Consider the following 57,671-nt stretch of genomic DNA (forward strand, 5'->3'; position numbering starts at 1 on the left):
TTTTCGAGTAGCTCAGCAATGGCGGGTGAATCTAAATTACCCGGTTCGCCAATCACTAAGCTGTTACTGTGACCATCAGCACCATAATTAACTTCCTGAATGTTCTGCAAATTAGTGCCTTCGAATAAGGCCAATGAAATCATGTTACCAGTAGATACGATTTCGTACTTGGTGTACAAAGCATCGAAATTAATGTCCAAGTCGGAGGTTGGCCGCCACTGCAATGCCATGGTGGCACCTGTTCGTTCACGCTTATCTGTACTTACCATAATATTGGGCCAGCTAGGAAAACGACCCGTATTGTTAGGATCGCCACCTTCAATCAACTCGCCTTCATGCCATTCATGCCAACCCCATTGTGCTGAGTGGCTGTCAAAGCGCGTAAACGACGACGTATGATTGGCTGAAAATAGTATGCCGAGTTCGTCATCGTGAAAGGTTTCGCTAACCAAAAATGACGCCTGAGGATCGGTTTCACCAGCGCGCTCGTTATAGTATCCCTCAATAGAGCCCGCAACACGGCTGCCAACATCAAGTGGCTTTAACGTATCAATGTTAATCACCGCGCCAATTCCGCCTTCTGGCAAGCTGGCACGTTGTGTTTTATTCACTTGAATTCCACCGATAAGTTCTGCGGCGATTAGGTCATAGTTAAAGTCACGGCCAACCGTTTCAGATGCCATTTTACGACCATTAAGCGTGGTAACATTGTAGTCACCGGTTAGGCCACGGACGGTAACGGTTTGTCCTTCACCATTGTTGCGGTTAACACTGATACCCGGAATACGTTGTAGTGCTTCTGCAACGTTAGAATCGGGGAACTTACCTATGTCTTCGGCGACGATTGCATCGACAATATTGTCGGCAAGTTTCTTAATTTCTTGTGCTTCCTTGAGTGAACTCAAAACTCCTGTAACTTCAATGACCTCAACTTTTTCTTTGTCTGTTTGTGTTGGCTCGCTTGCCTCTTGTGCCGAGGCTGTGGTCGCAAAAGCCGCGCTAATTGCGTATGCTAAGTATGACTTCTTCATGACTAACCCTTTGTTTTATATTTATTTAGTTATTGTTTTGATTGCTTCGAATATCGTTGAACAGGTGAACAGCGATGACTTCATAAACGCCGCTAGAATTTGCATTTATGCGCTATTTATATCGCTATAGTTAAAGGGTTAGCCTCTCGTAAACTCCGGTATTGTTCCTGATAAATAACTCGTTTAACGAGATCTGATGCGAATTAGTTCTGTGTCTATTGAAATCGTGTGACTTCCCAAAAATGCTTTTTTTATTCCCAAAAAGTAACCTCTTGTTGAATTGGTAATGAAATGTAGTACTGTGTGAGAAAATGTCACAAGTTTGTACGCTTGGGGGAACAGATGTTGGACTGGGTCGGCAAAATTGCCTTTAGTGATAATAGCAGCCCGTTAGAAGCTCAAGGTCAGGAAAATCAGTTTGGTTTTAGACGCTTAGCGCCTAAAGTGATGCCAAAAAGTCACTGGCATGGTCACATTGAAATAAACTATTTATTTAATTGTTCAGCTGACTATTTGATAAACGGTAAAAAGATCAGCGTACCTGAAGGTCGAATGTTACTGTTTTGGGCGTCGTTTCCCCATCAAATGATCGCGACAGAAGGTGATGGTGAATTGGTCAACGTGTACGTACCGTTGCAATCATTTCTAACATGGAAATTACCCGACGAGTTTGTCAGCCAGCTGCTATATGGCGAAGTGATCGTTTCTAACAGCCTGTACCACTGCGATGAAGAAATCACCCGAATTTGGGAGCAGGATATCGCTCGTAATGACTACACGCGCACGGCAATGGTGATAAATGAGATTCGTGGCCGTATCAGGCGAATGGCAATTGAAGATTACAGCACCTTTGATTTGGCCAACCGTTCAATAAAAGAAGGCAGTAAACCGATTGTGAGTGGTTTATCGCATATTCAAACGATGTTGCGCTATATCGCAGATCACTATGACCAAAAGATTACGATTGAAAATGTCGCTAACTCCACGGGCTTACATAAGAACTACGCAATGAAGTTATTTAACCGTGTCATGCGGGTGTCTATTAAGCAATATATCAATCAATTGAGATTACAACATGCGCAATCGATGTTAGTTGATACTGACAACCCCGTACTGGATATCGCGCTTGCTGCGGGCTTTGGTTCGGTGAGCCGATTTTATGATATTTTTCAGCGAGAATTTAATATGTCGCCATTAGAATTTCGTCGTAGTGTGCTCTAGCTCGTGGATGTATAAACTGTATTTTTGTCAAATGGCCTAACCCCTTTATATCAATATAGTGATATTTGCATAATTGATTTATCAAAGACCGCTAACCCCCTTGGAGTTGATGAGATTAACTAGTAAAGTAATAAGCGTAACTGTTTGAATTTATGACAATCAGAATGTAAGTACTAAAAATTAAGGATAATAAATGAAAAACACACTGTTGCTCCTTCCATTACTATTTTCTTCTTTTGTTTCAGCAAATAACTTCGAAACGCAAAAAGCACAATGTATTGATGCAGCGAATATTGTAAAAAATCAAGATTATGAAGCGTTTAAGCAAATTGCACCTTTAAAAGTTCGTGCAGAAGAGCAAGCCATAAAACGACTCGTTGACAAGCAAAATGACAAATATACAAAGTCGCGATATGCGGGCATCAAAAACTTTTTAATTAAGGATTTTGAGTTGGTGGAAGAGCCACAAAGCCATCGCGTATCGGTTGTTAGAAGAAGCGTTGAAAAATGGCAAGCAAGCCAAGTGTTAAAAGTGAACTACGCATTTGATACGACAGTGGTTAGAACCAACAAAGAGCAATCTGTAGGTGGCTTTTGCCTTTTTGCGTTGATAGATGATGCTTGGTACATGACCAACTTGCTAAAATAACCTCATCGGTGTGTTTTTCAACGATTAAGTTCAAAAAAAGTGGGGCCCAATGAAACCTTTTGGTGTTTATTGAATATGGAAGTAATCGAGCGTGTAGAAATACTTGAAAACGGTCAGTTGATATTAGTATTAGCTAGCGGTGGAAGTTCTAGTTATCAATATATCTATCGCGAAGCCGCAGAAGTAAAGTGGGATAACAACCTAAAAGCATTTACTTCTCCGCCACCGCGAGAGTGGAGTCATTCTGATTGGTTTCATCACATATTCAAAGTATGCAAAAACTGTAATATTAATCTTGCTATAAATAATCAAACAACCTGGGCTAATATTTCAAGTAGTGTCAAAGATGAAATGCTTGCGAGTGTAAACACCTAATAAAAGACTATAACGGTGAAAGTCCGCTTCCAATACAAAAACGCCACTCGCTAAACCCTTGTAATCAGCAAATCTAATAGCGGTGAGGGCAACGCTATGCTTCAATACGAATTAATAGCATTCGTTAAAAATCGATCGCATAGGTCAGTAGGTTATTTATTGGGAATACTTGTTCTCTTTTTCGTAAGTTTATCGTTACCTATTCATGCTTCAATGAGGGTAAATTAGCTAACTAAGAAGTTAGCCGTACTATGAGAAATAAGAAGAGAAACGTTATGCGCTTGAAATATTTAGCTTCATTAATTCTATTAGCTCCTTTAGCTGCCTGTAATCATAGCAATGTGGCTGAAACATCTTCTGCCCCAAAACCTGAAATTGCACCTGCAACGTCACCTGCATCGGCTACTGTATTAGATAGCTTAGCCAATACATTACAAGATCGCTGGCAACTCACTGATGCTGGTTTAATTTGGCTAGTGAACGATAGTCACGAAGATCATATTGAATTTAGTGGCGAGCAAGTCTCAGCGATTATTTATTATGGTAGCGATGCTAATGGTCAGTTAACGTTGAAACGCAAGTTGGTATGGCCAATGTTAAGAACGATCCCAAATGACACCCATGCCAGCCTTATCCATGATTTTCCAAAAGCGATTTCTCCACAAATTGCGATTAATGGCGTTGCTATTGCAAATGAACAATTAACTCAGGTCCGTATCGATGGCACGCTGACGCTTAAGAGTCAGCTAAGTGAGCAAGTATCACTCAGTCGTACCTTAGCACCCAGTACGACCGAGGCAATGATGGTTGAACGCCTCACATTTACCAATACTGGCAGTCATCCGGTTAAATTGTCGTTAGATGCGCTCAACTACTCGCACAAAACAAAAGAAGAGTTAGGGGGTTATGGGATTTACCACATTCAAGCTACGTCCAATGCAGTTGACGAATTAGTGTTGGCCGCGGGCGACAGTACATCGATTTATGTTGATTATAAAGCGACGAAAGCAGGTCAAAATAACCAGTTTGATGGAGAGATAGAGCTTGCAAAACGCATCGCTTATGTGGATTCATTAAAGCAAGATCTGCAACTTGAAACGCCAGACCCAATCATTAACAAGATGTTTGAGTTTGCCAAGCTTCGTGGTGCAGAGTCGATCTTTCGTACTAAAGGTGGCTTAATGCATGGCCCAGGTGGTGGTCGTTATTATGCCGCTATTTGGGCGAATGATCAGGCTGAATATATCAACCCATTCTTTCCATTCTTAGGTAACGAAAACGGCAATGAATCAGCGATTAATAGCTTTCGACATTTCGCACGTTTTATGAATGACGAAGGACGCTATATCCCTTCTTCTATTATTGCGGAAGGCGATGACTTTTGGGATGGGGCTGGCGATCGCGGTGATTGTGCGATGATAGCGTACGGTGCAAGTCGATTTGCCTTAGCGTATGCCAATCCTGAGCAAGCTAAAAAATTACTACCGCTGATTGATTGGTGTATTGATTATAGCTATAACAAGCTGACCGCAGACGGTGTAATTGCTTCAGACAGCGACGAGTTGGAGGGGCGCTTTCCGGCAGGCGACGTTAACTTAAGTACCAATATGCTGACCTACGGTGGTTTGCTCTCTGCGAGTTATTTAAATAGCGAACTTGGCCGAAATAACATTGCAAAAGACTATCAGCAACGCGCAGAAACACTGGTCAAACACATTGAAAAGTATTTTGGTGCCAATGTTCAAGGCTTTGATACGTATCAGTACTATCAGGGTAATGACAAGCTAAGAGCCTGGATTGCGTTGCCGTTTACGTTTGGTGTTTTTGATCGAAAAGAAGATACGCTGGCTGCATTGTTATCTGAGCACCTTTGGAGTCCTGATGGCATTTACTCAGAGGCAGGAAACAAAACCTTCTGGGATCGCGCTACACTTTACGCGTTTAGAGGTATTTTTAATGCGCAAGAAACGGACACCGCCATGCGCTATTTCAAATATTACTCGCGTAAACGGTTGCTTGGTGAACACGTGCCGTATGCGGTAGAAGCTTGGCCAGAAGGGAACCAACGTCATCTATCGGCAGAAAGTGCTTTGTATGCGCGTGCTATCACCGAAGGCTTGTTTGGTATCGAGCCAACTGGGTTCAACCGCTTCGATGTTGCACCGTACCTACCGACAGGGTGGAACAATATGTGTTTGAATAATGTTCGCGCCTTCAAGAGCAATTTCAATATTTGTGTTAACAACAAGACGGCCAATAGCGCGGGCAAAGCTGGCAATAGTGATGCTGAGCAATTTGAAATTACCATTCGCCCACATCAAGGGAAAGTACAGACTATCGAGTGGGATGGAAAATCCCCAGTTAGTGTAAACCTATAGCGTTAATTTGACCCAAAACAATGCCAATTAATGCGGTGTAATGCCGCATTAGTTGGCAGCTTCCACAAGAGATAATTGTCATGTTTTCATTGCTACGAATTGCCTTAGTCGTCGTACTATCGCTCTCTTTTTCCTGCTCGCTGTTAGCAGCTCAATATAAAATTGCTTCACCAAATGGTCGGTTGGTTGTCACTGTTACTTTAGACGAAGGTATCAACTATTCAGCCAAGCTTGGTGACAACGCTTTACTCAACGATGCCTATGCCGATATGTCGATTCAGGGGCTGAGCTCGTTGGCTCAGGCGAATGTCATAGATGAAAACAGACAACGAGTTAATCGACGAATTACTCCACCAATTAAGCAAAAATCGGCGGAAATCGTCGAGCAATATCATGAACTGACGCTGGCCTTCGATAATGAGCAAAGTATTAGTTTCAGAGTGTTCGACGAGGGATTTGCATACAGATTCGCAACCACGGCTACGGGCGAAATTGTTGTGACAGATGAACAAGCGACGATGCGCTTTGATGATGATCATCAGGTATTGTTTCCGCAGGAAAGCAGCTTTATTTCGCATAATGAACGATTGTACTTACCGAAAAAACTGTCACAAATCGAATCTGCGCAATTTGCTAGCTTGCCATTGTTGGTTGATGCTGGTCACAGCAAATTAGTGATTACCGAAACTGGGCTTCGCGCTTATCCGGGCATGTGGTTAGCTGGCGGTGACAACAGCAACGAAAATCCATCAGCGAGCTTGAGCTTAAATGCTATTTTTCCTCAACACGTACTGGCAGCTGAATCAAAAAATGGCTCTGATCGAAATGAGAACATCTTAAAACGCGCCAGCTACCTTGCTAAAAATCAACTGAGTGAAAACAGCAATGGGCGTGCGTTTCCATGGCGGGTATTTGCGGTAAGCGAACAGGACGCGCAACTACTCACTAATCAATTAACTTATTTGCTGGCAGATGAAACTGCAATTGATGCTAGTTGGGTCAAACCGGGTAAAGTCGCTTGGGATTGGTGGAACGCTAATAATCTTTATGGTGTTGATTTTAAAGCGGGCATTAATACTCAAACCTACAAACATTACATAGATTTTGCCGCCGAATTTGGACTGGAATACATTATTCTTGATGAGGGCTGGCACCACCTAGACAACGTATTGTCGGTGGTTGATGAGATTAACGTGCAAGAGATCATCGACTATGGCAAACAAAAAAACGTTGGGGTGATTTTGTGGGTAATATGGAGAACATTAGATCAACAGCTCGCACCTGCGTTAGACACCTTCGCCAAGTGGGGAGCTGCTGGCATTAAAGTCGATTTCATGCAGCGCGATGACCAAGCCATGGTTGACTATTACTGGAAAGTGGCGGAAGAAGCGGCAAAACGACAACTGCTGGTTAACTTTCATGGTTCGTATAAACCCGCGGGGCTTCGCAGAACTTATCCTAATGTGATCACCCGTGAGGGCGTGCGAGGGCTGGAGCACAATAAATGGGCGGATTACATTACCTCTAAGCATAACCTAACATTACCTTTTATCCGACAGCTTGCTGGTCCAATGGACTATACACCGGGCGCTATGGTGAACAGCCAACCGGAAAACTTTCAGGTTAATTTTAATCGCCCAATGAGTAAAACAACGCGCGCCCACCAAGTAGCGCTCTATGTGGTATTTGAGAGTCCGTTACAAATGCTGGCTGACAGTCCATCAAACTATCTCAAAGAGCGTGAAACAACAGAGTTTATTAGCCAAATCCCCACAGTATGGGATGAAACTGCTGTGCAATCAGCCAAACTCGGTGATCACATCATTATCGCGAGACGAAGCGGTGACGATTGGTTTATTGGCGTGATGGGAAATGCGAAAGTGCGAGAGTTCACGATTGATTTATCTTTCTTGGGTCGTGGAGATTATCACATGGTGAGTTTTAACGATGGCATCAATGCCGCGCGCTATGCGAGTGACTATCGAATTAATGTAGAACAGGTTTCGCGTAAAGATCGCCCTAGTATAGTGTTGGCTCCCAACGGTGGCTGGGCCGCTAGGCTCACAAGAGTTAAATAGGCCAGCGCGTGTCAGCACAGGAGTTGCTCATGAACAAACAAGGTGAAAACGCTAAGCAGCCTTCATTGGCGATAGCCTTGTTTGCGGTTGCGACGTTATTGGTCGTCGTGATGTATGGCCTAATATATCGGCCTCACTTTACTGAGCATGCAGCGTTTCCGTTGGAAATCGTATTCTTATCTGCAGCCGTGATGCTCATCGCAGGGCTGTTGGTGATGGGCTACGATTGGCAAGATATCTTGCAGGCGATTACGCATAAACTGGCGCGGGCAATTCCGACGTTATTGCTACTGTTTGCCATTGGTCTGCTCATCAGTAGTTGGATGATGTCGGGCACTATTCCGATGCTGGTTTATTTAGGTCTAAGTTGGATAAATATTGATTATTTATATGTTGTAGCCTTTGTTCTGCCGATTATATTTTCGTTGTGCACAGGCACGTCTTGGGGGGCAATTGCCACTATTGGTCTTGTTGTTATGGCGGTGGCGACGGTGGTAAATGCGCATTTAGCAATTACCGCAGGGGCGATAGTGGGAGGCGCGTACTTTGGCGATAAACTCTCGCCATTGTCCGATACCACGAACATTGCTGCGATGGCGGTCGGTGTTGACCTTTATCAGCATATTGGTGCGATGTTATACACGACATTGCCTTCTGCACTATTGTCGCTTGCTATTTTTTATTGGCTAGGCGGTGTTTATCCCGCAGACATAGCATACTCGGGCAATGGTGTGCATGCATCTTTGTCTACGAATAGTGAAGCGCTGAATGTGGATATCTTGCAATATACATTGGATGCGATTTCACAACTCTTTATTTTGCATTAGTTGCTCTTGGCGCCACCTGCAATTATCTTGCTTGGCGCATTTTTCAAGAAGCCACCATTGCCAACGTTAATTGTATCTACCGCCGTTGCGTGTTGTCTGGCACTCGGTATACAGTCGCTTGCGCTCGATGATGTTGTTCAGTCTTTATATCAAGGATTTAATGTGACCATGGCACGTCACGTTGATGTGACGGTTGATGAACATGTTACGGTACTGTTTAATCGTGGCGGTTTGTATGCTTTGCATCAGCCTGTGGTGATCACTATGTTAGTGTTTATTTATGTTGGCGCATTAGATTGTATTAACGCAATCCCAACAATCATCAATCGGTTATTAGATAAAGTGCAGCGTCCAGCAACATTAGTGTCATCCTCGTTAATCGCATCTGCCGCAACGAACGCCATGACATCAAGTCAGTATGCGAACAGTTTTATTGTTGGAGAGACATTTGCCAAGAAATACGACCAACTGGGTGTGCCTCGAAAAGTACTATCACGGTCACTGGAAGATACTGGCACTATGATTGAAAGCCTTGTGCCGTGGAGTACAACTGCCGTATTTGTTTATGCCACCTTGGGCATTTCAGTGGTGGATTACTGGCAGTGGCAATGGCTGTCGTTAATCAACATTATGCTGGCCTTTTCGTTCGCTTGGTTGGGCATTGGTCAGTTTCGTAATTCTCACTCCGGTAAAGAACCGTCAAGTGTTATCTCAGCAGGAAAACCAACATGACAAAGCCATTTAATGATCAAGCGGGCTATACCAGTCAAACGCAACTCGTGCACGACGAACTTGATACCAAAGATCCTTACGGTGCCGTTGTGCCGCCTATTTATCAAAATTCGCTGTTTACTTTTGATAGTTGGCAAGCGTTGTCACAGGCGTTTGATGACAAGATCAACAATCCAATTTATACCCGAGGCTGTAACCCCACGGTAGTTTTGGCTGAGAAGAAAATTGCCGCACTGGCCAATGGAGAAAAAGCGAAGTTATTCGCTTCAGGCATGGCGGCCGTATCAGCGAGCATGCTGCATTTTTTAAGTGCGGGCGATCATATGATTACCTTGAATAATATTTACGGCCCTGCAATCAACCTTATTAATGACTTTTTGATGCCTAAAATGGGCGTGGAAGCGAGCTTTATTTCAGGCACCAACATAGATGAATTCGTTGCCCATATCCGCCCGAATACACGACTCATTTATCTTGAAAGTCCAACTTCCGCAGTATTTTCACTACAAGATATTGGCAAGATTGCTGAACTTGCTAAACAACACAATATCTTCACCATAATTGACAATACTTGGGCTACACCTTTGTTTCAAAAGCCACTTTCACTGGGGATCGATTTAGAATTACATTCCTGCTCAAAATACTTGGGCGGACATAGTGATATAGTGGCAGGCGTGTTAATTGGTAATGCCAAGCTGATAGACGCTATACATGTGCGCGAATACGAATTGCTTGGCGCAATTATGACGCCAATTGAAGCGAATATGCTGCTACGCAGTTTACGAACACTGTCGCTGAGAATGGAGCGTCATAGCGCGAATGCGCAACGTATTGCAGCATTTTTAGAAGCGCACCCAAAAATCGCCAAGATAAATTACCCCGGACTTATTAGTTTTAGCCAACGCGAATTGGCGAACCGGCAAATGACAGGTTTTAGTGGTCTGTTAAGCTTTCGCTTAGCCACTGAAGATCTCAGCCAAATTCAACAGTTCTTCAACCACTTAAAACTCTTTCAAAAAGGCGTCAGTTGGGGCGGTCATGAAAGCCTTATTTATGCTCCTGCCATTGGTTATCTGAAAGAGCAACCACCAGAGCAGTTTGCCAAAATGGGATTGTCATTAGCGGATATGCGAATTTCAGTGGGGTTAGAGTCTGTTGAAGATTTGATAAACGATTTATCTATGGCACTTGAAACGATCAACTGCTAGGTACCAGCAGGAATTGGGGGCGTATGGCGATAAATAACATCTGTATTATTGGTGGTGGCACAGCAGGGTGGTTAGCCGCCAATCATTTGGGCAGCTCATTAGCCAAAACTACGAGTGAGAATGGACAAAGCCCGCAGGTTCAAATTACTCTAATTGAATCGCCCGATATTCCCACAATTGGTGTTGGTGAAGGTACGGTGCCTACCATTCGCGAGTCGCTAGCGCGCTTTGGCATCAAAGAGAGTGAGTTTATTCGGCGATGTGATGCCACATTCAAGCAGTCGATTAAGTTTATCAACTGGATGGACAATGGCGCACAAGGAGTCGTTCACTCGTTTCATCATTTGTTTGATGCGCCGAGTCCTTTTGGTCATGTTCTCTCCAATTATTGGTTGCAAAATCAAACGAATGCTGGCGTTTCAATTAGCAAAAAATATGCAAAATTAGTGGTGCCGCAGTGGTACAGTTGTGAACGTAATCTTGCGCCGAAAACTGCTGACATGCCTGACTACAAAGGGGCGCATGCCTTCTCACAGACAAGCGCTAGAGGATGTAGCTCTTAGAACTAACATTGAATAATAATGATCTTTCTTAATATATTGAACTACACTTGTTTGTTCAGTATTTAATCGAAAGGAATCGATATGCCACGAAAGCCAAGGATATTTATGGCGGATTTTTCTCGTCATGCAATTCAGCTCCGAAATTGTTATTCAGTTAGTTTTATTGAACATGAAATCTCTGATGGTCATTTTTATTCACGCTATTTATTGGTCGTAATACATTATTCACTCAAATTGATTTTTGTATCCCTTGGGATACAATTGAGTTAGGAGTGGTATGAAAAACACTGTTTTTGAGTACGTCGATGACTCAGGGAAAAGTCTTTATGCTGATTGGTTGAAGAACTTACGGGATAAAAAGGCTAAAGCAAAAATTATAATTCAAGTTGATAAAATGGAACTTGGACTATTTGGCGATGTTGAGCCGATAGGCGATGGATTAAGTGAATTAAGGTTGCATTATGGGCCAGGTTATAGAGTGTATTTCGGTAAAGAGGGTCATCGAATATATTTGCTTTTGTGTGGTGGAGACAAATCTACCCAGTCGAGAGACATTAAGAAAGCAAAAGAATGTTGGAAAAACCACAAGCGGAGAAAGAAAAATGATACGTAATGTAAGACAAACTCATAATGAGTTGTTGCGTGATCCAGAAGTGGCGGCTGAATACTTGAATGAAGCATTTGAAGACGGTGAGCCCTCTGTAATATTGATGGTACTTAGAAATATTGCAGAAGCGCAAGTAGACGGTATTAGCGGTTTGGCTGCGCGATCTCAGTTAGGCCGTGAGAGTATGTATAAGATGCTTTCATCTTCAGGTAACCCCAAATTATCAAGTTTTACTCAAGTAATTCATGGTTTAGGGTTAAAGCTAAAAGTAGAGCCAGATACGGAACACTCTAAGGAATAGCATTTTTAAGAAGTATTATTGTCAGGGATGCTTTTAACCTATGAGGCACCCATAAATATTTACTGTATTTATGAGAAAACACAAAATGGAGATTGATCTTTTTTATAATCCTTTAGATTATCTTTTGTTAGATGATAAGCAGTGTTTGTCATAGTAAAGAAATGTTGGAACTTAACTGACTAGGCATCTAAAAAGTTGACGATGCTGATAGGTGGAAGTCGACCTTGAATCGATTTTCGTTCGAATTCGAAGGCCGACTAAACGATATTATTTTACTGTGCATCTTTACCACTGGCGGTTAGAAAAATGTATTACAGGACCTAATAGTCGATTAATGCTTGCGTCTGCGACATAGCAATCCCAGCAGGGCGATACCTAGAATGCTCATTGTGCTTGGCGCAGAAACGGCGGTTACAGGTTCTTGTTGTGATATTTGTTCGATAGTTAAACCTGAAATGTGATAATTGGAATCCCCACCAGGTACCTGCATTCGCTGGAAATCAAGATTCAATCCAGCATCCGTCGCCACAAAGTCCCATGTACTCAAATACCCTTGAGTTGTACTACTCTTCCAATTGTCTCCTTGATACTCTTCATAAAATTGACCGTCTGAAGATGTAATCGAAAAATTGCGATTATTACAACATTCTGAAAAAAGTAATTGGACCTTATAACTATGGCCACTTAGTAAGTCAAAACTCATAGCTCCCTTATTTACTTCACCAGACCAGATTATTGTACTTAGGATAGACTCTAGCGCGTCGTTATTAGCGCCGGTTCCAATATCGCTTCCAGCACTCCAAGATGCATTCCTATTGAATCCCGCCATTGAAAAGCCATTTGGATTGCTGCCTATCCGTCCGGCTACATTGTCAAAATTTGCGTCGCCAATCGAAACATCACTCGAACCGAAAAAATTCAACGCATAAACAAAGTCACCTTCGAAATCTAGCTGACTACTATCTGTTATCACTATTGGTGTGGCGAAAAGATTTGCAGAACTAAGCAACAATAATGTGCCAGTAATTAATTTATTTATTTTATTTAATCTATTTAGTTTCATGAAACTACCTATGGTTAACTCAAGTCCAATGTATGTAAATTGGACTCAATTTATGCTCTCTACCTCATAGACGAAAAAACTTAGGCTCACCCGCCAAATTAAATAATATTTATGTAAGAAGTGTTAAAAAATGACGGTAGTGTGTGGTGGATTTTATAAATGAAAGGAACCGTTTAATTATCTTTTCGTAATATTTTTCATAGGTCTGTAGTTTTTACTTTTTATAGAAACCACCCTCTATAAATTTCTTACAATATCAATTTTCAAAGGTAACAGGGAATGTATCAATGAGACTTCCATTTAAAATACAGAACCAGTGAGGGACATATAAACCTCCGAAAGACAGATTTCTTGTTTCGATATGAAGGAAGTCTGCATCATAGGATTAGATTCGAATGTCGACCAAGCAATATGACTTTGCCTTGCCTATTTAGCAAACAAACCCCATAAAGAGAGCCACTGATTTTATCCTCTATCAGAGGATAAAATCAGCGAAGTATTTGTTTAGAAAATTGGGTGAAGATTACAGGTCAATGTCGATGCTGTAGGAAACGTATACTTTCATATCGTCATTGTCTAAGTCAGTATTTGATAGTCCAAACGTAAAGCCACTTTTAGACAAGCTAATACCGTAATCGGTAAATGATTCGCCTGCATAGAAGTCATCGGTGCCATGGCCTACGTGCAGGGTGACCTCAATTTCTGAGTGTATTGGTAGGGCGACATCAATCGCTACGTACGAATCGTCTCCGAAATCCACGCCTTCAGCATCGGCTAAGACTGAATAACTAAGGCTGAACATTCCCATTGAAATGCTGGCATAAAGCTCACTGAAATCGACGTCATCTTTACTGTCTGGGTATGCGTAGTATATGAACCCAACATCATAACTAAAGTTCTTGGTTTCACCGGCAAAACCCGCATAGAAGTCGAGCTCGTAGGTCATTTCATCAGCCCAGTCAGCGTTTGACGCCCACGTGCCTGCATAAAATCCTGAATTTGAAGCGTAATCAATACCACCTGAAATTGCCGCGCTGCCGTTGGTTTGTTCTAACCCGCGCCATAAATAATTACTTGTGGCTGCAACGTTTGCACTCCAGCCATTGTCATCTGCAAGACATTGAGACGACATGCCATAGCTTAACGCACCTATGGTTGATAGTGCGAGTAAGAGCTTCTTATTTCCCATATTTATTTCCTTAGTTACTTAGTATGAAAATGAGAGGTTTCTTTTTCAAGTTGAGTTGAAAGCTCAGCTAACTCAGTACTTGATTTTGCAATGCTTTCTGCGGCATCGCTGGTTTCCATGATTCCTTGGTTGAGAGATTCTACGTTTTCTAAAATCTGCTCAACGACGATTGATTGTTCTTCAGCAGCTGTGGCAATCTGTGTACTTAAATCGTTGATGTGTTGCATTTCATCGGTAATGACTTGATTCAAATCGGTCACTTCTTTTGCTTGTGCTTGTACTAGGTTGGCTTGTTCTACACTCTTCGCCATTACTGCAACAGATGCGTCTGCGCCTGACATGATGGTGTTAATCATGTCGTCAATTTCTTGCGTAGAATTTTGCGTGCGTTGGGCAAGTTCTCGCACTTCGTCAGCAACTACAGCAAAGCCTCTACCCATCTCACCTGCGCGGGCAGCCTCAATTGCGGCGTTTAGTGCAAGCAAGTTGGTTTGCTCGGCAATACTTTTTATAACATCTAAGATGCTGATAACTTGATTAAAGTCATTCCGCAGCTGCAAGATATTGGTTTCAGAATCTTGAATTTGTTCTGTCATGGTCAGGATTGAATTATAGGTATCATTAAGTTTACGCGTACCTTCTTGCAGTCTTTGCTGGATATCTTCAATGGCTGCCGCTGTACCTGTGGTATTTGAAGCAACTTCTCTAACGGTTGTCCCCATTTCTTGCATTGCTGTAGCTAATTGTTCTGAAACGAGGTGCTGTTCCGCCATGGTTGAACTGGTTTGCGTGGTTACTGCGGCAAGTTGTTCTGAAGTAGATGCTTGTTTTAGCGCCACGTTGGAAATACTCTCAACCATGCGGGCAAGGTTGCGAATCATTTTTTGAATAGCACGTTGTAATAAACCAACTTCGTCTTGTGAAGACTGCTTAACGTCCATAGTAAGTTCGCCATCTGCGACATGTTGTGCGATATCAGCTATTTCCGAAATCGGTTGAGCAATTCGCTTAGCGATATAAAAGCCAAACATCGCTATTACAATTGTCACAGCTAACATTAGTCCAGACATGAACAATGTATTTTGACGGATGGAGGCAAATGCTTCTACTTCGTCTATTTCGGATAAAATTGCCCAGTTAAAGTTGTCAAATTCTATGAGGTCAAAGGAAGACAATACAGGGTTGTTGTTGTAGTCAATGATGATATCGGTATTTCGTTCTCCTGAAAGTGCGCGACGTACAGCACTGGTGTCGACACCATTTTTTTCAACTGTACCGGCAAAGCTTGCACTTACAGAGTGACCTTCGGGATCGAGATAAGAGTTACTGCGCATTTTGAGGTCTTCACCGACTAAGTAGCTTTCACCTGTTTCGCCCATACCGTCACGAACGCCCATAATTGCTTGAATTCCTTCTAAAGGAAGCTGTAGAGCAACATAGAGGGAAATACTACCATTACTATCGAGCAACGGCTGAGCAACAAACGCAGCAGGGTCAAAATTGCTAGGCTCATAAGGCGCAAAGTCAGCAAAACCAAAGCGTTTTTGTTCCTTAACTTGTTTGATTAAATCACCCAAATTGGACGACGAAAATTTACCCGTTAGAATATTTGTTTGGTAATCAGATTCACGTGCGACCGTATAAAAAATGCTACCAGTAGGCGTGATAAGAAACAGATCATAGTAGCCATACTTTTCAATGTAGCTTTTGTAAAACTCTTCATTTCTGGTCGACTTAGGATTGAATGCTTCTGCAACGTCGATTTCAGATATTATTGCCCAGCGAATATTAGAACCCACTTCAAAATAGTCCCAACTGCTCACTACAGGGTTGTTATTGTAATCAAGGATTACTGCCGTACCGGTTTTTCCTTTTAGGGCGTTTTTAGTCGCAGTTGTTTTAACCTTATTGTTGCCAGCGAAAGATGCTTCAACAGAAAAATCAGTAGGGTTTAAATAAGAGTTCGAACGCATTAAGTTGTCTTGACCAACCAAATAGGACTCGCCCGTTTCGCCCATGCCAACCCGTTGTCCGAGAATTTCGTTCATCTTTTCAATGGGTTGCTGGTAGGCTATATAGCCTTGATGTTTGCCATTGTAGCTTACCGCTCGAACGGCAAACGCCGCAGGATCGTTATTACTTGGTGCATAAGGTTTGAAATCTGCGAAATGAATAGCGTCTTTGTCACCGTCTTTGGCTAACAAGAATGCCTGATAAAATGAGCTGTCAGAAAGTGATTCTGCGAGGTTTTGGCCTAAGTCGCTTTCGCGCGTAACTGAGTAGACGATGTCGCCATTGAGGTTAATCAAGAAAAAGTCATACCAACCAAAAAAATCCAGCATGACTTTAAAAGACTTATCGTGCTTGTCGAGTAGTGATTGCCACTGACGCTTGTTAGTAAAATGGCGATTAAATTCGCTCAGGGCATTATGAACGTCAGAACTGTTGGCAAGTAAGTCGAGCTGAGACTTATTCATATGAAAGTAGTCTTTCAATTGTGACTTTTTGATGGAATTGATTGCAGACAATTTCATAAATGCTTGCTGTTGCATGGTGTCGGCAATGTCAATGAGCACACCAAGATCACCTTCTCGTTCCTCAAAATATTTGACGATGGCTTGTTTCTTTATTTGGTTGATTGCCGTTAGCTGATTATAAACTTTGGTTGTCACGTCATTGGAACTACTGGTAGTAGATACAATACTGACGATGACAGCGGGGATTAATCCAATGATTATGAACAGTAGTGTGAACTTAACTTTTAAATTCAGATCATCAATGTATTTCACGAAAAGACCTACCTTAATACGCTCCATGTACATTGTCAGTTAACGACACAATGACGCGAAATTAGCTATCTTTTTGCCGAGTTATTAGGCTAAATATAGTTGGCTTCTTATAGAAAGCAAATTCCTATAAACGTAATTTTGCTGTAAGGTTTTGCTTTAACGGGAAAAGTTAAAACGCTATTATTTGTAACGAGTTTTGGTTTTTTCTCACCGAAAAATTAGTATGCTTGCGTTTAGCCGCTATATGATTGCATTAGGCTGACGCTCATGAACCAAATTGATGCCCAACAAAGTGTTAGGTAGTGATATGAATAGGGCAAATGTCGTCAGTTATTTTACGATTGGCATAAGTTTGTCGAGCGTCGAATTTTGAATAGCACTACCTTTGAGCGAGTGCCAACTTATCGACAACAACTAGATAAAAACACATAGATACGCTAATTAGCATGACTGAATCCGAACTAAAAATTGAGAACAAAAATCAGGTAGTAAATCGTTATAACACTTCTGTTGTACTTATATTTATTACAATTGTTTTCACCGCTATTGTAATTGCTGTTTATCGCTATCAGGTAGAATTATCCACTTACCAGCAACGACAATTTCAAGAATTAAAAGAAGAAGCTGGCGTATTAAACGCCCAAATGCAACAAGCGGTAACTATGGTTGAAGGGCTCACCGACTTTGCTGAGTATTATATAAAGCACCCCAAAGAGCTTTCTGCGAGCATTCCCTCCCTAAAACAAGATGGACAGCTATTTTTCTTAGAAAAAGAGCAGCGTGATTTCATTGAGCATCGTCAAATATTGAGCGTAAACATTACTGGCATTGGTGACATCAGCCAATTTTCTCAAGAAATGAATGACGAGCTCGCCATGGCTAAAGCATTAACACCTGCCTTTGTCGCTGCTCAGAAAACGATAAAAGAAGCCAATTGGTTTTATTACCTTTCATATAATCGCTTTATCAGTTTATATCCATGGATTGGCCGAAAAGGTTGGTATTATGGTGATCGCATGTTAAGCAATACACACATGCAGTCTATTACTGAAGCCGCGAAGAAATATCACAATGTGCATTGGTCTCAGCCATATAAAGACACCGCAGGTAAAGGGATGAATGTTGCGCTAGGTAAAGGCGTAAAACGAAACGATGATGTTGCTGGTGCGGTGATTATCGATATTAGTTTGGCAAAATTACATGATAGTTTACGCACTATCGACAATGATAATACAGGTGTATTTATCATTGACGATCGTGGTTATGCATTAGTCCATAAAACCAATCAGGAACGAAAAATTCAATCGAGCGTTTCGTGGCAGGACGTTGCCCCTGAAGGGTTAAAACATCTCACATTTGAACAACTCAAAAAGTCGCCCGATATCCGATTAGTAGGTAACTGGCTAGTATTGAGTTACCAGCTCCCTGTAAACAATTGGATGGTGGTCAAATATTTTTCATTTCAAGATTTTACGCGTCCGATATTTACACGTTTCATGAGCATCTTTGCCACGGTATTTATTGGCTTGTTGACCTTGTTAACCGTTGTCTACTTTATGACAAGGCGAACGTTTATTACACCGACTCAGGAATTTATCAGCCATATTGCCTATAGTGCACAAGGTGACCACGGTAAAGTTAAGCCGCCAAGTGGCTGGGAACATTGGTTTTATATTGTTGAAGATATCTTCAGCCAGAACAGAAGCTTAATGCAACAGCTAAAAGATCAAAACGAAGCGCTTGATATTCGTGTGAATGAAAAAACACAGGCACTAAGAGAAAAAAGTGAACAACATCATAGAGATTATGCATTATTACGCTCGGTAATGGACGCTATTCCCGATTACATCATCTTTAACGATGGTGATGGTCGGTTGATTGGTTGCAACTTAGCATTTGAGCGCTTTACTAAGCAATCAGAGCACAAAATGTTGGGTTCAGTGGTTGGCAATATGCTCAATAACGAACTTGGCCAGGCCCTAGTGACCAAAAATAGCACGCCCACGTCAACAAAATCGCAGTATGGCGTATTTGATATTGTAGAAACAGGGCAAAGCACATATGAACTGTTTACTACCGAGTTTTACAGTAGTGACGGAGTGTCACTAGGCACAATTAATATTATCCGTGATGTGACTACACAATATGCAGTGAATGTTGCATTGGAAAAAGCAAAAGTACAGGCGGAGCTAGCGAACAAAGCCAAAAGTCAGTTCTTGGCTAATATGAGTCACGAAATTCGTACGCCTATCAATGCCATTCAAGGCATGCACTATTTAATTGAGCAAACACCACTTAATAACTTACAAAAACAACATTTGAGTTATGCGCAAACTGCATCAGTTGCACTCTTACATTTGGTAGATGAATTACTTGATTTGGCCAAAATAGAATCGGGTAACATGTCAATTGTAACGCAGCCAGTGAGTTTGGATAAAATCATTGAACAAGCGGTCAAACTCAACGCAATACAAGCACAGAAAAAGTCGCTCAATATTGCGGTTGATATCGATCAGGATGTCCCGTTAGTGGTTAACACTGATGAAATGCGCTTGGTGCAAGTGTTTACTAACCTGTTGAATAATGCAGTTAAATTTACCCATCAGGGGAGTATTCAAGTTACGGTTACATACCGTCAGATATCAGATAATGAACAGGAAATTATTTGTAAAGTGACAGACACTGGCATAGGCATCGCCGAAGAAAAACAAGCGCATTTATTCGAAGCTTTTCGCCAGGCAGACGAATCAATGACGCGCCAATATGGTGGTTCAGGTTTAGGTTTATCAATTTGTAAACAAATCATCAATTTACTTGATGGCGATATTAGTCTGTCGAGTAGTTTAGGCAAAGGAACCGAATTTACCTTTAATCTGCCAATTGAAGAATATGTTCGTCCTGAAATTAAACTGCCGGTACCTGTTGCGGTTATGTCCTATCACTGTGCGGTGCCAAATAGTGTTATCCAACTAGTTAAAAGGCATTGGGATACCTATCAAGAGATTGAGTCGCTTTCGGTGACAGTGCTGCAGCAAGGCTGTGAAAATATTGTCTTGTTTGTTGATGTCACTGAAGTGACCACCAAGTTATGTGATGAAGTTAAAGAGTCGTTGATGATTGGTGCAAATAAGCAGGTATTGCTTGCTGTTTGTCAGTCAAAGTATAGCGAGCAAAATGACAATTCATTCAATGTGCTGGAACAGGCAAATATTCCTTATCTGGTATGTGATTTGCCATTGTTTAGATACACATTACTTTTGATTCAAGAAAAGGCTGTTGAGGTATTTACGGCGGCAGCGCAAGCCAACTTATCGTCGGCGATTGGCTCTTTTGAAAAAGAACCACCAGCTAACAAAACATTAAAAGGTGTGCATGTGTTGCTGGTTGAAGACAATCTTGTGAACCAGATGGTGGCCAGTGAATTACTCATGTCAATGGATGCCAAGGTAGTCGTTGCTGAAAATGGACAGCAAGCAATCGAAAAATTAGCCGATGCTGCGTTTGATGTCGTACTAATGGATATTCAGATGCCGGTAATGGATGGGCTTACAGCAGCGAGAAAAATTCGCGAAAATAAGCAGTGGGATATCATACCTATTGTTGCAATGACGGCACATGCGAGAGAGGAAGATCGAGCAGAAAGTATTGCCGCGGGGATGGATCTTCACATCGCGAAACCTGTAAAGGCTGACGTCTTATTTGATACAGTGTTGTCGATAACTCAGAGTAAAAAAAATGTATAGCAAGCTTTAGCTGTACACATTATTAATTGTTTTGTTAAGGCCGTTTCTTACTCAATATGTGTTGCAAAATACAAGTTAACACATCAATTTGGAGCTAATTTAATAGCTCTTCCACAACATAGTAGCCGCTGAGTATGGCTTGTTCTGAATCACCTGCAATTTCTCCTAAAGGTAGTAACGAAGGGCCCGTTGGTTCTGCGAGCACGAACGAATGATTGTCGTGACTGATCGAAAACTCATCGCCAACAGCAGGTACACCTAAACCAATTAAAGCGTGTCCTTCAATAAATATAAGTGCAATTCTAATTCGCGGCATTAGCATACGTAGTAATGCTGCGGTTAATGTAACTTTGCTGTCGCAATCTCCTTTGTTTTCCCAAAGTAACTTTAGTGGGGGATTAAAGCCTGCTCCTGAAGAAGTGACTCTGTTTTCTAAGGTTGCATAGGGAATACTTTGAACAAACCCCAATACATAGTTAGTTACTTTACGAATATTCTTTATGGTAACGCTTTCAAGTACCAATGATTTGAGAGGTTTTAAGTCTTCAGACGAATCAAGTGCAATACGCACGTGGTCAGGTTTAATCGCAACTTCACCGGCAGGCGTATTGAAAAAGTGGTAGTAATGTTGTTGCAAATATTTCTTTGTAAAGCGTTGCTCTAATTGTCTTATTTTCTCTTCGGCTTCAGACAATGCTGTTCTGTCATTGCTTCTCAATTGCAGTTGATTTTGTTTGGCTTGTGACTTTACGCTAAGTTGTACCTTGGGAATAGGGTGCTTTCGTATATGCTTAACGATCGCTCTATTAACATATTGTTGTGCCAAATTAGGTTTGTATTCTTTAAATTGGCGATACTTATCGAAGATCAGCGCTTTATCCAGCGTGAAACTAAATGTTCGGCTTTCCTGTTGAATATCTTGCCATTGATAAAAAAATGTTACCTGTTCGCTTGTCTCTTTCTTCAAGAAGCTCAATTGTTGTGCATTGGCAGTACCAATCACAATTATTGTGAGTAACACCAAACCTTTTAGCATTGAAGCTTTGGTGAATAACTTGTCATTTCGCAAGTCGATTACATACTTAGTCATATAGGCAATTTCTGGTGAATAAATAGAGTCGTGTAATTACACATTAAAAGCTTCACGTATCCTCGTTACCCTATAACAACCATAGCATGTTGAACAAGGATTTTAGTGATTACCGCTTTACTTTTTGAGCAACTGGTATATATTCAAACGATTGTTTGAATCGTATGTTTTAATTTGGAGGCCGATGTGGCTGATTATCAAGCACCTTTAAAAGACATGAATTTTGTATTGTATGACGTCTTTAAGAACGATGAATTGTGGACAACCTTGCCACATCTAGCTGAGCATGTAGACCGAGATACTTCTGAAGCTATCTTGCAAGAGTGTGCGAAAATTGTTGAGCATGTCATCGCGCCTTTATCTAGACAAGGAGATGAAGAGGGTGTTTCTTTTTACAATGGAAAAGTGACAACCGCGCCCGGATACAAAGCAGCATTTAATACTTACGTTGAAGGTGGTTGGACAGCACTTGGTGGTGATCCTGCTTATGGTGGCATGGGCATGCCAAAGGTAATTACTGCTTTACATGAAGAAATGCTTTGTTCTGGAGATATTTCTTTCTCATTATATCCAGGCTTGTCGGCTGGCGCTGGATTATCGCTGGCTAAGCACGCTAGTGAAGACCTCAAAGAATTATACTTAACCCGCATGTATGCCGGTGAGTGGACCGCAACCATGTGTTTAACGGAAGCACATGCGGGTACAGACTTAGGCATGATTAGAACTAAAGCAGTGCCACAAGAAGACGGTTCTTATTCAATCACAGGTAATAAGATTTTTATCACGGCTGGTGAGCACGATTTAGCAGAAAACATTATCCATCTTGTATTAGCGAAATTACCGGATGCACCAGCAGGCCCCAGAGGTATTTCATTATTTCTTGTACCCAAATATCAGGTAGATGAACAAGGTAATCTCGGGGAGTTTAATAATGTGAGCTGTGGTTCGATAGAGCACAAAATGGGGATTCATGCATCAGCAACTTGTGTGATGAATTTTGACAATGCCAAGGGCTACTTAGTGGGGGAGCTAAACAAAGGACTGGCGTGCATGTTCACGATGATGAATTTCGAACGTGTTGGGGTAGGTATTCAAGGACTAGGCGCGGCCGTACGCTCATATCAAAATGCGTTGGAGTACGCCAAAGAGCGTTTGCAAGGGCGCGCGCTTTCTGGCGCAAAAACACCAGATAAACCTGCAGATTCTATTATGGTGCATGGTGACGTTCGACGCATGTTACTTAACATGAAAGCACTTAACGAAGGGGCGCGTGCACTGACAGTCTATATTTCAATGCAACTTGATATTGCGACCTATGGTGAAGGCGATGCTAAGTCACGTGCTGAGCAACTTGCTGCACTTACTACACCACTGGCAAAGGCCTTTTTCACTGACATGGGATTTGAGTGTACGGTTGCAGGACAACAAGTTTTTGGTGGTCATGGTTTCATTCGTGAATGGGGTCAGGAGCAGTTAGTTCGCGACACACGGATTACGCAGATTTATGAAGGTACAAATGGTGTGCAGGCAATGGATTTAATGGCGCGCAAAGTAGCAGCTTCTAATGGCGAAATGATGCAGCTGTTTATCGAAGATGTAAATCAGTACCTTGCAACGGTTACGAACCCACAAATGAGCCGCTATACAGCAGCACTCAATGAAGCGCTGAGCGACTTGGCTGAGGTAACTCAGTTTATTCTGGCTGAGTCAAAAAAAGATATCGAAATTCTAGGTGCTGTTGCAAATGATTACTTGCATCTGTTTGGCTACACTGCACTAGCTTTTGTCTGGACAAAAATGACGGATGTAGCGTTTGAGAAGCAAGCGTCAAACGATCCTTTCTATGCCAGTAAAATCAAAACAGCTAATTTCTATTTTGATAAATTATTACCACGTCGCTACTCTCTCATTGCAACAATAAAATCGGGCAGTAATACACTATTTGATATCGATGATGAGTTGTTTTAAACCATAAATCATGTGCTAGTATAAGGGCCTTAATTAAATTTAAATGTCTCAAATGTTTAAGGCCTCTTATGTCTTCAGTGCTTGGTAATACTCCTGAGCAAATGCAGTTGCTTGGTTCAACCACCTCTCCGTATGTTCGACGAATTCGCTTGTTGCTTGCTGAGCGAAATTATCGGTTTGTTAATTTAGATATCTTTTCGGACGAACACCGAAGCTTGCTAACTCAATCGAATCCGGCAAAGCGCGTACCTGCATTAATTGATGGTGAGCAGACCATTATTGACTCAGGCGTTATCTACCGTTATCTAGCTGAGAAATTTGAAATCGCACCATTGAGTTGGCATCAGCAAAATTTATTGGCGCAAATTGATGCAGTAAACGACTCTATGGTTTCTATGTTGATATTGTCACGTTCAGATATTGACACTAGTCAGGATAAATTATTTTTTAATTTGCAAAGAGAGCGGGCAAATACCGTATTCTCTGCGCTCGACGCAGCGGCAGAAGTGGGCGATTTTGAACAGTGGCATTACGTGACTATGGCGTTATATTGCTTGTTGGACTGGCTGAAATTTAGAGAATTATTTGACTGGCAGGCATTCCCACATTTAGTGAAAGTTTATCAGGCATTTAACCAAAACAACGATGTGCTAAATACCGATCCTCGTAGCTAAGCGATAAGTGAATTTGTTAACTGTAGCGGGATAACATTTCACTGCCGATGCTGGAAGCGTAATACGTTAAAAAGTACGTTGTTAGGGCGCTCGTATAATGGTGCTGAACGCACGATAGATGTACGCATTTCTCGTTTGCGCGACAAGCTAATGAGTCAGGGAATGGAAAAAGCGATTATCGAAACTGTTTGGGGTAAAGGTTATATATTATATGAGCAGCATATTAAATGAGCAGCCAGGCCACTAATGACTGCTCTCTAAAATGAGTAGCTGGTACCAAATTGTGCAGTGTGCATATAATTACTATTTACCAATGGACTCGCTTCTATTTGGCTATCAACATTTGTTGATGTAATGGAACCTACTAATTTCCATCTTGGTGATAGCTGATAGGTACCAATAATACCTAAACTGGTGTTTGTGGCAGATTTAGACTCGCCATATGGGCCGAATGATTCACTGTGCTCAAATCCGTAGTATTGGTTAACGACAGCGTCATCCATAGCGGTGAATCGCGCAGTAACACGCAAGTCAAATTGTTCTCTTGAAATTAATGCAAATGACCCTTGAAGAAAATAGCTGTTGTTATCAAATGTTTCGTCTGTAGGGATAACAGAGGTTTGTGCACTGAATCGTCCAAAGTTGAAGCCAGCATTGATTCTGGGCACTGTGTAGTCCGTCTGAGCCGGCGTTAGCGGTTGCTCTACGTTAATTTGTTCATGTTCAAACCAAACCGCTTTGATATCCTGCTGATTAGATATATGTTGATCATTTAATGCGGGACCAACTGGTACAGGGTTAAAGTGAGCGACGCTTGAATCTGCCTTCAGCAGCCCGAGTGATTCAGGTGTATGGTTTGGCACTTCCGAAGGTATATTTAACGCAGCAAAACCCACTTGCTCATGAAAAGATATGTTATCAATGTTTGCTGATTCATGTTCAATATCAGAGGCTTTAATAGGTAACGACCAAACAATACTGGCCATGATTAGCAACGTTCGCTTTATCATGTCTATTTCCCTTACTTTACGTCTCACGTTTTGATAATTATTGTTGGCAATTTACTTCTTTTTATACGGTGTTTAGGTAAATGCCTTTGTATATTTAACTATAGACAATCTATTTCGATTCGCTGGAAATTTTCACAACTTTTCCGCCAGAAATTGTGGTGAATTTTCGCCAATACTTGATTGGGCTTGAGCTTACATTAATGTATAATTACCAGAATTTTTTTTATGGGGATAATTTATTGTTAGCTGTAATTCGAATATTAGTGATGGCGTTAGCCATTTTGCTAATATCAATTTGTTCGTGCCTCTATTGTCTATTCAGACCATTTCATCGAAACAATGTTTTTCACGCGGCTCGTTATATGGGGCGTGTGTCTAAATTATTAGGGCTTGATGTTGAAGTAAGAGTGCCTGAATCTGTCAAGCAACTAGAGTCTGTGGTGTTTATTTGTAACCACCAAAACAGCTACGATATATTTACCGTAAGTAATGCTGTGCTACCGGGAACGGTAAGTGTTGGCAAAAAAAGCCTCAAATGGATTCCATTTTTTGGTCAAATGTATTGGCTAACAGGTAACATATTAATCGATCGCAAAAACACTAACAAAGCGATGAATACGATTGAAAGTACCGCTAAGAAAATCAAAGAGAAAAAACTGTCGGTTTGGTTGTTTCCTGAGGGAACTCGCAGTTATGGTCGAGGTTTGCTACCTTTTAAAACGGGCGCATTTCGCACCGCACAAAAAGCAGGTGTGCCTATTGTGCCTATTTGTGCCAGCAACACCCACAAAACGATCGACTTAAATCGTTGGAACAACGGTAAAATGATAATCGAAATACTAGAGCCTATCGATGTTGTTCATGTGGAAAAAGAAAAAATTCGCGAATTAGTCAATGAAACCAGAGACAAAATGTTGACTAAGATCATTGAGCTAAATGAAGAAACTGGACACCCTTTCGAGCCAAACCTCAATATCAATAGTGAGAACTCATAATGCAAGACAAAGAATTAGAAGCTTGGTTTGAACATACCGAACAGTTAATTGAAGCACTGATTGAAGACGGTACTAATGAAGAAGTGCATCATACCATTGAGCACCATTTTTCTAGTACAGATTTTGAATTATTGGAAAAGGCTGCAGTAACTGCGTTTAAAATGGGCTTAGAAGTGGAAGAGCCTGAAGAAGCAGAGCTGGAAACAGGTGAAAAGGTTTTCGCTTTTGATATTATTACTGAACAGCCGCTTGATGAAGACATTTTAAAGGATGAAGCCCAACAAATGTTTGCCTTGGCTAAACAATGCAAAGTAGATTATGATGGTTGGGGAACATACTTCGAGGAGTAGTTTGCTCGATAGGTAAACATAATAACAAGAATATAGGAGACAGTTAATGGAATTGTTAGAGCTGTTGTTTCAAAAGGAATCGTTGGCGTTACTTATACCCATTGTGGCGATTGTTGGTGCGTTTTCAATTGCAGCGCTTAAAGCACACCACAAGCATCAAGAAAGAATTGAAAAGATTAGACAGGGGATAGACCCTGATCATTCCTAATAAAAGAGCAGCACAGTAAGCTGCTCTTTTTTATTGTGTCAGATTTATCGTGCCAATTATGCTGGATATTGCGTAGAATCTCGCACAATCAATTGAGGTGTGAATTGTGTAGTGACACTTTTCGGTGTTTGCTTACGTGTTTTCGCGATCAATAAGTTGGCCGCATCTTCGGCAATTTTAGGGTTGGGCTGGTTTGCTGTCGTTAGTCTTGGCCAAGTTTGACGTGAGAATGGACTGTTTTCGAATCCGGTAATGGATAGTTGTTCAGGTATCGCAATCCCCATAAGACGAGCAGCAAAAAGCGCGCCCGCGGCAATTTCATCATTACAAGAAAATATTGCAGTAGGTTTGTCATCTTTTGCCATTAACAACTTTGCTCCCAACACACCTGATTCAAACGAATACTCGCCTTGTACAATTATGTCGTCATTTATAGGCAAGTTGTTCGCCTCAAGAGCCGCCTTGTAACCTTTTAATCGTTCAACGGTCGACATATGGTCGGCCTCTCCCGCTAGAAAGCCGATATTTTTATGACCAAGATCAATCAGGTGTTGCGTTATACGTTGTGCGGCCTCATGGTCATTGACCAAGATACAAGGTGCAATGTCGTCAGGTTCAGTATCGCCTGACATTATACGAACAACTTCTACGTCTAGCTCGGTTATACGTTTAACAAACTCCGGCATCTCTGAAAAAGGTGGCGTTAACACAATGCCTGCGATACGAGAGTGCTTTATCATTGCCGTTACTTCTTCGACGATATTTTCTTTTTTGGCGCTACAAGGGTGAATTAGTAGCTCAAATCCTTGTTTCTTGCAGGCAGACAGAATGCCATTTTGCATATCAATAACATAATAAGCATTAGGGTTGTCGTAGATGAACGCGATAGTGTATGCTTTAGTACCTGCTAGGTTACGGGCAGCTAGATTAGGTTGATAGTTGAGTTCAGTAACCGCAGCCATGACTTTTTCACGAGTAGGCTGGCGCACCGAAGGCTCATTATTGATAACACGTGATACTGTTTTTATTGATACACCAGCGTGTTTTGCTACGTCATTTATAGTCGCTTTCATTAACCTTTACAGCCTTTGCTTGTTAGACGTTGTTATTTCTTATTATTCTAATAAAGAGTGAGGCGTTATAGAGTATTGCTTTATCAAGTGCGCAGCAACTATTAATTCATAAGAATGTCATTTAAGCTGTGGTATCTTTACTCTAAACTTATCCATGTTAATTAGAATTGACAGCGTTGTCATTTTTAAATATGGTAACCCTTTGAAACAACAAATTTATGCACCAGGAAGAGATATGTCAAGTCGTCAATCGTTAAATAGTTGGAAAAAGCTGTCGCAGCTTGCGGTAGAAATGAAATCTAAACATATGAATAACCTGTTTGCAGAAGACAGCGGCCGATTCGACAAGTTTTCTGTAGAACTTCCTAAATTATTACTCGACTATTCGAAAAACCTGATTGATAGCGAAACATTTAATACGCTCATTGAATTAGCTAATGAATGTGAAGTAGCGCAATGGCGCGAGAATATGTTTTCAGGTGAAAAAATAAATAAAACTGAAGATCGCGCGGTGCTCCACACTGCCCTAAGAAGACAAACCGATGAGCCATTAATTGTCGACGGTGAAAACGTTACCGACAGCGTTAATGCGCAGCTCGCCAAAATGGAATCTTTTGTCAACAAAGTTAGGCAAGGTCACTGGTTAGGCTATTCAGGAAAACGCATTACCGATATCGTTAATATTGGTGTAGGCGGATCTAACCTAGGACCACAAATGGTTACTGAAGCGTTAAAGCACTATAGCGATCACAGTGTTAACGTGCACTATGTATCTAATGTGGATGGGGCGCAAATTGTTGAGATACTTAGGCCACTTGATCCTGAAAAAGTCTTATTCATTGTGTCGAGCAAAACGTTTACCACAACGGAAACTATGACCAATGCTCGCACGGCGATCAACTGGTTGACCGCTTCATCGTTTGATGATTCTGCGGTAGGTAAGCATTTTGTCGCCGTTACTGCCAATAAAGAAAATGCGATGTCATTCGGTATTCAAGCAGATAACATTTTTGATATGTGGGACTGGGTTGGCGGACGCTTCTCGCTATGGTCAGCTATCGGACTCGCAATTGCATTAGATTTAGGCTTTGAAAAGTTTAAAGAGCTGCTTGCTGGGGCATATGAAATGGATCAGCATTTCGTTAATGCACCATTCGAAGAAAATATGCCGCTCATCATGGCATTACTTAGTGTATGGAACACCACATTCTTAGATGCAAAATCGCAGGCGATATTGCCGTATGATCAAACATTACACATGTTAGCTGCTTATTTACAACAGGCTGAGATGGAAAGTAACGGTAAGTCAGTGACCTGGGATGGAGAAGAAGTAGACTATGCGACGGTACCCTCTATTTGGGGAGAATTGGGCATCAACGGGCAACATGCGTTTTATCAGTATTTACACCAAAGTAATAATGTCGTGCCCGCTGATTTTATTGGCTCCGTAGAAAGTGTGACTCCTGTTAAGGGCCACCATGAGACTCTGATGGCGAACTTTTTTGCTCAAACGCAAGCGCTTATGACAGGTGTTAATGAAGAACAAGTAAGAGCTGACTTAAAAGCAAAAGGTCGCACGCAAGAGTACATAGATAAAGTTGCACCGCATAAAGTACACAAAGGGAATCGTCCGACTAATACGATATTACTCAAGCGTATCGATCCAAAAACGCTTGGTAATCTAATTGCGCTATATGAACATAAAATATTTGTCCAAGGGATTATTTTGCAAATATGTTCATTTGACCAGTGGGGCGTTGAATTAGGGAAAGGGCTTGCCGCTAATATCCAAAAGGAATTAGAAGGGGATGAAATATCACCAAATCATGATTGCAGTACTGAAAACTTAGTTAAGTACTACAAGGCTGCTGTCAAAAAATAATAAGCTAATTACTAATAATCAATTAGTTACAAAAGAAGTGCATAATGTTTGCGCTTCTTTTTTATTTTAATTTTTACAAATATTTAAAATCATACCGGATAAATATTCTCTAAATCTTTATAAAACTCTCACTTTTTGCATAAATTTACTATGTTTCGTAAGTGATTTCGCACGCTTTCAATGAGTTTATCAAAAAATAATTCTTTTATTATCAGTGTTTTGGTGTTTTGTTACCGATAAAATTGTAATCAACTGTAGCCTTTGCTAAAAATTTTGTGTATGGTTTACTCAACCTATGACAACGCTGTCATGCAATGAAAAAGACAGCGCTGTCTTATCTAAGGTTATTTAAGATAACTAAATAAGTTTAAAAAACGTGTGTAAGGGAAAGTCGATGTCATCTAAAACATTTAAGAAAGGCGTTTTAGCGAGCAGTATCGCTATGGTCTTTGCGGGTGGTGTAATGCCGTCTGCAATGGCTGCGGACCAAGCTAAATCAGCTGAACAAGAAACAGAAGTTATTGAAGTTCGCGGAATTCGCGGCTCAAATCGTGCAGTTGTTAATGCGAAGCGCTTTAGCGATGCTGTTGTTGATTCGGTTACTGCCGAAGACATTGGTCAGTTGCCTGATTCTGATGTAGGTCAAGCATTGGCGCGTGTTCCAGGTGTAACAGTTGGTCGTTCTTTCGGTCAGGGGGCATCTGTTTCAATTCGTGGTACTGACCCTTTAATGACACTTACTACGCTGAACGGTCAAAATGTGGCTTCTACAGGTTGGTATGATCAACTAAACGTGGATCGTTCATTTAACTATTCAATGCTTCCATCAGAACTCATTGGTGGAATGGAAGTGTATAAGTCGAGCCAAGCTAATATAGTAGAAGGCGGTATCGGTGGTACGGTTATCGTAAAAACTCGAAAGCCTTTAGACATGGATGCTAATACCGTATTTGCTTCTGTAAAAGGTGAATATGGCAGTATTAATGAAGAAGTATCTCCGGAAGTATCTGGTTTATACAGCTGGAAGAATGAAGATGAGTCTTTTGGTATTCTAGTTTCTGGCGCTTACGTCGATCGCGAATATTTACGCCGGGGTACAGAATCTGATTTAGACTGGGGTGGACGTTCTTCAACACAACCTTCTAGCTTCTTGCAAAGCCAAGAACGCACTGCGTTCGATGCTACTTTACAATATCGCCCAAATGATAAATTAGAGCTTGGTGCTCATATTATGTCACTTGAGCTAGGCGCGGATAGCATCGGTGCCAACATGTACATCCAGACTGATACTGACTGGGGTGACGGACCGTCAAACTGTCAACAGTTTAATGCAGCAGGTGTCTGTACTTTAAGTGTAACGGCTGAAAGTGATCCGTCACGTATCTTCTTCCAAAACTGGGCACGTAAAGGGGAAATGACCTCAGATACCTTTGAGTTAACAGCAGATTATGAAGGTAACGGTTACACACTTTCAGCTGTAGCCGGTACCACGAAGGCAGAAGGTGGCACGCAAATGAGTGCTAACTTTGGTTATGGTTGGTGGGGTGATAAATTCAACCAGATTCAGTGGGCTGGTACTGTAGATGCAACAGGCAAACAGATCTCGATTGATGGTCGCGATATGAGCTTTACTGTTGATCAACTAGATACAACAGTGGGTACATCTCAATGGACAGGTGTGCAAGGTCCTAATTCTGATGAAGAAACCTATGTTCAGTTTGACCTTGATTATGACTTAGATATTGGCGCGTTAAGCAAGTTTGAGTTTGGTGTACGTTATACTGAGCACGAATTTGAAAAAGAGTTTTACCGTGCAATCTATTCTGATGCGCCAAATTCATTCAATAGCACAGATTTGTACAGCGGTACTATGCCGCTTGGTTATGCAGGTTATACTATTCCTAAGGCAAATCTTGATGCGATGATTAATAGCACGCTTTCACTCGTTGATAAGTTTGCTTATGATCGTGCTGGCTACGGTTTAATCGAAGAAGATAACTTTTCTGCATATGCGATGTTCTCGTTTGATGGTGATGGTTTCCGTGGTAACTTCGGTTTGCGTTACATCAGCACTGACGTGACTTCAAATGGCCATGTAATTGATAACTCGCCAGCAGACGACCTAGCGGTTAATGCTGGATGGAGTGAAGAAGTACAAAGTGTTAGTGATAGCTATAGCGATGTATTACCGAGCTTTAACATCGCATTCGATTTAAGTGAAGAACTGATCTTACGATTCTCTGCGGCACAAGCAATTACTCGCCCTACTTATGATGCCCTTTTCTTGTCAGCCGTTTCTGGTTATCCAGACGACCGTCGTGGAAATGAAGAAATTACTTACGGCAACCCTGGCTTGAAGCCAATGAAATCTTCACAAGCTGACCTGAGCTTAGAATACTACTATGGCGACGGTAACTTGTTCTCTGCAACTTACTTCATTAAAGATATCAGTAACTTTATTGTGCAAACTACACAGCATGACCAACAGTTAGGTGTGGTAAATAATGACTTAGATCCACCAGCTGACAACTGGACTGTGAATACTTTTGTTAACGCTGGCGGTGGTACTATTGACGGTATCGAATTCCAGTTAAACCACGCTTGGGATAACGGCTTTGGTGTAGTTGCCAACTACACATTTACTGATGGTGATGCACCAGCGGAAGTATATACAGATAACATCGGTATCTTCACTGAAGCGTCAAAACATACTGCTAACTTAGTAGGTTACTGGGAAAGCGATGATTATTCTGCTCGTGTTGCTTATAACTATCGTTCAGAGTACATGATTCGTGAATTTGGTAAGTACTATGGTAACCGTATGCATGATGACTTTGGTACGTTTGACTTAACACTTGGTTGGAATGCAACAGAGAACATTTTACTCAGGTTAGAAGTAGTCAACTTAACCGCAGAAGACGATGTGCAATATGGCGCAGCAGAAGCTGGTACTGTAGTTAAGCCTGCAATACAAGAAGGGTTCCCTACTTGGTCATTTAAAGGCGAAACAACGTACAAGTTAGGTGTTAGCTTTCAGTTCTAATAGCTATATGTTGTAATGAAAACCCAGTTTCGGCTGGGTTTTTTTGTCTATAAAGGTTGTCAAAATGAAGATCAAACGTATCGCTATTATTGGCGGGGGAACCGCTGGTTGGTTAGCAGCAAATCACCTTGGGGCTGAACTTGTTGCAGATGAAGAAGTGCACATTACCGTAATAGAGTCAAAGGACGTACCAACTATAGGCGTTGGTGAAGGTACTGTGCCTTATATTATGAAGTCGTTAAAGCGATTTGGTATCTCAGAAGCTGAGTTGCTACTGACTTGCGATGCTACGTTCAAGCAGGGCATCAAATTTGTTAATTGGAGAAATCCGGAAATACACGGTGAAAATTATTACTATCACCCATTTGATGAACCTTATCCTGCGGGCGTAGACGTTACCCAGTACTGGATTGCCAATGAGCAAAATCGGCCGTTTGATGATGTTGGGTTACAGGCCCGCATTTGTGAACTAGGCTTAGCGCCTAAGCGTCAAAATGCAGGAGAGTATCAAGGCGACTTGTCATATGCTTATCATTTCAATGCGCTGAAATTTGCCAACTTGTTAGCAAAAAATGCACAAAGTAGATTCAATGTCACGTACCTGCAAGAGACCATAGTGCAAGCAGAAGTAGATCTCAATGGCAATATCACTCATTTGCTTACCGAAGAAGGAGAATCACTGCCGTTCGATTTCTATATTGATTGCAGTGGCACCTCATCGATCCTGATAGACAAAGCACTCAATGTGCCTTTTGTGAGTAAAGCAGACGAATTGTTCACAGATACTGCGTTAGTACAACAAGTACCTCTCGAACCAACTCATAATATCAACCCATATACTACGGCTACGGCGCACAGTGCAGGATGGATTTGGGATATTCCTTTAACGAATCGTCGTGGTACAGGGTTCGTTTACTCCAGCCAACATATGACAGAACAAGAAGCGCAAAAGCAATATGCTCAGTACCTGAATGTGAATGAGGCAGACTTTTCACCACGAAAGATCAAAATGGATATTGGTTTTCGTGAAACCTTTTGGCAAAACAATTGTGTCGCTTTAGGATTAGCGCAGGGCTTTTTAGAGCCGTTAGAAGCAACTTCAATTTTAGTTACAGACTTTTCTGCTGAGTTACTCGCACGAAATTTCCCACGATTTAGAGACGATATTGATTGTGAAAGTACCTATTACAATCAGGTAGTGCGCTATGTTTGGGAACGCTGTGTTGATTTTATTAAACTTCATTATTGCATTTCTGATCGACAAGACTCTACGTTTTGGCAAGCAAATCGCGATCCCAGTTCTTGGTCACCTGAGCTCATTTCAAGATTACAAAAGTTTAGCAAGCGACCACCTCATCAATCAGACTTTTTTAGTCGTTTTGACTTATTTAACGAGAAAAACTTTCTTTATGTGCTTTACGGCATGGGCTTCAAAACAAGAGCGTCAACGCTAGGAGCGAATGAAATTGTGCATTGCCGTTCATTGTTTGAAAGTAATGATGCCATTGTTGAGCAGGCCAAAAATAGTTTATTGAAACATAAAGCATGGCTGGATGGGCTACAGCAAGCTGCGTCCCGGCTAAGGTAATACAGGCTAGTTAATGCAATCGATAACTGATTATAGAACTATTAAAATCATTTTGACAGCGCTGTCAATTGCTGTATGGTAAGGGGATGGTTAGATCATATCAATGCGAATTTCAGTTACGAACATCACAAGAGCAACTATAGAATGAATACAAAAATGTTAGTAAGTGTCATTGGAACTGCGTTATTACTTGGCGCATGCGATCCAGTGTCTAAAAACGTATCTACTGCACAAAATCAACAAGTTCAATCTGCAGAATCGTCCATGACCCAAGCGAGCATAGACAACATTGCTTCGTCTCTCGATATTCGTTACACCCTCATAAACAACCATCAAAGTGAAAAATGTGAGACGGCATTGACCGATGGACTATGCTTTGAAGCTAAATTCACGTTAACGGCTAATACTGACTTACCTGCGTCAGGATGGGAAATTTATTATAGTCAAATTGCGCCGTTGCATAACTATGACAGCGAACACTTTCAACTTGTCCATATCAATGGTGATTTACATCGCTTGTCACCGAAAGCGGCCTTTACTGGACTAAAAGTAGGACAGTCAACTGACATCATTTTCAGAGGCAGTTATTGGAACTTGTCAGAATATGACATCATGCCGAACTTCATCGTAACTGGTGATGGGCTTGAGGCGCGTGTAATTGATAGTACTAGAGCTGTGATTGATGCCGAAACAGGGTTAGAGCTCTTACCGCATGTGACCGCTTTTTCTGATTATCACACGCAATTTAAAAGAACCGAAAATGACAACACCCCTTGGCTTACCAGCTCTGACTATTATCAACGTAATCTTGCGCTCGCTACAGCCAATGATAATAAGAGTAAATGGATTATTCCAACACCTAAATCGATAGACGTAGATAAAACGGGTTCCGTGAGCTTATCTTCAGGTTTTACATTAACGTCGAGTTCTGTTGAAGCATCTGTTTACCGTGCGGCTATTGAGCGGTTGGCTACACTTGGCTTTTCGGAAAAACCAGATGGTGTTCCGCTTTCTCTAACGATAGTTGAAAATAACACATTGGCTGCTGGAAGCTATCAGCTTGCCATTGATGAATCGGGGATTCAAGTTGTAGGTGTTGATGGCGCTGGGGTAGCGAATGGACTGCAATCTATTGCCAGTTTAATTCAGTTAGATAAACCAACGATTCCATTTGTTAAAGTACAAGATGAACCGCTATTTGAGTTTAGAGGAGTTTTGGTAGAAGTTGCCCGAAACTTTCGCAGTAAAGAATTTATTCTTAATTTGCTCGAGCAAATGGCTGCTTATAAGTTGAATAAGCTGCATCTTCATATGGGCGATGACGAAGGATGGCGTATAGAAATACCTGGGTTACCTGAGTTGACCGATATTGGCAGCAAACGCTGTTTTGATTTAAATGACGAAACGTGTTTAGCGCCACAATTAGGCGCTGGAGTTAACCCAGATGCGTCGAACAATGGCTATTATTCCGTAGCGGATTATAGTGAAATTCTTGCTGCTGCTTCAGCACGACATATTCAAGTAATTCCTTCGTTAGATATGCCGGGTCATTCGCGCGCAGCAATTAAAGCGATGGCGGCGCGCTATAAAAAATATGCACAAATGGAAGATTATGAAAAAGCTGAACAATATTTGCTTCATGATCCAACCGATACAACTGTGTATTCATCTGTGCAATTCTATAATGACAACACAATCAATGTATGTCGTGAGTCATCATTCGCTTTTGTAGAAAAGGTGATGACAGAAGTTCAAAAGTTACATGCTGATGCTGGGCAGCCTTTGACCCGTTACCATATTGGTGCAGACGAAACAGCAGGTGCTTGGCTTGAATCGGATATATGTAAGGCATTTATCGCGAATAACGAACATGGTGTTACAAGCTTGAACGAGCTTGGTGCGTATTTTGTAGAACGCGTGGCTAACATGATTTCAGAAATGGGCATTGAGCCTGCGGCATGGAGCGATGGTTTAGAACATACTCGCAAAGATAAAATGCCCGCTGTGGTGCAAGCCAACGGCTGGGATCATTTGCCTTGGAACGCTCATGTTAAGGTGCATGAATTAGCTAATCGAAATTGGCAAATGGTGATTTCAACACCTGACGTCACCTACTTTGATTTTCCGTATGAGGCTGATCCAAAAGAGCATGGATATTATTGGGCATCACGAAAAACGAATACAGAGAAAGTATTTCAATTTATGCCTGAAAACTTGCCTGTGCACGCCGAATTTTGGCTTGACCGTCAGGACAACCCATACGTAGCAGATGACCGTTTACAAACCAATGAAAACGGCGAGGTAACTCATCGTCCATTATCAGCTAATAGAAAGTTTTACGGTTTACAGGCACAGTTGTGGAGTGAAAACGTAAGAACCGACGATTTTGCTGAGCACAAACTATTCCCTCGGTTGATAGCACTGGCTGAACGAGCATGGTATTTGCCATCGTGGGCTGTGCCTTATAACTATAGCGGCGCACGCTATGCTCAAGACACAAATACTTTCACAACTGAAATGCGTGAAGCACGAGACAAAGAATGGCGTGCATTTGCAACGGCCATTGGCAAAAAAGAATTACCGAAATTAGAGAAAGCTGATATCGCCTACCGCTTACCGCTTGCAGGTGGCGAAATCATTGATGGGAAACTCCATGCAAATACTACCTTCCCAGGGCTCACTATTGAATACAAAGCTGCAGATTCACAATGGCGCACCTATCAGGCGCCTGTTGAAGTAACAGGAAAAGTCTATGTGCGTACAGCCACTCATACTGGCAAAAGAAAAGGAAGAACGCTGGAAGTTAACTAAGAACAGCGTCTCCAATAGTAACGTTAATATAGATAATTCATTAAATTGCAGATGGTTATCGAGTGCAGTTACTAGGTATAACAAAAATGTTTATTTTTGTTAAAAAAACAAATGACAACGCTGTCATTTGTGGTTAAGATGAAATCAATAAATAGAAAGAAGGTATTGCCTTCATTAAGATGTAGTGGACATGAGGTCGGCATGTATAGTGGCTTTGACAGTAACAAACAGCTTTTTCTTGGTATAGATGGTGGTGGCAGTAAGTGCAAAGCCATAATTGCAAATGCTGACAATGAAATACTAGGAACAGGGATTTCCGGACCTGCTAATCCATTGCATGGATATGAACAAGCTATTGGTTCAATTACCGAGTCTGCTGAATTAGCGCTGGCTGACGCTAACCTCGAAGGAGTAGCGTTAAACGACATATATGCAGGTGTTGGTCTTGCTGGTGTTAATCTTCCTGCGTTGTTTGAAAAAATTTCTAATTGGCAACATCCGTTTAAACGCATGTTTCTTGCTACAGATTTGCTTATTGCATGTTTAGGTGCCCATGCTGGAGAGGACGGTGCGGTAATGATCACAGGCACTGGCTCTTGTGGGTTTTCATATGTAAACGGGCATCCATACATCGTCGGCGCGCACGGTTTTCCACATGGAGATAAGGGCAGTGGCGCATGGTTCGGGCTGCAGGCAGCCAAACAGGTGCTGTTAAGCTTGGATAACATCATTCCTCCGTCAAGTTTGAATAGCAAATTGCTTGCAACATTAAATGTGTCCGATGGATTGGAATTGGTCGAAGTCATTGCAGGCAAACCTGCCGCGTATTATGCGAAATTGGCTAATCTTGTTTTTGATGCTGCAGAAGACGGTGATGAGTTGGCGTTGTCTATTGTCAAAGAGGGAGCAAGCTATATTGACCACGTGGCACGTCAACTTTGGAATAAACAGCCTCCGCGAATGTCACTCATTGGTGGCTTAACGCCCAGAATAAAGCCTTGGCTCAGTGCAGAAACACGTGAAAATTTATCTGATCCAATCAGCCCGCCAGAAATAGGCGCTGTTTTATTTGCTCAACAACAGCTCGCGTTGTTGTAATCATTATTAAAGATTTAAGGGGATTTAAATGACTCAAACAATTATGGAAAAAGAGGCTAAACAAGCCCCTTCCGTTATTCAAGCACAATTAGCCGCCAATCAAGGTAAAGCGCAGCAGATTGGTGAGAAGTTACGTAATATAGATCCTAAAATGGTGATGATTATTGGTCGTGGTTCATCAGATCATGCGGGAGTTTTTGGCAAGTACCTCATTGAAGTTGAGGCCAATGTGCCAACATTTGCTGCTGCGCCATCTGTATCAAGTGTGTATGGTAAAACACTAAAATTGTCAGATGCACTCGTGATCGTTATCTCGCAATCAGGTCGTAGCCCCGACATCTTAGCGCAAGCAGAAATGGCTAAGAAAGCAGGCGCATTTTGTGTTGCTTTGGTCAATGACGAAACATCACCTTTAGCGGAAATTGTTGATGAAGTTTTACCGCTCAAAGCGGGAGCGGAAATTTCTGTTGCTGCAACAAAAAGTTATTTGGCAACCTTATCAGCTTTACTGCAATTGACCGCTTACTGGACTATGAATGAATCACTTGTTGCTGCACTCGACACTTTACCTGCTGCATTGAGTCATATCATAGATTCGCCACCGCAACTTACATCTCAGTCAATTGAAGGTGTGAAAAATATGGTCATTCTTGGCCGTGGACTTGGCTATGCAGTATCTAAGGAAATGGCGTTAAAACTTAAAGAAGTCAGTAGCATTCATGCTGAGGCGTTTAGTAGTGCAGAATTTTTACATGGACCAGTGACGTTAGTGGAACAAGGCTTAGCTATTCTGAACTGTGCGGTTCATGATGAAAGCGAAAAGGCACATCAAGAACAAATTGATGAAGTTACTGCTCGTGGCGCTGACCTTGTTCACTTACGCCAAACAGATTTATCAGTACATCCGCGCATAGCACCTCTTGTAGTGCTACAACGATTTTATTTGGATGTGGCCGAGGTTGCGGTGACACGCGGTTTTAATCCTGATGAGCCGAAAGGCCTGAAAAAAGTAACTAGGACATTATAACTATGACCCAGGTTCGCATTCACGCCAGTCGTCTGTTTGATGGTCAAAACTACATTACCGATCAAGTATTGACGGTTGAAAATGGCGTTATTGTTGGCTTAGATAATCATACCCAGCAAGTCGATCATTATGTCGAAGGGTTGGTCGTCCCCGGTTATATTGATATTCAAGTTAATGGCGGCGGTGGTGTGTTGTTTAATGATTCTCCCTCGTTAGACAAAATTAAAACAATCATTGCCGCTCATTCTTTTTATGGCACTACCGCCATGCTGCCAACTTTGATTACTGATAAAGTTGAAGTCATGGCAGAAGCGGCTGATGCCATGGCCATGGCTATTGCAGAGAAAATACCGGGCATTGTCGGTATTCATTTCGAAGGACCACATTTGTCGGTGGCCAAAAAAGGCGCGCACTCAGCCGAATATATTCGAGAAATTACTGCTAAAGAATGGGAAGTACTTTCACGCAAAGATCTTGGTCAAATCATTGTCACTTTAGCGCCTGAAACCGTGAGCCCAGAAGATATCAAGCGTATGGTTAGCCTCGGTATAAAAGTTTGCCTTGGCCATACCAACGCTGATTTTAACACCGCTCAACAAGCCGTTGATGCAGGGGCTGATGGCTTCACACATCTGTTCAATGCCATGTCGCCAATCCAAGGTCGTGAACCTGGCGTTACAGGATGCGCACTACTGAATGACAGCGCTAGTACTGGGATCATTGTTGATGGTCATCATGTCGATTATGCTACTTGTCGACTAGCAATGAAAACAAAGCCGCAAGGAAAAGTCTTACTTGTAACAGATGCCATGCCTCCAGTTGGCACCAATGATGATTCTTTTGCCTTCTTTAATCGCACTGTTCATTTAAATGATGGCAAGTTAACCTCGACTACTGGAGAGCTTGCCGGTTCAGTTTTGGATATGGCGACGGCAGTTAAGAATACGTATGAGAAAGTGGGTGTTACGCTGGAAGAAGCACTGCGGATGGCAAGTTTTTATCCTGCGCAATATATTAACCAAGGGCACATTCGAGGGTTGTTAAAAATAGGCTATCAGGCAGATTTTACTGTTCTCGATAGTGACCTGAATGTTAAGTCGACTTGGATTGCTGGCGAGTTAGTTACCAAAAGTTAGAACAAAAAAAGTGGGCAAAGACCCATCAACACAATAACCAACTATAAGTGATAGATGAGGAAATTATGGAAATGACAATATCGAATAATAAACAGCGGAGTAATGTCGTCCCTATGGCGATAGTCGCGTTACTCTTTTTTATTCTGGGTTTTGCCACTTGGATTAATGGTTCTTTAATGCCTTACCTAAAACAAGTGTTGCAGCTAACGCCATTTCAAGCGTCACTTATTTTGTTCTCATTTTATATCGCAGTAACGTTCACTGCGATTCCGTCTGCGTGGGTGATTAGGCGAGTGGGTTATAAGAACGGTATGGCACTCGGTATGGCAGCCATGATGGTTGCCGGTTTCTTGTTTATTCCTGCTGCCAAGACTCAGGTTTTTGGTTTGTTTTTATTTGCTCAGTTAGTCATGGGGGCAGGGCAAACGTTACTACAAACGGCTGTGAACCCATATGTGGTAAGAATTGGCCCAGAAGAATCAGCCGCAGCGCGCGTTAGTATTATGGGGATATTAAACAAGAGTGCTGGTGTGGTTGCTCCAATGGTATTTACTGCGCTAATTGTTAGTAATTTCACTGGGTTGGTTGGTACTGAGTTAACGCAGACACAAATTGACGACATGGCGAATAGTTTGATTCTGCCGTACATAGGTATGGCAGTATTCATAGGCTTAATTGCGTTGGCTGTTAAGTTATCACCATTACCAGAGTTAGAGAAGGAAGCGCAAACGGAGAGCAGCAAAGGTCAAGTCAAAGAAGCGCTATCTCACCCTAATTTAGCATTAGGTGTGGTTGCGTTATTCTTTTATGTCGCTGTTGAAGTGATCGCAGGTGACACTATTGGGACATTTGCTTTGTCTTTAGGTATTGAAAACTACGCAGTAATGACCTCTTATACCATGGTGTGTATGGTGGTTGGTTACACTATCGGTATCATCACTATCCCGCGATTTATTTCTCAGCCTACCGCCTTAACGATTTCGGCTGTTTTGGGATTAATACTGACGGTGCTGATTGTTATTGGTGACAGCTCGTCATTTGCCATTGCTGATGCTTTACTTGTGCCATTTGGTGGTGCACGACTGCCTGACACACTACTGATGATCGCTTTATTAGGCTTGGCAAATGCTATTGTTTGGCCTGCGGTTTGGCCGTTGGCGCTTTCGGGCCTAGGTAAAATCACAAGCACGGGGTCGGCATTGTTGATAATGGGTATTGCAGGCGGCGCATTTGGCCCGCTATTTTGGGGGCTTGCAAGTGGTACGTCACTAGGACAGCAAGGAGGTTACATCGTTATGTTACCTTGCTATTTATTCATCTTATTCTATGCAGTTAAAGGTCATAAAATGACCTCTTGGAAATAGCCATAACTCATTTATACAGAATTATCCTGCGGGATTAGAAGTCTCACTAGTTGAGGGTGCGTTAAACGATCTCACATTGATCGACCCTAGGTCATGTACCTAGGGTTTTTTTTACCTCAATCGAAAGCAATACGAATCCGTATAAAACTAAGAATATCTTGAGTTTTTAACAATTTTTAGCACGCTAAGATTGCTTAAGTTTTATACTTATGGTCAAATGTCGGCAGTAAAAAATAATAACAAAAGTGAAAAGCGAAATTTTAAGGATTTCGCCTAATATTTCACTGCTTTTCGTCGTTTTAGGGTTGGAAATGAGTAGTCAACTAGGTAGTCCAAAAAGCAAAGAAGTTACAATTATTTATTATTGTGACAGTTCTCTTGAGTTAAAGCATGAAGTGCTAACACTGACGCAAAACTCGTCGGGTCGCGTGATTATTAGTGATCAGTTTAAAAAGAATAAATCAATTGTTGCCGTGTGTGATGGCGAAATAAATATTCTTAATAAGATTGGTGATAGAATTATATCAGTTGAAGAAGTCGCTTAACGTTTTGTAATAGGCAGAATGTATTAAGTAAATTCTTTTGCTTTTTTTGTATTTTATTCTTGTTTGATAAGGCAGCATCGTTAGTCGTGCTGCCTTTATCGTTATTATATTAGTTCTTATCTAACTGTTCCGAACTATAATCGGGTGCCTGATGTTGCTCACCTAATGATTCTGCTACTTCTTTAGGCATATAATTTTCGTCATGCTTAGCGAGTACTTCACTGGCTTCAAGCAAGGTTTCTGTTACCAAAACACCATTGGCGATAATGCCTTGGCCTTCACGGAATAAGTCCGGCAATATACCATCGTATTTTACGGTTACCATTTCACCTTTGTTAGTTAAATCAAAACTTACTTTTAGGTTATTAGGGTCACGATTTACGCTACCAGGTACAACAAGACCACCAACACGAATACGCTGACCAATGGCTGGTTTAATGCCCGTGTCATCTTTGCCATTAACGATTTCAGCAGGCGTGTAAAACAAATCCATATTTTCATTGAGTGCGTATAGAACTAGCGAGGTGATCGCACCAATACTAAATAATACAGAAAGGGTAATGGTTAATCGCTTTTTTCTGCGCGGATTCATGATAATACCTCGTTAGATTCGTCATTTTGTTGAGCGGCTTGTTTTAACCTGTGTTCACGCTTAATTCGCTTAGTAATCTCTTTTCTGACAGTTTTATCTCTTATTGCATTATTGACAATTAAACCGACAATCAGCAGTAAGCAAGCACCGTACGATATCCATACATAAAAGCCATGGTTGCCCATAGCGATAAAGTCAGCAAAACTATCAAACTGCATCATTTGCTCCTTCTTTCATCACTAATTCTCTTACCCAAGGGCGCATGGCGTTTCTTTGTAGAATCTCTGTTTGGAAACGGCGGCAAACGAGCCATGAAACCAGAAAAATAAAACCCAAAAAGCATACTAAGAACGGCCAAAACATGTCGGCGGTCATTGAAGGGCGTCCCAGTTGAGATACCGTGGAGCCTTGATGTAATGTATTCCACCACTCCACAGAATATTTAATAATCGGTACGTTGATTACCCCAACTAGTGCCAGAATGCTAGCCGCTTTACTTGCTAATGCTTTATCTTCGAACGCGTTCTGTAAAGCAATAACGCCAAGGTACAAAAACAATAAAATGAGTTCGGTGGTTAAACGTGCGTCCCAAATCCACCAAGTTCCCCAAGTTGGACGTCCCCAAGCGGCGCCTGTAATCAAGGCCATTGCCGTAAATACCGCTCCGACAGGTGCAATCGATGCAACAGACGCTTCAGCTAAGCGCACTTGCCATACCAAACTAACTAATGCCGCGATTGCCATACCTACATAAATGCCCAGTGACAAGCTTGCAGCAGGAACATGTAAGTAGAATATTCGAAAACTATTGCCCTGTTGGTAATCTGCGGGGGCAAATAGCAGTGCCCAAACGATACCAATACTCAAAAAGGCCACGCTTAACCTTAAAAACCAAGGAATAAGCTTATTGTTGAAGTGATATGTCACTTCAGGGTTTGCATAAGGATGTAACCATTTCCACATAACTAGTTAGTACTCACTCTTAAAGCCGCGCCTATTGCAAATGGTGACAATGAAAATGCGCCGAAGAATAACGCGGCAATTATAGCAATTTGTCCGCCATAGGGTAAGTTCATTGTCGCCGTATCTATAGCACTGGTGGCAAATATCAATAACGGAATATATAAAGGCAATACCAAAAGGCTTAATAAGACACCACCTTTTTTGATACCAACAGTGAGTGCTACTCCTATCGCGCCGATAAAGCTTAATATAGGGGTACCAATAAACAAAGTTAACATGAGTACGCCAAATACGTTCGGATCTAAATTCAGTAGCAACGCAAGAACGGGGGCGATAAATATTAGCGGTACACCTGTTAGTAGCCAGTGTGCAATGATTTTGGCCTGCACAATCACAAAGGTCGGATAGGGGCTAAGTAATAGCTGTTCTAGTGACCCATCAGCATGATCTGATTTGAATAACCGGTCGAGGGACAATAAGGTCGACAAAACAGCGGCTACCCAAATCACGCCCGGCGCAATGCGCGCCAGTGTATTTGATTCTGGGCCAATACTCAGTGGGAACAAAGTTACGACGATAATGAAGAATAAGATGGGGTTAAACACATCGTCGCGATGGCGTAGAGCAATGGTTAAATCGCGCTTTAGTATCAGCATGAAAACACGTCGGTAAGACAATGATTCTTCTTGGTTAATGGTAGCAATAGATTCAGTAGACATAATACGTTGGATCACACAAAACGGTAAGAAAGGGCAATTTTGCGATAAAGGTTATCAGCAAGATGTAAATCCTGATGGGTCGTTAACACAACCATTCCGCCTTTGTTCGCATGAGCGAGTAGTAGCTGCTCTAATGTTTTCACCCCTTTTTTGTCAATAGCTGTAAACGGTTCATCGAGGATCCACAGCTTGGCATTACTTTGCCAAAGTTGCGCAAGGGCAATGCGACGATGCTGTCCTGCGCTTAAGTGTGATGCGAGGGCATCTTCAAAACCGTATAGGTTAACTTTGGCCAGCGTCTCTTCGGCCACACCAGCGTCTAAACCATGGAGAGCAAGATTAAATGCCAAATTTTCTTGCGCCGTCATCTCACCTTTCACACCAGCCGTGTGTCCTATATACAACAGTTGGTTGTTGTACCATTCGCGATTTGCCAATATTTTCTGTTGACCAAAGCGAACACAACCCTCATATGGTTGAGACAATCCAGCTAAAATTCGGAGTAAACTGGTCTTTCCGGCACCATTAGGTCCTTCGATTTGCACTATTTCGCCCGGTGTAATCTCAAAATTGAGATCTTCAAACAAAATGCGCTCTTCTCTTATACAAGTTAAACCTTCGGCTGATAACATAACTGACTTGAACAGACCTTTCTATGACTTGGCAATTGACCAATGAATGGCAAGAGTTTAACACAACAAACTCTTCGATTTATTGATCTCGATCCTACTATATTTAGCAAAATTATCATACTATATCGCAGTTTCGTTGATATATCAGACAATGGCGTAAAATTGTGCGACTAACACCATGAATAGCACGGCCATTTAATGGTATGATCAGCGCAATTTATTAACCACGTGCCTAACGAGCTGTTAATGGCTGTGGGTTAGTTAGATAACCTGTCTCTTGTTTTAGATTGGGACAGGACAGTCAATAGATTGAAGCATGTTTACAATATATGCTGCGGAGAGTTGTATGGTTCCTGAGTTAGGGCACTTTGCATTGGTCATTGGTTTGGCTTTTGCTATTTGTTTAAGTGTTGTGCCTGTTATAGGTGTAATGTCTAGTCATAAACGTTTAATGACTTATGCTAAGCCTTTGTCTTTTGGCATGTTTGCGTTTACAGCGATCAGTATTTTTATTCTAGGATACTGCTTCGTGATGGATGATTTCTCGGTTAAATATGTTGCAGGGCATTCAAACTCTCACCTTCCTTATTATTTTAAAATAAGCGCCATTTGGGGAGGCCATGAAGGCTCTCTGTTACTGTGGGTATTTTCTTTAACGGCGTGGACAGCAGCCGTTGCCAAATTTAGTCGTGGTGTAGACGAGGCCTTTATTGCCCGAGTGTTAGTGGTGCTAGGCATGATAGCCGTTGGTTTTATGGCTTTTCTACTGCTAACGTCAAATCCATTTGACCGACTGTGGCCAGTCGTACCACCTGAAGGACGTGATCTAAATCCATTGCTACAAGATGTCGGGTTGATATTGCATCCGCCTTCGCTTTACTTAGGCTATGTTGGCATGGGCGTAGCGTTTGCATTCGCTGTTGCTGCTCTTTGGTATGGCAAGCTTGATGCCGCTTGGGCTCGGTGGGCACGCCCTTGGGTTGTGTTCGCTTGGATGTGGTTAACGATTGGTATCGCGTTAGGTAGTTGGTGGGCTTATTATGAACTTGGCTGGGGCGGATGGTGGTTCTGGGATCCGGTTGAAAATGCCTCATTTATGCCTTGGTTAGTAGCAACCGCATTGATCCACTCATTAGCCGTGACTGAAAAGCGTGGTGCTTTTAAGAACTGGACTGTGTTATTAGCCATTTTTGCCTTCAGTCTTAGTTTACTTGGTACATTCATCGTCCGTTCCGGCGTGATCACCTCGGTGCATTCATTTGCTGCCGACCCAACACGTGGGGCATTTATCCTATTGCTTTTAGCCATTGCTGTTGGTTGTTCACTAACGTTGTTTGCTTTTAGAGCTACCAATGTTGCCAGCTTTAGTCGATTTTCATTTTATTCACGAGAAACAGCGCTGCTGCTTGCCAATATCATCCTAGTGATTGCTGCAGTAACCGTATTGTTGGGGACACTTTACCCGCTAATTCTAGATGCAATGGGATTAGGCAAGATATCCGTTGGACCGCCGTATTTTAACTCAGTATTTGTGCCTATTATGAGTGTGCTGTTTATTATTATGGGTATTGGTCCACTCATTCGCTGGAAAAAAGCGAAAAAAGGAGAGCTTCGCAAGCAAGTGTTAAAGCCGTCTGTTGTGAGTATTCTATTTGGATTAGCGTTCCCGCTAGTGTATCAGGGAGAATTCAACCTAGGTGTTAGCTTTGGGATGGCACTTGCTCTATGGGTTTCTATGGTTGTTGTAAGAGACTTGCGCAATCAGGCACGACAATCCAATGGACGGTATAACCTGAGCCGTTTGAGTTTAAGCCAATGGGGCATGGCGGTTGCACATACGGGAATAGCGGTGACAATAGTCGGCGTGACGATAATCTCTGCTTATGAAAGAGAAAATAGTGTCAAGATGTTTGCCGGTGATACCGTGCAGTCCTCTGGCTATGATGTCACGTTTAATGGCGTGAAAAGTGTTCAGGGCCCTAATTACCATGCTGAACAAGGGCAAATTGAAATACATAAAGACGGTGATTTTGTCGCACATTTAAAGCCCGAACGCAGAACCTATATGGTACAAACAATGGGCATGACAGACGTAGATATCGATGCAAATCTATTTCGTGATCTATATGTCGCGCTGGGCGATCCATTACCAGATGGCGCATGGGCCGTACGAATTCATTACAATCCGTTTGTTCGCTGGATTTGGTTAGGCGCTATATTCATGGGCTTAGGTGGCATTCTCGCAATGTTGGATAAGCGTTACCGCCGTCGTCAGGCGAATGCTAAAAGAGCTGTTGTGGGTACTGAAAAACAAGACGTAACTTTGGTCAGTGAGAGGACATAACGTGGGAAAAATTATTCGTTTTATTCCTTTAGTATTATTCATTGCAATCGGCATTGTTTTCTACCGTGGGTTATCGCTTAACCCGCAAGAGTTGCCATCGGCGCTAATTGGCAAGCCAATGCCTGCATTCCAATTAACACAGCTATTGGACGAAAATAAGCAGTTAACAGCTGTCGACCTAAAAGGCGATATTGTGCTTCTCAATGTTTGGGGTACTTGGTGTGTGTATTGTAAATATGAGCATCCGTACTTGGTGGATATTGCGAAAAACAAACAGGTGACTCTATATGGGCTTAACTACAAAGATATTCGCCAGGATGCTAAGCAATGGCTGAAAGATTATGAAGACCCGTATCAATTTTCTATTTTTGATCCGCTTGGAAAACTAGGTATAGAGCTTGGTGTGACGGCAGCGCCAGAAACATTTGTTATCGATAAAACAGGGATTATTCGTATGAAGCACGTAGGTCCGATAGATGCGAAAGTTTGGCAGGACAAGTTTGAGCCTATGATTGAACTGTTAGAGCAAGAATATCAGGCGGAGAGCTAATGATGAATAAGTTAGTACTAACGACGCTATTTCTATTACTTAGCGCATTCTCTACATATGGTGCTGACACCTATGTATTTAAAGACGAAGTGACGGAAAAACGTTATCAGGCACTGGTTAAAGAGCTACGCTGTCCTAAATGCCAAAACCAGAACTTAGCTGATTCAAATTCACCCATTGCCAAAGATTTACGCCATGAAGTATATCAATTGCTCGAACAAGGTAAGGCTGACAAAGAGATTGTTGACTTTATGGTAGCGAGATACGGTGAGTTTGTACTGTATCGACCAAAGGTATCTAACTTAACTTATGTTCTATGGTTTGGCCCTGCAATATTGTTATTGATCGGGGCAATCGTGGTGGTGCTTATTCTACGAAGGAATCGCCTCCCTCAGGCAGAGACTCTTTCAGAAGAGCAGCAAGAAAAATTGAAAAAATTACTCAAAGATAAGTAACGCATGATTGAATTATTAATGATCCTGATTGGATTCGTCTTACTGCTGTTGATTGTTATCTGGAAACACTTTATTCAGCAACCTAAACACGTTGTATTAGCTGCCAGCAACCGCGATCAAACCAACATTGAACTGTATCACGAACACAAAGCTGAAATTGAAAACGATTTAAAGCAAGGCAATATTGATGAGGAAAACTATCAGTATTTATTGACTGAGCTTGACCAAAGTTTGTTGCAAGATATGGAACATGCTGACAAAGAAAAGGCACTAAGTGATAGCGATAAATTGTTAAGTATCGTTTGGCCCGCTGTAATTTCTATTTTTGTCATCGCATTTAGTGTTTATTTTTATACTAATAACGGTTCTTATCAATTAATTACCGAAACGCCTCGAGCGCAAGCCCCTGACCAGCAAACGTCTATGTCGGCACAACAACAGGCGGTAGAGCGTGTGCAAATGTTGCAGCAGCTGACGACCCAAGAACCCAATAATTCTGACGCATGGTATGGACTTGGTCAGGCATTGGTAGCGGTGGGCGACTTTGACGGCTCATTGAAAGCCTTTGATGAAGTAATCCGCATTGATGGCGAACAAGCAGATTTGTATGGAGCGAAAGCGCAAGCGACGTATTATCAAAATAATCAACAAATCACGCCACAAGTAAAGCTGTGGATTGATAAAGCGTTGAGTCTTGATCCAGAAGACCCTTCTACGAATATATTGCTTGGAATGGATAATTTTATGCGTCAGCAATATACCGAAGCAATTGGATATTGGCAGCGTGTGGTAGATGGAAATCGTGATAACGTCAACATAGGTGCGCTAACGGGGGCTATTGCCGAAGCTAAAAACAGACTGGCAATGAGTAGTGGTTCTGCCCAAAATGACTTTACTGCTAAAACGGAAGCTAATGATAGCGCAGCAACATCTGGCCCTCAGCTTACTTTAGATGTGCGTGTATCTGATGACATTCAACAACAACTAGAGCAGGGGGCTGATAAAGTGGTATTTGTCTATGCAATACCAAGTAATGGACCTAGAATGCCTGTGGCTGCGGTAAAAATGTACGCCAGTGATTTACCCGCAACCGTTGTGCTTAATGACGCGAGAGCCATGACACCACAAGCGAAATTGAGCGATAACGAAAAAGTACATGTTTATGCGGTTATATCAGCGAGCGGTGGGGTAGGTATTAAATCGGGTGATTACAAGGCCGAATTACTTAACGTCGCAGTAGCAGATAAGGCGCCTGTTACGTTATTAATTAACAGTATTGTTGAATAATAAAACTTCCAATAAAAACTAAGGTTATTGAGTTTGAAATTATCACGATTTGTAGGGCGTGATCCAAGCGTCTTACAGGGCAATAAAAAAACAGGGGTGCTGCTTACCAATTTAGGTACGCCAGCAGCGCCTACTTCAAAGGCACTTAAAGCGTATTTAAAACAATTCCTTTCTGATCCGCGCGTGGTGGAAATTCCGCGTCTGATTTGGTTCATCATTCTTTATGGTATCATTTTACAGGTGCGTCCGAAAAAGTCGGCAGCACTTTACCAGAGTATTTGGACTGAGCAGGGGTCACCATTATTGGTTATTTCACAACAGATCCGCGATAAAGTGGCTGCGCAGCTTAAAAATGACTTAGGCGATGATGTGATTGTTGATATTGCCATGCGTTACGATGAACCTGCCATTAACAAGCAATTAGCGCGCTTTCAGGAACAAGGCGTTGATGAAATTGTTGTACTTCCCTTGTATCCGCAGTTCGCTGGCCCTACAACGGCGTCTACTTTCGATGCTGTCGTTAACGAAATTAAGCGCTGGCGCTGGACACCTTCGTTGCATTTTGTCTCGGGTTATCATGAAAACAACGATTACATAGAGGCTCTTGCAAATAGCATCCGCGAAGATTTCGAGCTGTACGGCAAACCACAAAAGTTAGTACTGTCTTATCACGGTATGCCAAAATTATTCCTAGACAATGGCGATCCGTATTACTACTTTTGCCAGCGTACAACGGCATTAGTTGCCGAAAAGCTAGGTATTACTGAAGCTGACTATATCATGACGTTCCAGTCTCGCTTTGGTAAAGCGGAATGGCTACAACCATATACCGATGAAACGCTTGAGCTGTTAGCAAAAGACGGCATTAAAGATATTGCGATTATCAGTCCTGCTTTTAGCGCCGATTGTTTAGAAACACTGGAAGAATTGGTGGTAGAAAATCGAGAGGTTTTCATGGAAGCTGGTGGCGAAAAGTATCGTTATATTCCAGCGTTAAATGATCGTGATGATCACTGCCAAGCAATAGCTTCGATCGTAAAAAAGCAATTAGGTAAGTGATTGTACAGGGTCAGAGTCAAATAAACATTGCTCCTTACTTTGAATTTAAGCAAGCATTAACTGTTTATTGACTCTGACCCCAGATAGATTCAATGCTAGGCGATAGAAACGTTTTCCGCTTCAGGCCCTTTCTTGCCTTGTTTAATATTGAATTTAACGGACTGTCCGTCAGTTAATGTACGGAAACCATCGCCAGTGATGGCACTAAAATGGACGAATACATCAGGACCATTGTCTTGTTCAATAAAACCAAATCCCTTAGATTCATTAAAGAATTTTACTTTTCCTGTCATAAGTTCTGACATTTTTACTTTTCCTGTATTACTAGTGAGCTTGCTGGAGTCGAATGTGCAGGGCTGAAGTCAAGTAAACTTAGCTATTAGGTGGCGACCTAAATTCTAGCTATGTATCAATTGCCTCAACCTCCAAACGGATAAATTCCGACACCGTATGTAAATTCAGTGTAGCACTGGTTTATTACTTTTTTCTTAAATTTTGCCGATATATCTTCACACTTATTTGTACTGGGTTGGAGTCAAGTAAACTCTGCTCCTGACTTTGAATTTACGTCAGTTTAAGTTGTTTGTTGACTCCGATCCCATGTGCTTTACAAACTAGCGATCTGTGCTTTTTGTTCGACCATTTTGGCTAAGGTGCTTTCTGCCTCGGCTAACTTTTCTTTTTCTTTGTTGATAACAGCTTCAGGTGCTTTACTCACAAAGTTTTCATTGCTCAGTTTGCCTTTGGTGCGTTGAACATCTTTTTCAAGCTTTTCAATTGCTTTGGTTAAGCGAGCGATTTCCGCTTCTTTATCGATTAAGCCTGCCATCGGGATCAACAACGACATATTACCAATCACGGCGGTAGCGGACGCTGGGCCTTCATCGTCGTCAGCAAGTACGGTCACTTGTTCAAGCTTAGCTAGCGCACTTAAGAACTGTTCGTTATCAGCTAAACGACGCGCGTCTTCGTCATTTACGTTTTTCAGTAACACAGGTAACGGCTTGCTTGGTGCGATGTCCATTTCGCCACGAATGTTACGAATTGCTACGATAAATTGTTTCACCCATTCTAAGTCAGCTTCTGCTTGCGTATCAATTTTGCTCTCGTCTACTTGTGGGAAGCTTTGGATCATGATGCTATCGCCATTAGCTTCAAAACTGGTTAGTGGTACAACTCGTTGCCAAATCGTTTCAGTGATAAATGGCATTATAGGGTGCATCAATCTCAGTAAAGCTTCCAACGTGCTAACAAGGGTATATCGCGTACCACGTTGCTCGGCCTCAGTACCTTTGAATAGCACTGGCTTAGTTAATTCCAAGTACCAGTCACAGAATTGGTTCCAAGTAAATTCATACAGCGCTTGCGCAGCTAAATCAAAGCGGAATGAAGCAAACGACTCATGAACCGTTTTAACTGTGTGCTGGAATTGCGTTTGAATCCAACGATCAGCTAATGAGAACGTCATATCACCGCCATTATTTCCACAGTCATGTTCTTCAGTGTTCATTAGCACGTAACGGCTTGCGTTCCATAACTTATTACAGAAGTTGCGGTATCCGTCTAAGCGCTTCATGTCCCAGTTAATATCACGACCTGTCGAGGCAAGGGCAGACAAAGTGAAGCGAAGCGCATCCGTTCCATGAGCATCAATGCCTTCAGGAAACTCTTTCTTAGTCGCCTTGGCAATTTTCTCAGCCAATTGCGGCTGCATCATATTGCCCGTACGCTTTTCGAGTAAATCTTCGATTGAAATACCGTCAATCATGTCGAGTGGGTCAATAACATTACCCTTAGACTTCGACATTTTATCGCCGTTTTCATCACGAATAAGTCCGGTTACATACACTTGCTTAAATGGTACTTGCGGTTTGCCGTTTTCGTCTTTAACAAAATGCATTGTCATCATGATCATACGGGCAACCCAGAAGAAGATGATATCAAAGCCTGTCACTAACACATCGGTTGAGTGGAACTTCTTCATGAGTTCTTCTTCGTTTGGCCATCCTAATGTAGAGAATGTCCAAAGGGCAGAAGAGAACCAAGTATCTAATACATCGTCGTCTTGTCTTAAATTCACATTTGATGCTAGTTGATGTTTTTCACGCACTTCATCTTCGTGACGACCAACGTATACGTTGCCTTCATCATCGTACCAAGCTGGAATTCTGTGACCCCACCATAACTGACGTGAGATACACCAGTCTTGAATGTCACGCATCCAGGCAAAGTACATGTTTTCATACTGTTTGGGTACAAATTCAATATCGCCGTTTTCAACCGCTTCAATCGCAGGCTTGGCAAGTGGCGCAACGCGTACGTACCATTGATCGGTTAATAATGGCTCGATAATCACACCTGAACGGTCACCGTAAGGCGCAACTAAGTCATGATCTTTAACGCTATCAAGCAAGTTTAAGTTCGCAAATGCTTCAACGATGGCTTTACGCGCTTCAAAACGATCTAAACCTGCAAATTCTGCTGGTAAGGCAGTCGAGAAAGCGTCACTCGGTTCACCGTTCGTATCATAAACTTCAGCTTCGGCTAAAATCGCAGCATCTTGGTCGAAAATGTTGATCATTGCTAAGCCACAACGCTTACCAACTTCATTATCATTGAAATCGTGAGCTGGGGTGATTTTTACACAACCTGTGCCTTTTTCCATGTCAGCATGATCATCGCCAACAATTGGAATTAAACGGTCAACTAATGGCAGTTTGACGAACTTGCCGATCAAATCTTTGTAGCGTGGATCTTCAGGATTAACGGCAACACCCGTATCACCCAACATAGTTTCTGGGCGTGTGGTAGCTACAACAAGGAAATTCTTGCCTTCGCTTGTTGTTGCGCCGTTTGCCAAAGGATAACGTAAGTGCCACATGTGGCCTTTTTTATCTTTGTTTTCAACTTCAAGATCTGAAATTGCTGTGTGCAGTTTCGGATCCCAGTTGACCAAACGCTTACCGCGATAAATTAAATCGTCTTGATACAAACGAACAAACACTTCTTGCACGGCATCACTTAAACCGTCATCCATAGTGAAACGTTCACGTGACCAGTCGATTGAGTTGCCTAACCGACGCATTTGTTGGCTAATGGTGCCACCAGAGTGTGCTTTCCATTCCCAAATTTTATCGATGAATGCATCGCGGCCGTAATCGTGACGCGTTTTGCCTTCTTCTGCTGCGATTTTTCTTTCGACAACCATTTGCGTAGCAATACCCGCGTGGTCAGTTCCTGACTGCCATAACGCACTTTTGCCTTGCATACGTTGATAACGGATCAAGGTATCCATAATGGTCTGCTGAAAAGCATGACCCATATGCAGGCTACCTGTGACGTTTGGTGGTGGAATAGCGATACAATAACCGTCGCCTTCTGTTGTAGGACTAAAATAGCCTTGTTCTTCCCAGCTTTTATAAAGGGATTGTTCGATATCCGCAGGATTAAATGTCTTTTCCATCACAAAATACTTAATTGGTTGTTGCAGTTGATTGTTGTTCTGAAATCACTTTTTGATGCTTAACATCAAAGCCGAGCTGCTTATATTGCTTATAACGCTCGCGAGCCGCGGTTTTTAATGACTCATTTTCAGGAACAAAATCAACAATAAATGAAAATTGATTGGCAAACGCAGGAACGGCGTTTGTTAAGTTGATTAATATTGGTCGCCTATTTCTAGGCGGTTGCCAGCTGATTTCAACTGGCGAACCATTTGCAGGCCCTTCACCTATTAGGTTATGAGGGACAAAACTGTCAGGATCAAAAGACCAGAGTAGCTCATCTATTTCATGCGCTTGTGTTTGTTCTTGTGTGTAAATAAACACGCGTTGATTCTGACGGTAAAAATAGGCTGCTTGAAAACACGCATGCACGTGCAACGCTTGTAATTGTTGCTCGCTGTCAAAGCGTGGATCATTCAGTTGATAGAACATCACTTGCGTGTTCACAATACCACCTATTTCGCTTTATTCGCCTTGCTCAGCACCTGAACGGTTAAGCAAGAACTGTGTAAGCATACTAACCGGACGACCTGTTGAGCCTTTATCTTTGCCGCCACTGCGCCATGCAGTTCCTGCAACATCTAAATGCGCCCAATGATATTTCTTAGTAAAGCGAGATAAGAAACAGGCGGCTGTAATCGTACCCGCTGGGCGACCACCTAAGTTAGTAAAGTCAGCAAATGGGCTTTCTAATTGCTCTTGGTAATCATCCCAAAGCGGTAAACGCCAAGCGCGATCGCCACTTTGATCTGACGCATTTAGTAATTCATGCGCTAGTGGATTATGCGTACTCAACAAACCTGTCGCATGTTTACCTAAGGCAATAACACAAGCGCCAGTAAGTGTCGCTACGTCGATAACAGCTTCTGGTTCATAGCGTTCAACATAAGTAAGGGCATCACATAACACCAAACGGCCTTCTGCATCGGTATTTAACACTTCAACAGTTTGCCCAGACATTGTTGTTAATACGTCCCCAGGGCGATATGCATTACCACCAGGCATGTTTTCACAACCAGCCAAAACGCCAATAACATTGATCGGAAGGTTTAGTTCCGCTAATGCGTGCATTGCGCCAAGTACGCCCGCAGCGCCACCCATGTCGTATTTCATTTCATCCATAGCTTCGCTTGGTTTGATAGAAATACCACCTGAGTCAAACGTCAAACCCTTACCGACTAAAACAATTGGATTGCTGTCGTCAGCTGCGCCTTTATACTTAATGATGCTCATGATCGATTCATTAACCGAGCCACGACCAACAGCAAGATAAGACTTCATGCCCAGCTTTTCCATTTCTTCTTCATTGACGAATTCTGTAGAAACAGTGTCATACTTATCTTCAAGCATTTTTGCCTGATCTGCTAAATATGCTGGATTACAAATGTTTGGTGGCATGTTTGCTACATCTTTACAGGTATTAATACCTTCAGAAACTGCTAACCCGTGTTCAATTGCACGTTCACCAATAGGCAACTCGCGGCGCGTCGGCACGTTGAATACAATTTTACGTAGCGGACGACGAGGCTCTTCTTTACGTGTTTTAAGAGTATTAAAACTGTATAAACAATCTTGTGTTGCTTCTACTGCTTGTCTAACTTTCCAATAGGTATCGCGACCTTTCACGTGTAACTCAGACAAGAAACATACCGCTTCCATTGAACCTGTTTCATTCAAGGTGTTGATTGTTTTGCTGATTATTTGTCGGTATTGGCGCTCATCTAGTTCTCGTTCTTTACCACAGCCAACTAATAATACACGCTCACTCAAGATATTCGGCACATGATGAAGCAGCAGCATTTGACCTGATTTACCTTCCAGATCACCTCTGCGCAATAGATTACTGATGTAACCTTCACTAATTTCATCAAGCTGTTCAGCGATAGCCGATAAACGACGCGGTTCAAAAACACCAACTACAATACATGCGCTACGTTGTTTCTCTGGGCTTCCACTTTTTACACTGAACTCCATGGGCTCTCCTCTACGTGATAAAAGTGCATCTTTTCAATAAAAAATGCGGTTTAACTTGCCTAAATCTACAAATAATAGATAAGCTTACTATGATTTGATATCAGCTAAAGGCTATAATTATAGCCGGACTCGTTAGCTTTAGCTAAAGGCTTATTAAATATTTTACTTATAAAAATGACAAGTTTACTTAATAATTGTCCAATTGTCAGAAAAAAACTAAGTTTTTGTAGGATCTCTTTGTGATCGTTTTTCGTTATTTGTTAAAAGAAGTCACCAAAACACAAATTGCTGTGTTTTTGGTGCTAATGACTATATTCATTAGTCAGAAATTTGTAAGGGTGCTTGATGACGCATCTGAGGGTGGAACGCCCGGTCATCTTGTTATGGTTTTTATCGGCTTAAAAGTGCCTGATCTAGCTGGTATGATTTTACCATTGAGTATGTTTCTCGGTATTCTGCTTGCTTATGGTCGGATCTATGCCGACAACGAAATGACCGTGCTACATGCCTGTGGAGTGAGTGAATGGTACGTAGTTCGTGTTACGTTAATACTCGCCTTTTTTTCGGCAATCGCTACAGGAATTTTTACGCTGTACCTTGCCCCGTTGGCTTCTGAATATACCTATCAAGTAAAAGAACAACTTGCAGCTGATTCTGGCTTATCTACGCTGGTACCGGGGCGATTTCAGGAAACAGGCAATCAAAAAGCGGTGGTGTTTGTTCATGATAAAAATCGAAGTAATGAAACGCTTGAAAAGGTTTTTGTTGCACAGTTGCCTGACAAGCAAGGCAGTATGCAAAGTGTGATAAATTCCAGTTTGGTATACGCCAAGTCGGGTAAGGTGGTTGAAGAAGAAAAAGGCGCTCAACGACTGGTACTGGAAGAAGGGACAAGGTATCAATATGACCAAGAAAATGAACAGTTTAGGCGTGTGTCATTTGGTAAATATTTCATTGAAATCCTAGAACAAAAAGTT

At 41.9% G+C, this 57,671-nt stretch carries 47 protein-coding genes and 1 pseudogene (2 of these 48 cut by a window edge); 32 read left to right on the forward strand and 16 right to left on the reverse strand.

The window, feature by feature from the left end:
• Nucleotides 1-1,031: the start of a TonB-dependent receptor gene (locus ACSLUK_RS00260; protein ID WP_448546479.1), read on the reverse strand. Its footprint begins 1,798 nt before the window's first position; only the first 1,031 of its 2,829 coding nucleotides appear in the window; the start codon lies at nucleotides 1,029-1,031; the stop codon falls past the left edge of the window.
• A 342-nt stretch (nucleotides 1,032-1,373) separates the two neighbouring features.
• Between ACSLUK_RS00260 and ACSLUK_RS00265 the strand changes: the two genes are divergently transcribed.
• The 10 genes and pseudogenes from ACSLUK_RS00265 (at nucleotide 1,374) to ACSLUK_RS00310 (ending at nucleotide 11,970) form a co-directional block, all read left to right on the forward strand.
• A complete protein-coding gene (locus tag ACSLUK_RS00265; protein WP_448546480.1) occupies nucleotides 1,374-2,252 on the forward strand; it encodes a helix-turn-helix domain-containing protein in 879 nt (292 codons plus the stop codon).
• Between the two features lie 193 nt (nucleotides 2,253-2,445).
• Entirely contained in the window at nucleotides 2,446-2,901 is a 456-nt protein-coding gene (locus ACSLUK_RS00270; protein ID WP_448546481.1) for a hypothetical protein, read from the forward strand.
• A 75-nt stretch (nucleotides 2,902-2,976) separates the two neighbouring features.
• A complete protein-coding gene (locus ACSLUK_RS00275) occupies nucleotides 2,977-3,276 on the forward strand; it encodes a hypothetical protein (protein ID WP_448546482.1) in 300 nt (99 codons plus the stop codon).
• Between the two features lie 275 nt (nucleotides 3,277-3,551).
• Complete coding sequence (locus ACSLUK_RS00280; RefSeq protein WP_448546483.1) at nucleotides 3,552-5,654, forward strand: glucosidase family protein; 2,103 nt, start codon at nucleotides 3,552-3,554, stop codon at nucleotides 5,652-5,654.
• An 80-nt stretch (nucleotides 5,655-5,734) separates the two neighbouring features.
• Complete coding sequence (locus ACSLUK_RS00285) at nucleotides 5,735-7,732, forward strand: glycoside hydrolase family 97 protein (RefSeq protein WP_448546484.1); 1,998 nt, start codon at nucleotides 5,735-5,737, stop codon at nucleotides 7,730-7,732.
• Between the two features lie 476 nt (nucleotides 7,733-8,208).
• Nucleotides 8,209-9,291: pseudogene (locus tag ACSLUK_RS00290) on the forward strand (Na+/H+ antiporter NhaC family protein).
• Entirely contained in the window at nucleotides 9,288-10,499 is a 1,212-nt protein-coding gene (locus ACSLUK_RS00295) for a trans-sulfuration enzyme family protein (RefSeq protein WP_448546485.1), read from the forward strand. Before ACSLUK_RS00290 ends, ACSLUK_RS00295 begins: the two are co-directional and overlap by 4 nt.
• A gap of 23 nt (nucleotides 10,500-10,522) precedes the next feature.
• Nucleotides 10,523-11,062, forward strand: a complete 540-nt coding sequence (locus tag ACSLUK_RS00300) for a tryptophan 7-halogenase (RefSeq protein ID WP_448546486.1) — start codon at nucleotides 10,523-10,525, stop codon at nucleotides 11,060-11,062.
• Between the two features lie 277 nt (nucleotides 11,063-11,339).
• Entirely contained in the window at nucleotides 11,340-11,675 is a 336-nt protein-coding gene (locus ACSLUK_RS00305) for a type II toxin-antitoxin system RelE/ParE family toxin (protein WP_448546487.1), read from the forward strand.
• Nucleotides 11,665-11,970: an addiction module antidote protein gene (locus tag ACSLUK_RS00310; RefSeq protein ID WP_448546488.1), complete on the forward strand. Its 306-nt coding sequence runs from the start codon at nucleotides 11,665-11,667 to the stop codon at nucleotides 11,968-11,970. The genes ACSLUK_RS00305 and ACSLUK_RS00310 overlap by 11 nt, the downstream gene beginning before the upstream one ends.
• 331 nt (nucleotides 11,971-12,301) lie before the next feature.
• Here ACSLUK_RS00310 and ACSLUK_RS00315 read toward each other — a convergent pair whose 3' ends face one another.
• The 3 genes from ACSLUK_RS00315 to ACSLUK_RS00325 all read right to left on the reverse strand — a co-directional run bounded on the left by ACSLUK_RS00315 (nucleotide 12,302) and on the right by ACSLUK_RS00325 (nucleotide 17,011).
• Nucleotides 12,302-13,033 carry a hypothetical protein gene (locus ACSLUK_RS00315; RefSeq protein ID WP_448546489.1) on the reverse strand — a complete coding sequence of 244 codons (732 nt, stop codon included), beginning with the start codon at nucleotides 13,031-13,033 and terminating at the stop codon, nucleotides 12,302-12,304.
• 523 nt (nucleotides 13,034-13,556) lie between these two features.
• Nucleotides 13,557-14,222: a TorF family putative porin gene (locus tag ACSLUK_RS00320; RefSeq protein WP_448546490.1), complete on the reverse strand. Its 666-nt coding sequence runs from the start codon at nucleotides 14,220-14,222 to the stop codon at nucleotides 13,557-13,559.
• Between the two features lie 14 nt (nucleotides 14,223-14,236).
• The gene (locus ACSLUK_RS00325; RefSeq protein WP_448546491.1) at nucleotides 14,237-17,011 is read right to left on the reverse strand and encodes a methyl-accepting chemotaxis protein; all 2,775 of its coding nucleotides are present in this window, start codon (nucleotides 17,009-17,011) and stop codon (nucleotides 14,237-14,239) included.
• 446 nt (nucleotides 17,012-17,457) lie between these two features.
• Between ACSLUK_RS00325 and ACSLUK_RS00330 the strand changes: the two genes are divergently transcribed.
• Nucleotides 17,458-20,754, forward strand: coding sequence for a hybrid sensor histidine kinase/response regulator (locus tag ACSLUK_RS00330; RefSeq protein ID WP_448546493.1), 3,297 nt, complete (start codon nucleotides 17,458-17,460; stop codon nucleotides 20,752-20,754).
• A gap of 94 nt (nucleotides 20,755-20,848) precedes the next feature.
• Here the strand turns inward: ACSLUK_RS00330 and ACSLUK_RS00335 are convergent, their stop codons facing one another.
• Complete coding sequence (locus ACSLUK_RS00335) at nucleotides 20,849-21,844, reverse strand: hypothetical protein (RefSeq protein ID WP_448546494.1); 996 nt, start codon at nucleotides 21,842-21,844, stop codon at nucleotides 20,849-20,851.
• 186 nt (nucleotides 21,845-22,030) lie between these two features.
• On the opposite strand from ACSLUK_RS00335, the gene ACSLUK_RS00340 reads away from it, so the two are divergent.
• The 3 genes from ACSLUK_RS00340 to ACSLUK_RS00350 all read left to right on the forward strand — a co-directional run bounded on the left by ACSLUK_RS00340 (nucleotide 22,031) and on the right by ACSLUK_RS00350 (nucleotide 24,717).
• A complete protein-coding gene (locus ACSLUK_RS00340; RefSeq protein WP_448546495.1) occupies nucleotides 22,031-23,812 on the forward strand; it encodes an acyl-CoA dehydrogenase C-terminal domain-containing protein in 1,782 nt (593 codons plus the stop codon).
• A 68-nt stretch (nucleotides 23,813-23,880) separates the two neighbouring features.
• Nucleotides 23,881-24,486: a glutathione S-transferase family protein gene (locus ACSLUK_RS00345; RefSeq protein ID WP_448546496.1), complete on the forward strand. Its 606-nt coding sequence runs from the start codon at nucleotides 23,881-23,883 to the stop codon at nucleotides 24,484-24,486.
• Between the two features lie 30 nt (nucleotides 24,487-24,516).
• A complete protein-coding gene (locus ACSLUK_RS00350; protein ID WP_448546897.1) occupies nucleotides 24,517-24,717 on the forward strand; it encodes a winged helix-turn-helix domain-containing protein in 201 nt (66 codons plus the stop codon).
• Nucleotides 24,718-24,743: 26 nt separating this feature from the next.
• Here ACSLUK_RS00350 and ACSLUK_RS00355 read toward each other — a convergent pair whose 3' ends face one another.
• The gene (locus ACSLUK_RS00355) at nucleotides 24,744-25,496 is read right to left on the reverse strand and encodes a MipA/OmpV family protein (RefSeq protein WP_448546498.1); all 753 of its coding nucleotides are present in this window, start codon (nucleotides 25,494-25,496) and stop codon (nucleotides 24,744-24,746) included.
• Nucleotides 25,497-25,858: 362 nt separating this feature from the next.
• On the opposite strand from ACSLUK_RS00355, the gene ACSLUK_RS00360 reads away from it, so the two are divergent.
• Genes ACSLUK_RS00360 through ACSLUK_RS00370 form a run of 3 tightly spaced genes read left to right on the forward strand, consistent with a single transcriptional unit; the run spans nucleotide 25,859 to nucleotide 27,049 of the window.
• Nucleotides 25,859-26,491 carry a 1-acylglycerol-3-phosphate O-acyltransferase gene (locus tag ACSLUK_RS00360; protein WP_448546898.1) on the forward strand — a complete coding sequence of 211 codons (633 nt, stop codon included), beginning with the start codon at nucleotides 25,859-25,861 and terminating at the stop codon, nucleotides 26,489-26,491.
• Nucleotides 26,491-26,841 carry a ribonuclease E inhibitor RraB gene (rraB, locus tag ACSLUK_RS00365; protein WP_448546499.1) on the forward strand — a complete coding sequence of 117 codons (351 nt, stop codon included), beginning with the start codon at nucleotides 26,491-26,493 and terminating at the stop codon, nucleotides 26,839-26,841. The genes ACSLUK_RS00360 and rraB overlap by 1 nt, the downstream gene beginning before the upstream one ends.
• A 46-nt stretch (nucleotides 26,842-26,887) precedes the next feature.
• Nucleotides 26,888-27,049: a hypothetical protein gene (locus ACSLUK_RS00370; RefSeq protein ID WP_448546500.1), complete on the forward strand. Its 162-nt coding sequence runs from the start codon at nucleotides 26,888-26,890 to the stop codon at nucleotides 27,047-27,049.
• Between the two features lie 56 nt (nucleotides 27,050-27,105).
• Here the strand turns inward: ACSLUK_RS00370 and ACSLUK_RS00375 are convergent, their stop codons facing one another.
• Entirely contained in the window at nucleotides 27,106-28,122 is a 1,017-nt protein-coding gene (locus tag ACSLUK_RS00375; RefSeq protein WP_448546501.1) for a LacI family DNA-binding transcriptional regulator, read from the reverse strand.
• Nucleotides 28,123-28,357: 235 nt separating this feature from the next.
• On the opposite strand from ACSLUK_RS00375, the gene pgi reads away from it, so the two are divergent.
• The 9 genes from pgi (at nucleotide 28,358) to ACSLUK_RS00420 (ending at nucleotide 42,616) form a co-directional block, all read left to right on the forward strand.
• Nucleotides 28,358-30,004: a glucose-6-phosphate isomerase gene (gene pgi / locus ACSLUK_RS00380; RefSeq protein WP_448546503.1), complete on the forward strand. Its 1,647-nt coding sequence runs from the start codon at nucleotides 28,358-28,360 to the stop codon at nucleotides 30,002-30,004.
• A 394-nt stretch (nucleotides 30,005-30,398) separates the two neighbouring features.
• Nucleotides 30,399-33,047: a TonB-dependent receptor gene (locus ACSLUK_RS00385; protein ID WP_448546504.1), complete on the forward strand. Its 2,649-nt coding sequence runs from the start codon at nucleotides 30,399-30,401 to the stop codon at nucleotides 33,045-33,047.
• 64 nt (nucleotides 33,048-33,111) lie between these two features.
• Complete coding sequence (locus ACSLUK_RS00390) at nucleotides 33,112-34,635, forward strand: tryptophan halogenase family protein (RefSeq protein WP_448546506.1); 1,524 nt, start codon at nucleotides 33,112-33,114, stop codon at nucleotides 34,633-34,635.
• 144 nt (nucleotides 34,636-34,779) lie between these two features.
• Entirely contained in the window at nucleotides 34,780-37,446 is a 2,667-nt protein-coding gene (locus tag ACSLUK_RS00395) for a beta-N-acetylhexosaminidase (protein ID WP_448546507.1), read from the forward strand.
• Between the two features lie 201 nt (nucleotides 37,447-37,647).
• Nucleotides 37,648-38,544, forward strand: coding sequence for an N-acetylglucosamine kinase (gene nagK / locus ACSLUK_RS00400; RefSeq protein WP_448546899.1), 897 nt, complete (start codon nucleotides 37,648-37,650; stop codon nucleotides 38,542-38,544).
• Between the two features lie 28 nt (nucleotides 38,545-38,572).
• A complete protein-coding gene (gene nagB-II / locus ACSLUK_RS00405) occupies nucleotides 38,573-39,571 on the forward strand; it encodes a glucosamine-6-phosphate deaminase NagB-II (protein WP_448546508.1) in 999 nt (332 codons plus the stop codon).
• A 2-nt stretch (nucleotides 39,572-39,573) separates the two neighbouring features.
• On the forward strand, nucleotides 39,574-40,707 hold the full coding sequence (nagA, locus tag ACSLUK_RS00410; protein ID WP_448546509.1) for an N-acetylglucosamine-6-phosphate deacetylase: 1,134 nt from the start codon (nucleotides 39,574-39,576) through the stop codon (nucleotides 40,705-40,707).
• 65 nt (nucleotides 40,708-40,772) lie between these two features.
• Entirely contained in the window at nucleotides 40,773-42,071 is a 1,299-nt protein-coding gene (gene nagP / locus ACSLUK_RS00415; protein WP_448546510.1) for an N-acetylglucosamine MFS transporter NagP, read from the forward strand.
• 311 nt (nucleotides 42,072-42,382) lie between these two features.
• Complete coding sequence (locus tag ACSLUK_RS00420) at nucleotides 42,383-42,616, forward strand: TIGR02922 family protein (protein ID WP_448546511.1); 234 nt, start codon at nucleotides 42,383-42,385, stop codon at nucleotides 42,614-42,616.
• A gap of 109 nt (nucleotides 42,617-42,725) precedes the next feature.
• On the opposite strand, the gene ccmE is transcribed toward ACSLUK_RS00420, so the two are convergent.
• The 5 genes from ccmE to ccmA all read right to left on the reverse strand — a co-directional run bounded on the left by ccmE (nucleotide 42,726) and on the right by ccmA (nucleotide 45,522).
• The gene (gene ccmE, locus ACSLUK_RS00425) at nucleotides 42,726-43,208 is read right to left on the reverse strand and encodes a cytochrome c maturation protein CcmE (RefSeq protein WP_448546512.1); all 483 of its coding nucleotides are present in this window, start codon (nucleotides 43,206-43,208) and stop codon (nucleotides 42,726-42,728) included.
• Complete coding sequence (ccmD, locus tag ACSLUK_RS00430; protein ID WP_448546900.1) at nucleotides 43,205-43,426, reverse strand: heme exporter protein CcmD; 222 nt, start codon at nucleotides 43,424-43,426, stop codon at nucleotides 43,205-43,207. Before ccmD ends, ccmE begins: the two co-directional genes overlap by 4 nt.
• Nucleotides 43,416-44,171 carry a heme ABC transporter permease gene (locus ACSLUK_RS00435; protein WP_448546513.1) on the reverse strand — a complete coding sequence of 252 codons (756 nt, stop codon included), beginning with the start codon at nucleotides 44,169-44,171 and terminating at the stop codon, nucleotides 43,416-43,418. Before ACSLUK_RS00435 ends, ccmD begins: the two co-directional genes overlap by 11 nt.
• A 2-nt stretch (nucleotides 44,172-44,173) precedes the next feature.
• Entirely contained in the window at nucleotides 44,174-44,827 is a 654-nt protein-coding gene (gene ccmB / locus ACSLUK_RS00440; protein WP_448546901.1) for a heme exporter protein CcmB, read from the reverse strand.
• Nucleotides 44,828-44,901: 74 nt separating this feature from the next.
• Entirely contained in the window at nucleotides 44,902-45,522 is a 621-nt protein-coding gene (ccmA, locus tag ACSLUK_RS00445; RefSeq protein WP_448546514.1) for a cytochrome c biogenesis heme-transporting ATPase CcmA, read from the reverse strand.
• Between the two features lie 346 nt (nucleotides 45,523-45,868).
• Here ccmA and ACSLUK_RS00450 point away from each other — a divergent pair, with 346 nt between their 5' ends.
• From ACSLUK_RS00450 to hemH, 5 genes are read left to right on the forward strand one after another with little or no spacing between them, the layout of a single operon-like run.
• Nucleotides 45,869-47,866: a heme lyase CcmF/NrfE family subunit gene (locus ACSLUK_RS00450; protein WP_448546516.1), complete on the forward strand. Its 1,998-nt coding sequence runs from the start codon at nucleotides 45,869-45,871 to the stop codon at nucleotides 47,864-47,866.
• A 1-nt stretch (nucleotide 47,867) separates the two neighbouring features.
• Nucleotides 47,868-48,416, forward strand: coding sequence for a DsbE family thiol:disulfide interchange protein (locus ACSLUK_RS00455; protein ID WP_448546517.1), 549 nt, complete (start codon nucleotides 47,868-47,870; stop codon nucleotides 48,414-48,416).
• On the forward strand, nucleotides 48,416-48,871 hold the full coding sequence (locus ACSLUK_RS00460; RefSeq protein WP_448546518.1) for a cytochrome c-type biogenesis protein: 456 nt from the start codon (nucleotides 48,416-48,418) through the stop codon (nucleotides 48,869-48,871). The genes ACSLUK_RS00455 and ACSLUK_RS00460 overlap by 1 nt, the downstream gene beginning before the upstream one ends.
• A 3-nt stretch (nucleotides 48,872-48,874) precedes the next feature.
• Nucleotides 48,875-50,158: a c-type cytochrome biogenesis protein CcmI gene (ccmI, locus tag ACSLUK_RS00465; RefSeq protein ID WP_448546519.1), complete on the forward strand. Its 1,284-nt coding sequence runs from the start codon at nucleotides 48,875-48,877 to the stop codon at nucleotides 50,156-50,158.
• A gap of 33 nt (nucleotides 50,159-50,191) precedes the next feature.
• The gene (hemH, locus tag ACSLUK_RS00470; RefSeq protein WP_448546520.1) at nucleotides 50,192-51,217 is read left to right on the forward strand and encodes a ferrochelatase; all 1,026 of its coding nucleotides are present in this window, start codon (nucleotides 50,192-50,194) and stop codon (nucleotides 51,215-51,217) included.
• A 95-nt stretch (nucleotides 51,218-51,312) separates the two neighbouring features.
• Here hemH and ACSLUK_RS00475 read toward each other — a convergent pair whose 3' ends face one another.
• The 4 genes from ACSLUK_RS00475 to pepA all read right to left on the reverse strand — a co-directional run bounded on the left by ACSLUK_RS00475 (nucleotide 51,313) and on the right by pepA (nucleotide 56,694).
• A complete protein-coding gene (locus tag ACSLUK_RS00475; RefSeq protein WP_448546522.1) occupies nucleotides 51,313-51,522 on the reverse strand; it encodes a cold-shock protein in 210 nt (69 codons plus the stop codon).
• A gap of 302 nt (nucleotides 51,523-51,824) precedes the next feature.
• Complete coding sequence (locus ACSLUK_RS00480) at nucleotides 51,825-54,680, reverse strand: valine--tRNA ligase (protein ID WP_448546523.1); 2,856 nt, start codon at nucleotides 54,678-54,680, stop codon at nucleotides 51,825-51,827.
• 10 nt (nucleotides 54,681-54,690) lie between these two features.
• Nucleotides 54,691-55,167, reverse strand: a complete 477-nt coding sequence (locus ACSLUK_RS00485) for a DNA polymerase III subunit chi (protein ID WP_448546524.1) — start codon at nucleotides 55,165-55,167, stop codon at nucleotides 54,691-54,693.
• Nucleotides 55,168-55,185: 18 nt separating this feature from the next.
• Nucleotides 55,186-56,694 (reverse strand): leucyl aminopeptidase, encoded by a 1,509-nt coding sequence (gene pepA / locus ACSLUK_RS00490; protein WP_448546525.1) that lies wholly within the window; start codon nucleotides 56,692-56,694, stop codon nucleotides 55,186-55,188.
• A gap of 239 nt (nucleotides 56,695-56,933) precedes the next feature.
• Between pepA and lptF the strand changes: the two genes are divergently transcribed.
• Nucleotides 56,934-57,671 carry the 5' portion of an LPS export ABC transporter permease LptF gene (lptF, locus tag ACSLUK_RS00495; protein ID WP_448546527.1) on the forward strand. The gene runs 390 nt beyond the window's last position, so the window shows 738 of its 1,128 coding nt (coding positions 1-738); it begins with the start codon at nucleotides 56,934-56,936; the stop codon falls past the right edge of the window.

It is taken from the genome of Thalassotalea fusca, from assembly GCF_053485835.1.

Excerpts from the sequence above, each read along its gene's own strand:
- ACSLUK_RS00265 (WP_448546480.1), top strand. The coding sequence starts at position 1,374 with ATGTTGGACTGGGTCGGCAAAATTGCCTTTAGTGATAATAGCAGCCCG.
- ACSLUK_RS00270 (WP_448546481.1), top strand. The coding sequence starts at position 2,446 with ATGAAAAACACACTGTTGCTCCTTCCATTACTATTTTCTTCTTTTGTT.
- ACSLUK_RS00275 (WP_448546482.1), top strand. The coding sequence starts at position 2,977 with ATGGAAGTAATCGAGCGTGTAGAAATACTTGAAAACGGTCAGTTGATA.
- ACSLUK_RS00280 (WP_448546483.1), top strand. The coding sequence starts at position 3,552 with ATGCGCTTGAAATATTTAGCTTCATTAATTCTATTAGCTCCTTTAGCT.
- ACSLUK_RS00285 (WP_448546484.1), top strand. The coding sequence starts at position 5,735 with ATGTTTTCATTGCTACGAATTGCCTTAGTCGTCGTACTATCGCTCTCT.
- ACSLUK_RS00295 (WP_448546485.1), top strand. The coding sequence starts at position 9,288 with ATGACAAAGCCATTTAATGATCAAGCGGGCTATACCAGTCAAACGCAA.
- ACSLUK_RS00300 (WP_448546486.1), top strand. The coding sequence starts at position 10,523 with ATGGCGATAAATAACATCTGTATTATTGGTGGTGGCACAGCAGGGTGG.
- ACSLUK_RS00305 (WP_448546487.1), top strand. The coding sequence starts at position 11,340 with ATGAAAAACACTGTTTTTGAGTACGTCGATGACTCAGGGAAAAGTCTT.
- ACSLUK_RS00310 (WP_448546488.1), top strand. The coding sequence starts at position 11,665 with ATGATACGTAATGTAAGACAAACTCATAATGAGTTGTTGCGTGATCCA.
- ACSLUK_RS00315 (WP_448546489.1), bottom strand. The coding sequence starts at position 13,033 with ATGAAACTAAATAGATTAAATAAAATAAATAAATTAATTACTGGCACA.
- ACSLUK_RS00320 (WP_448546490.1), bottom strand. The coding sequence starts at position 14,222 with ATGGGAAATAAGAAGCTCTTACTCGCACTATCAACCATAGGTGCGTTA.
- ACSLUK_RS00330 (WP_448546493.1), top strand. The coding sequence starts at position 17,458 with ATGACTGAATCCGAACTAAAAATTGAGAACAAAAATCAGGTAGTAAAT.
- ACSLUK_RS00335 (WP_448546494.1), bottom strand. The coding sequence starts at position 21,844 with ATGACTAAGTATGTAATCGACTTGCGAAATGACAAGTTATTCACCAAA.
- ACSLUK_RS00345 (WP_448546496.1), top strand. The coding sequence starts at position 23,881 with ATGTCTTCAGTGCTTGGTAATACTCCTGAGCAAATGCAGTTGCTTGGT.
- ACSLUK_RS00355 (WP_448546498.1), bottom strand. The coding sequence starts at position 25,496 with ATGATAAAGCGAACGTTGCTAATCATGGCCAGTATTGTTTGGTCGTTA.
- ACSLUK_RS00360 (WP_448546898.1), top strand. The coding sequence starts at position 25,859 with ATGGGGCGTGTGTCTAAATTATTAGGGCTTGATGTTGAAGTAAGAGTG.
- rraB (WP_448546499.1), top strand. The coding sequence starts at position 26,491 with ATGCAAGACAAAGAATTAGAAGCTTGGTTTGAACATACCGAACAGTTA.
- ACSLUK_RS00370 (WP_448546500.1), top strand. The coding sequence starts at position 26,888 with ATGGAATTGTTAGAGCTGTTGTTTCAAAAGGAATCGTTGGCGTTACTT.
- ACSLUK_RS00375 (WP_448546501.1), bottom strand. The coding sequence starts at position 28,122 with ATGAAAGCGACTATAAATGACGTAGCAAAACACGCTGGTGTATCAATA.
- pgi (WP_448546503.1), top strand. The coding sequence starts at position 28,358 with ATGTCAAGTCGTCAATCGTTAAATAGTTGGAAAAAGCTGTCGCAGCTT.
- ACSLUK_RS00385 (WP_448546504.1), top strand. The coding sequence starts at position 30,399 with ATGTCATCTAAAACATTTAAGAAAGGCGTTTTAGCGAGCAGTATCGCT.
- ACSLUK_RS00390 (WP_448546506.1), top strand. The coding sequence starts at position 33,112 with ATGAAGATCAAACGTATCGCTATTATTGGCGGGGGAACCGCTGGTTGG.
- ACSLUK_RS00395 (WP_448546507.1), top strand. The coding sequence starts at position 34,780 with ATGAATACAAAAATGTTAGTAAGTGTCATTGGAACTGCGTTATTACTT.
- nagK (WP_448546899.1), top strand. The coding sequence starts at position 37,648 with ATGTATAGTGGCTTTGACAGTAACAAACAGCTTTTTCTTGGTATAGAT.
- nagB-II (WP_448546508.1), top strand. The coding sequence starts at position 38,573 with ATGACTCAAACAATTATGGAAAAAGAGGCTAAACAAGCCCCTTCCGTT.
- nagA (WP_448546509.1), top strand. The coding sequence starts at position 39,574 with ATGACCCAGGTTCGCATTCACGCCAGTCGTCTGTTTGATGGTCAAAAC.
- nagP (WP_448546510.1), top strand. The coding sequence starts at position 40,773 with ATGGAAATGACAATATCGAATAATAAACAGCGGAGTAATGTCGTCCCT.
- ACSLUK_RS00420 (WP_448546511.1), top strand. The coding sequence starts at position 42,383 with ATGAGTAGTCAACTAGGTAGTCCAAAAAGCAAAGAAGTTACAATTATT.
- ccmE (WP_448546512.1), bottom strand. The coding sequence starts at position 43,208 with ATGAATCCGCGCAGAAAAAAGCGATTAACCATTACCCTTTCTGTATTA.
- ccmD (WP_448546900.1), bottom strand. The coding sequence starts at position 43,426 with ATGCAGTTTGATAGTTTTGCTGACTTTATCGCTATGGGCAACCATGGC.
- ACSLUK_RS00435 (WP_448546513.1), bottom strand. The coding sequence starts at position 44,171 with ATGTGGAAATGGTTACATCCTTATGCAAACCCTGAAGTGACATATCAC.
- ccmB (WP_448546901.1), bottom strand. The coding sequence starts at position 44,827 with ATGCTGATACTAAAGCGCGATTTAACCATTGCTCTACGCCATCGCGAC.
- ccmA (WP_448546514.1), bottom strand. The coding sequence starts at position 45,522 with ATGTTATCAGCCGAAGGTTTAACTTGTATAAGAGAAGAGCGCATTTTG.
- ACSLUK_RS00450 (WP_448546516.1), top strand. The coding sequence starts at position 45,869 with ATGGTTCCTGAGTTAGGGCACTTTGCATTGGTCATTGGTTTGGCTTTT.
- ACSLUK_RS00460 (WP_448546518.1), top strand. The coding sequence starts at position 48,416 with ATGATGAATAAGTTAGTACTAACGACGCTATTTCTATTACTTAGCGCA.
- ccmI (WP_448546519.1), top strand. The coding sequence starts at position 48,875 with ATGATTGAATTATTAATGATCCTGATTGGATTCGTCTTACTGCTGTTG.
- ACSLUK_RS00475 (WP_448546522.1), bottom strand. The coding sequence starts at position 51,522 with ATGTCAGAACTTATGACAGGAAAAGTAAAATTCTTTAATGAATCTAAG.
- ACSLUK_RS00480 (WP_448546523.1), bottom strand. The coding sequence starts at position 54,680 with ATGGAAAAGACATTTAATCCTGCGGATATCGAACAATCCCTTTATAAA.
- pepA (WP_448546525.1), bottom strand. The coding sequence starts at position 56,694 with ATGGAGTTCAGTGTAAAAAGTGGAAGCCCAGAGAAACAACGTAGCGCA.